The 57,671-nt window shown below is 74.0% G+C and carries 40 protein-coding genes and 3 tRNA genes; 39 read left to right on the top strand and 4 right to left on the bottom strand.

The features are described from left to right. Nucleotides 1-82 precede the first annotated feature (82 nt). From ABD254_RS05165 to ABD254_RS05070, 20 genes are all read left to right on the top strand, one after another. Nucleotides 83-1,159, top strand: a complete 1,077-nt coding sequence (locus ABD254_RS05165) for a type III polyketide synthase (RefSeq protein ID WP_344246295.1) — start codon at nucleotides 83-85, stop codon at nucleotides 1,157-1,159. A gap of 2 nt (nucleotides 1,160-1,161) precedes the next feature. Beyond that, a complete protein-coding gene (locus tag ABD254_RS05160) occupies nucleotides 1,162-1,719 on the top strand; it encodes an isoprenylcysteine carboxyl methyltransferase family protein (RefSeq protein ID WP_425553648.1) in 558 nt (185 codons plus the stop codon). Then, on the top strand, nucleotides 1,716-2,759 hold the full coding sequence (locus ABD254_RS05155) for an NAD(P)/FAD-dependent oxidoreductase (RefSeq protein WP_344246293.1): 1,044 nt from the start codon (nucleotides 1,716-1,718) through the stop codon (nucleotides 2,757-2,759). The genes ABD254_RS05160 and ABD254_RS05155 overlap by 4 nt, the downstream gene beginning before the upstream one ends. A 157-nt stretch (nucleotides 2,760-2,916) precedes the next feature. Next, nucleotides 2,917-8,973, top strand: coding sequence for an Ig-like domain-containing protein (locus ABD254_RS05150; protein WP_344246292.1), 6,057 nt, complete (start codon nucleotides 2,917-2,919; stop codon nucleotides 8,971-8,973). Between the two features lie 203 nt (nucleotides 8,974-9,176). Continuing rightward, nucleotides 9,177-15,221 (top strand): Ig-like domain-containing protein, encoded by a 6,045-nt coding sequence (locus ABD254_RS05145; RefSeq protein WP_344246290.1) that lies wholly within the window; start codon nucleotides 9,177-9,179, stop codon nucleotides 15,219-15,221. Nucleotides 15,222-15,429: 208 nt separating this feature from the next. Beyond that, nucleotides 15,430-21,471 (top strand): Ig-like domain-containing protein, encoded by a 6,042-nt coding sequence (locus ABD254_RS05140; protein ID WP_344246288.1) that lies wholly within the window; start codon nucleotides 15,430-15,432, stop codon nucleotides 21,469-21,471. A gap of 56 nt (nucleotides 21,472-21,527) precedes the next feature. After that, nucleotides 21,528-22,502, top strand: coding sequence for an AAA family ATPase (locus tag ABD254_RS05135; protein ID WP_344246286.1), 975 nt, complete (start codon nucleotides 21,528-21,530; stop codon nucleotides 22,500-22,502). A 41-nt stretch (nucleotides 22,503-22,543) separates the two neighbouring features. Further along, a complete protein-coding gene (locus tag ABD254_RS05130) occupies nucleotides 22,544-23,881 on the top strand; it encodes a DUF58 domain-containing protein (protein WP_344246284.1) in 1,338 nt (445 codons plus the stop codon). Next, nucleotides 23,874-26,441 carry a transglutaminase-like domain-containing protein gene (locus ABD254_RS05125; RefSeq protein WP_344246282.1) on the top strand — a complete coding sequence of 856 codons (2,568 nt, stop codon included), beginning with the start codon at nucleotides 23,874-23,876 and terminating at the stop codon, nucleotides 26,439-26,441. Before ABD254_RS05130 ends, ABD254_RS05125 begins: the two co-directional genes overlap by 8 nt. Further along, on the top strand, nucleotides 26,438-28,054 hold the full coding sequence (locus ABD254_RS05120) for an RDD family protein (RefSeq protein WP_344246280.1): 1,617 nt from the start codon (nucleotides 26,438-26,440) through the stop codon (nucleotides 28,052-28,054). Before ABD254_RS05125 ends, ABD254_RS05120 begins: the two co-directional genes overlap by 4 nt. An 85-nt stretch (nucleotides 28,055-28,139) precedes the next feature. Then, a complete protein-coding gene (locus ABD254_RS05115; protein ID WP_344246278.1) occupies nucleotides 28,140-28,976 on the top strand; it encodes a PP2C family protein-serine/threonine phosphatase in 837 nt (278 codons plus the stop codon). Further along, on the top strand, nucleotides 28,973-30,685 hold the full coding sequence (locus tag ABD254_RS05110) for an FHA domain-containing protein (RefSeq protein ID WP_344246277.1): 1,713 nt from the start codon (nucleotides 28,973-28,975) through the stop codon (nucleotides 30,683-30,685). The genes ABD254_RS05115 and ABD254_RS05110 overlap by 4 nt, the downstream gene beginning before the upstream one ends. A gap of 5 nt (nucleotides 30,686-30,690) precedes the next feature. Further along, nucleotides 30,691-32,304 carry a serine/threonine-protein kinase gene (locus ABD254_RS05105; protein ID WP_344246276.1) on the top strand — a complete coding sequence of 538 codons (1,614 nt, stop codon included), beginning with the start codon at nucleotides 30,691-30,693 and terminating at the stop codon, nucleotides 32,302-32,304. Between the two features lie 10 nt (nucleotides 32,305-32,314). After that, a complete protein-coding gene (locus ABD254_RS05100; protein ID WP_344246275.1) occupies nucleotides 32,315-33,022 on the top strand; it encodes a hypothetical protein in 708 nt (235 codons plus the stop codon). Next, a complete protein-coding gene (locus ABD254_RS05095; protein WP_344246273.1) occupies nucleotides 33,019-33,282 on the top strand; it encodes a hypothetical protein in 264 nt (87 codons plus the stop codon). The genes ABD254_RS05100 and ABD254_RS05095 overlap by 4 nt, the downstream gene beginning before the upstream one ends. Before the next feature lie 61 nt (nucleotides 33,283-33,343). Beyond that, the gene (locus tag ABD254_RS05090; RefSeq protein ID WP_344246271.1) at nucleotides 33,344-37,825 is read left to right on the top strand and encodes a type VII secretion EssC family protein; all 4,482 of its coding nucleotides are present in this window, start codon (nucleotides 33,344-33,346) and stop codon (nucleotides 37,823-37,825) included. A gap of 192 nt (nucleotides 37,826-38,017) precedes the next feature. Then, a complete protein-coding gene (locus tag ABD254_RS05085; protein ID WP_344246269.1) occupies nucleotides 38,018-38,323 on the top strand; it encodes a hypothetical protein in 306 nt (101 codons plus the stop codon). A 13-nt stretch (nucleotides 38,324-38,336) separates the two neighbouring features. Continuing rightward, nucleotides 38,337-39,749 carry a hypothetical protein gene (locus ABD254_RS05080; protein ID WP_344246267.1) on the top strand — a complete coding sequence of 471 codons (1,413 nt, stop codon included), beginning with the start codon at nucleotides 38,337-38,339 and terminating at the stop codon, nucleotides 39,747-39,749. 39 nt (nucleotides 39,750-39,788) lie between these two features. After that, the gene (locus ABD254_RS05075; RefSeq protein ID WP_344246265.1) at nucleotides 39,789-40,439 is read left to right on the top strand and encodes a hypothetical protein; all 651 of its coding nucleotides are present in this window, start codon (nucleotides 39,789-39,791) and stop codon (nucleotides 40,437-40,439) included. Continuing rightward, complete coding sequence (locus ABD254_RS05070) at nucleotides 40,436-41,101, top strand: hypothetical protein (protein WP_344246263.1); 666 nt, start codon at nucleotides 40,436-40,438, stop codon at nucleotides 41,099-41,101. Before ABD254_RS05075 ends, ABD254_RS05070 begins: the two co-directional genes overlap by 4 nt. A 63-nt stretch (nucleotides 41,102-41,164) precedes the next feature. Here the strand turns inward: ABD254_RS05070 and ABD254_RS05065 are convergent, their stop codons facing one another. Then, nucleotides 41,165-41,431 (bottom strand): hypothetical protein, encoded by a 267-nt coding sequence (locus ABD254_RS05065; RefSeq protein WP_344246261.1) that lies wholly within the window; start codon nucleotides 41,429-41,431, stop codon nucleotides 41,165-41,167. A 123-nt stretch (nucleotides 41,432-41,554) separates the two neighbouring features. Between ABD254_RS05065 and ABD254_RS05060 the strand changes: the two genes are divergently transcribed. The 12 genes from ABD254_RS05060 to ABD254_RS05005 all read left to right on the top strand — a co-directional run bounded on the left by ABD254_RS05060 (nucleotide 41,555) and on the right by ABD254_RS05005 (nucleotide 51,102). Next, nucleotides 41,555-42,367, top strand: a complete 813-nt coding sequence (locus tag ABD254_RS05060; RefSeq protein ID WP_344246259.1) for a hypothetical protein — start codon at nucleotides 41,555-41,557, stop codon at nucleotides 42,365-42,367. A gap of 152 nt (nucleotides 42,368-42,519) precedes the next feature. Further along, the gene (locus ABD254_RS05055; RefSeq protein WP_344246257.1) at nucleotides 42,520-42,816 is read left to right on the top strand and encodes a WXG100 family type VII secretion target; all 297 of its coding nucleotides are present in this window, start codon (nucleotides 42,520-42,522) and stop codon (nucleotides 42,814-42,816) included. Nucleotides 42,817-43,051: 235 nt separating this feature from the next. Continuing rightward, nucleotides 43,052-43,348 (top strand): WXG100 family type VII secretion target, encoded by a 297-nt coding sequence (locus ABD254_RS05050; RefSeq protein WP_344246257.1) that lies wholly within the window; start codon nucleotides 43,052-43,054, stop codon nucleotides 43,346-43,348. A 138-nt stretch (nucleotides 43,349-43,486) separates the two neighbouring features. Continuing rightward, the gene (locus ABD254_RS05045; RefSeq protein WP_344246255.1) at nucleotides 43,487-43,774 is read left to right on the top strand and encodes a hypothetical protein; all 288 of its coding nucleotides are present in this window, start codon (nucleotides 43,487-43,489) and stop codon (nucleotides 43,772-43,774) included. Beyond that, nucleotides 43,771-45,084, top strand: a complete 1,314-nt coding sequence (locus ABD254_RS05040; RefSeq protein WP_344246253.1) for a hypothetical protein — start codon at nucleotides 43,771-43,773, stop codon at nucleotides 45,082-45,084. Before ABD254_RS05045 ends, ABD254_RS05040 begins: the two co-directional genes overlap by 4 nt. A gap of 2 nt (nucleotides 45,085-45,086) precedes the next feature. After that, a complete protein-coding gene (locus ABD254_RS05035) occupies nucleotides 45,087-45,698 on the top strand; it encodes a hypothetical protein (protein ID WP_344246251.1) in 612 nt (203 codons plus the stop codon). After that, nucleotides 45,695-46,267 carry a hypothetical protein gene (locus ABD254_RS05030; protein WP_344246249.1) on the top strand — a complete coding sequence of 191 codons (573 nt, stop codon included), beginning with the start codon at nucleotides 45,695-45,697 and terminating at the stop codon, nucleotides 46,265-46,267. The genes ABD254_RS05035 and ABD254_RS05030 overlap by 4 nt, the downstream gene beginning before the upstream one ends. Next, complete coding sequence (locus ABD254_RS05025) at nucleotides 46,264-46,917, top strand: hypothetical protein (RefSeq protein WP_344246247.1); 654 nt, start codon at nucleotides 46,264-46,266, stop codon at nucleotides 46,915-46,917. Before ABD254_RS05030 ends, ABD254_RS05025 begins: the two co-directional genes overlap by 4 nt. Further along, nucleotides 46,917-47,495, top strand: a complete 579-nt coding sequence (locus ABD254_RS05020; RefSeq protein WP_344246245.1) for a hypothetical protein — start codon at nucleotides 46,917-46,919, stop codon at nucleotides 47,493-47,495. Before ABD254_RS05025 ends, ABD254_RS05020 begins: the two co-directional genes overlap by 1 nt. A 155-nt stretch (nucleotides 47,496-47,650) precedes the next feature. After that, nucleotides 47,651-49,063, top strand: coding sequence for an FAD-dependent oxidoreductase (locus tag ABD254_RS05015; protein WP_344246243.1), 1,413 nt, complete (start codon nucleotides 47,651-47,653; stop codon nucleotides 49,061-49,063). A 171-nt stretch (nucleotides 49,064-49,234) separates the two neighbouring features. Next, nucleotides 49,235-50,128, top strand: a complete 894-nt coding sequence (gene htpX, locus ABD254_RS05010; RefSeq protein WP_344246242.1) for a zinc metalloprotease HtpX — start codon at nucleotides 49,235-49,237, stop codon at nucleotides 50,126-50,128. A 74-nt stretch (nucleotides 50,129-50,202) separates the two neighbouring features. After that, entirely contained in the window at nucleotides 50,203-51,102 is a 900-nt protein-coding gene (locus ABD254_RS05005; RefSeq protein ID WP_344246240.1) for a potassium channel family protein, read from the top strand. Nucleotides 51,103-51,134: 32 nt separating this feature from the next. Here ABD254_RS05005 and ABD254_RS05000 read toward each other — a convergent pair whose 3' ends face one another. From ABD254_RS05000 to rarD, 3 genes are all read right to left on the bottom strand, one after another. Continuing rightward, entirely contained in the window at nucleotides 51,135-52,037 is a 903-nt protein-coding gene (locus ABD254_RS05000) for an HAD family hydrolase (RefSeq protein ID WP_344246238.1), read from the bottom strand. Beyond that, nucleotides 52,034-52,528 (bottom strand): YajQ family cyclic di-GMP-binding protein, encoded by a 495-nt coding sequence (locus tag ABD254_RS04995; RefSeq protein WP_344246236.1) that lies wholly within the window; start codon nucleotides 52,526-52,528, stop codon nucleotides 52,034-52,036. The genes ABD254_RS05000 and ABD254_RS04995 overlap by 4 nt, the downstream gene beginning before the upstream one ends. Before the next feature lie 105 nt (nucleotides 52,529-52,633). Beyond that, nucleotides 52,634-53,572 carry an EamA family transporter RarD gene (gene rarD, locus ABD254_RS04990; protein WP_344246234.1) on the bottom strand — a complete coding sequence of 313 codons (939 nt, stop codon included), beginning with the start codon at nucleotides 53,570-53,572 and terminating at the stop codon, nucleotides 52,634-52,636. Nucleotides 53,573-53,698: 126 nt separating this feature from the next. Between rarD and ABD254_RS04985 the strand changes: the two genes are divergently transcribed. The 7 genes from ABD254_RS04985 to ABD254_RS04955 all read left to right on the top strand — a co-directional run bounded on the left by ABD254_RS04985 (nucleotide 53,699) and on the right by ABD254_RS04955 (nucleotide 57,625). Further along, nucleotides 53,699-53,780, top strand: a tRNA-Tyr gene (locus ABD254_RS04985). Between the two features lie 131 nt (nucleotides 53,781-53,911). Next, nucleotides 53,912-53,984, top strand: a tRNA-Thr gene (locus tag ABD254_RS04980). Nucleotides 53,985-54,049: 65 nt separating this feature from the next. Beyond that, nucleotides 54,050-54,126: transfer RNA gene (locus tag ABD254_RS04975), tRNA-Met, on the top strand. Between the two features lie 85 nt (nucleotides 54,127-54,211). Next, complete coding sequence (gene rpmG, locus ABD254_RS04970; protein WP_079572326.1) at nucleotides 54,212-54,382, top strand: 50S ribosomal protein L33; 171 nt, start codon at nucleotides 54,212-54,214, stop codon at nucleotides 54,380-54,382. Between the two features lie 35 nt (nucleotides 54,383-54,417). Beyond that, nucleotides 54,418-54,876, top strand: coding sequence for an FAS1-like dehydratase domain-containing protein (locus ABD254_RS04965; protein ID WP_344246231.1), 459 nt, complete (start codon nucleotides 54,418-54,420; stop codon nucleotides 54,874-54,876). After that, nucleotides 54,873-55,298 carry a MaoC family dehydratase gene (locus ABD254_RS04960; protein WP_344246229.1) on the top strand — a complete coding sequence of 142 codons (426 nt, stop codon included), beginning with the start codon at nucleotides 54,873-54,875 and terminating at the stop codon, nucleotides 55,296-55,298. The genes ABD254_RS04965 and ABD254_RS04960 overlap by 4 nt, the downstream gene beginning before the upstream one ends. 104 nt (nucleotides 55,299-55,402) lie before the next feature. Further along, a complete protein-coding gene (locus ABD254_RS04955; RefSeq protein WP_344246227.1) occupies nucleotides 55,403-57,625 on the top strand; it encodes an N-acetylmuramoyl-L-alanine amidase in 2,223 nt (740 codons plus the stop codon). Nucleotides 57,626-57,671 lie beyond the last annotated feature (46 nt).

Here is a 57,671-nt window from a genome sequence, read left to right as displayed (position 1 = left end):
CCCCATAACGATCCCAAGCCCGTGGTCGGCGGACGGTGGGTCCCACGCGCGGGGAGCGGGGGCCGGTGCCACCATGCAAGGCATGTCGCGCGTGCTGGCCGTCGCCCCCGTCCTGCCGGAGCACGCCTACCCGCAGGAGGAGATCGCCGAGGTCATCGCGCCGCTCCTGGCGCCCGCGGGCCCGCGCCGCGCGCTGACCCGCCGGCTGCACCTCGCGTCGGGGGTGCGGACGCGGCACCTGGCGCTCCCGATCGACCGGTACGAGGGCCTGTCGGGGTTCGCCGACGCGAACGCGCACTTCGCAGCGCAGGGCGCCGACCTCGCTGAGCGCGCGTGCCGGGAGGCGCTCGCGGCGGCGGGCGTCGAACCGCAGGACGTCGACCTCCTCTTCTTCACCTCGGTGACCGGCATCGGCGCGCCGTCGCTCGACGCGACGCTCGTCGCGCGCCTCGGTCTGCGCCCCGACGTGCGGCGGGTCCCGTCGTTCGGGCTCGGCTGCGCGGGCGGCGCGGCCGGGCTCGCGCACCTGCACGAGCACCTCGTCGGGCACCCGGGCCGGGTGGCGCTGCTGGTCTCGGTCGAGCTGTGCTCGCTGACGTTCCAGCGCGACGACGGCCGGGTGGCGAACCTCGTGTCGTCGGGCCTGTTCGGCGACGGCGCCAGCGCCGTCGTGGTGGCAGGGGACGACGTCGCGCCGCCGCCCGGCCGCCCCGCGCCCCAGGTGGTGGGCTCCCGCAGCCGGCTGTACCCGGGCACGGCGGACCATCTCGGGTGGGAGGTGCGGGACACGGGGTTCGGCATCGTGCTGTCGCCCGAGCTGCCGGGGCTGCTGCGCGCGCACCTCGCCGGCGACGTCAAGGACCTGCTCGCGGGCCACGGGCTGGAGCCGGACGACGTCGGCACGTGGGTCGTGCACGCCGGCGGCCCGAAGATCGTCGACGCCGTGCGCGACGCCCTCGACCTGCCCGAGAGCGCGCTCGCGGTCACCCGCGCGACGCTCGCCGCGCAGGGTAACCTCTCGTCGTCGTCCGTGCTGCACGTGCTCGCCGCGACGCTGGCGGGCGGCGACCCGCCGCCCGGTGGCTGGGCCGTGCTCATGGCGTTCGGGCCCGGCGTCGCGGCCGAGCTGGTGCTGCTGCGCGGGAAGGAGGTGGCCTGAGCGTGGACGGCGGCCTGCCGACGAGCGTGCTGCTGTACGCCGCCCTGGTCCTCGCGACGGGGCTCGAGCGGTTGGCGGAGCTGGTGGTCTCGGCCCGCAACGCGCGCTGGTCGTTCGCGCGCGGGGGCGTCGAGTCGGGGCGGGGGCACTTCCCGGCGATGGTCGCCCTGCACACCGGCCTGCTCGTGGCCTGCGTGGCGGAGGTCGTGGCGGCGGACCGGCCGTTCCTGCCGTGGCTCGGCTGGCCGATGCTCGCGCTCGTGCTCGCGAGCCAGGCCTTGCGCTGGTGGTGCATCGCCACGCTCGGGCGGCGGTGGAACACGCGCGTGATCGTCGTGCCCGGGCTGCCGCTGGTGCGCCGCGGCCCGTACCGGTGGCTCCCGCACCCCAACTACGTGGCGGTGGTGCTCGAGGGCGTCGCGCTGCCGCTGGTGCACACGGCCTGGGTCACGGCGGTCGCGTTCACCGTGCTCAACGCGTGGCTGCTGCTGGGCTTCCGCATCCCGGCCGAGGAGCGCGCGCTGCGGCTCGCGGACATCGGCCGCCGCGGGACGCCGTGACGCCCGACGCCGACGTGCTCGTCGTCGGCGGCGGCCCGGTGGGCCTCGCGGCGGCGATCGAGGCGCGCCGCGCCGGACTCGACGTCGTCGTCCTCGAGCCGCGGGACGCGCCCGTCGACAAGGCGTGCGGCGAGGGCCTCATGCCGGGCGCGCTCGCCGCGGTGCGCCGCCTCGGCGTCGACGCGCCGGGGTGGCCGCTGCGCGGGATCTCCTACCGGCAGGACGGCCGGGTCGCCGACCACCGCTTCGCCGGCGACCCGGGTCGCGGCGTGCGGCGCACCGTCCTGCACGCGGCGCTGCACGCCGCGGCGAGGGACGCGGGCGCGACGGTGCTCGCCCGCCGGGCCGAGGGCGTGGCGCAGGACGACGACGGCGTCACGGCCGGCGGGGTCCGCGCCCGTTGGCTGCTGGCCTGCGACGGGCTGCACTCGCGCGTGCGGAGGGAGGTGGGCCTGGAGACCGCGCCCCGGAGGTCGGGCCGCGGGCTGGACCGGCGCAGGCGGCGGTTCGGGCTCCGGCGCCACTACCGCGTGGAGCCCTGGTCCGACCTCGTCGAGGTGCACTGGGGCCCCCGCGTCGAGGCCTACGTGACCCCCGTGTCGGACGGCCTCGTGGGCGTCGCGCTGCTCGGCCCGTCCGGCGCGGACGTCGACGACGAGCTCGCGACCCTGCCGGAGCTGGCGGCGCGCCTGGCGGGGGCCCGGCCCGACGGCCCCGTCCGGGGCGCCGGCCCGCTGCGCGTGCGGACGCGGGCGCGCACGGCAGGGCGGGTGCGGCTCGTCGGCGACGCCTCCGGCTACGTCGACGCGCTGACCGGCGAGGGCCTGCGGGTCGGGCTCGCGCAGGCCCGCGCGGCCGTCGCGCACCTCGACGACCCGGCGGCGTACGAGCGGGCCTGGGCGAGCGTCACCCGCGACGTCCGGCTGCTGACGGGGGGCCTGGTGGCGGCGGCGACGTCGCCGCTGCGTCGCGGGGTCGTGCCCGCGGCGGCGCGCCTCCCCCGCGCGTACGGGGCGGTCGTGGAGCGGCTCGCGCGCTGACGTGCCTGGATACGTCCCCCGTCCGTGCCGGCGGGGGCACCTCGTCGGGGCGGGTGAATTCTGGCTATCCTGGGCCGGTTCGTGACCGGACCGTGCCGGCCCAGATGCCGGCCCCCGCCGCCGCGACGCCGCGACGCCACACCACCACGGGGGACCCTTGGGCCTGTTCACGCGCCTGCGTGCCGACCGCCGCACGACCGTCTCGACGACGGTCGTGCTCGCGCTGTCCGCGGGTGTCGTCGCGGCCGCGGTGCTGTACGACGGCGAGGCGACGGCCGACGTCGACGTGAACGACTCGGGGGTCTGGGTCACCAAGCAGTCCGCGGGCCTCGTCGGGCGGTTCAACACCGAGGCGAAGGCGCTGGACGGCACGCTGCTGGCCGGCACCTCCGCGTTCGACGTGGACCAGCAGGCGAGCCAGGTGCTCGTCGGGGACCAGGGCAACAGCGCCGCGAGCCTCGTCGACGTCGCCCGCCTGAAGTTCTCCTCGACGACCCGCCTCCCCGCGGGCGCCGAGGCCGCGATCGGCGGGGGTCGCGCGGCGGTCCTCGACGCCGAGTCGGGGGAGCTGTGGGAGACGGCGGTCGAGGACCTGCCCGCCCTCGACACCGAGGAGGCTGACCCCTCCGCGGAGCTGGACGGGGTGGCGCGGGTGGTGGTGTCGCAGGGAGGCACCACCTACGCCGTCGTCCCGGCCCGGGACACGCTGTGGACCCTCGAGCCCGGCGCGGAGCCGGTCACGACCGAGCTGGGCCTGCTCGACGAGGGCGACGACGTCGTGCTCACGACGGTCGGCGACGACCTGGTGGTCCTCGACCGCACGGACGGCCTGCTGCGCCTGCCGGACGGCGAGACGGTCGAGGTCGCCGACGGCCAGGAAGCGCGGCTCCAGCAGCCGGGGGAGCCGTCGGGGGCGGTGGCCTACGCGACGTCCTCGGCGCTGGTGCTGCAGCCGCTCGGCGGCGGCGCGGCGACCTCGCGGCAGGCCTCCGGCTCGCCGGGGGCGCCGGTGCAGCTCGGCGGCTGCCTGTACGGGGCGTGGTCCACCACGGGCCAGATCGTGCGCGACTGCGCGGGCACCGACCGGGACGTGGACAAGGTCCTCGAGGGCATCGACCAGACGACGCGGCTCGAGTACCGGGTCAACCGGGAGAACGTCGTGCTCAACGACCTCACCTCCGGCATCCTCTGGATGGCGCTGGACGAGTTCGAGAAGGTCGACGACTGGGACGTCAAGCTGCCCGAGCAGGTCGAGGGGCAGGACGAGGACGCGGAGGACGCCGAGCCGGAGCTGGTCGACAACACGGTGGTCGACCGCGAGAAGCAGGACCCGCCGGAGGCGAAGGACGACGCGTTCGGCGTCCGGCCGGGCCGCTCCACGGTGCTCGACGTGCTATCCAACGACCTGGACCCCGACGGCGACGTCGTCACCGCCGCGGTGGCCGGCGACCAGCCCGAGCCGTTCGCGGTGCAGCGAGTCCTGGGCGGCAAGGCGCTGCAGGCGGTCGTGCCCGAGGACGCGAGCGGCTCCGCGTCCTTCGCCTACGACGTGAGCGACGGGCGCGGCGGCACCGACCAGGGACAGGTCGACGTCCGGGTGGTCCCGTGGGACGAGAACGCCGCCCCGGAGCAGACCGGCAAGCCGGTGCTGCGTGTCGAGCAGGGCAAGAGCGCCCAGGCGAAGGTCCTGTCCTACTTCCGCGACCCGGACGGCGACGACGTCTACCTCGCGACGGCCTCGCCGACCGTGCAGGGCGACGAGGTGCGCGCGTACCCGGACGGCACGGTCGAGTTCCGCGACAACGGCACCGGCACGGGCCGCAAGAAGGTCACGCTCACGGTCGGCGACGGCCGGGGCGAGGTCGTCGAGGGCACGCTGTGGGTGGACGTCGGCGCCAGCCCCGAGCCCCCGGTCGCGGTCGGCGACCACGTCGTGGCGACGGCCGGCCAGCCGGTCACCGTCGAGCCGCTGGCCAACGACACCGACCCCAACGGCGACGACCTGCGGCTGACGAACGTCGCCGACGCCGCCCCCGCGGAGCTCACGCGCAACCTCGACTCCGGCACGTTCTCCTTCATGTCCCACGAGGCGGGCTCGTACGACGTGCTCTACCAGGTGACCGACGGCACGGCGTCCACCACCGGCGTGGTGCGGGTGGACGTGCAGGACGCCGAGAGCGCGCAGGGGGCGCCCGTCGTCGTCTCGGACACGGCACTCCTGCCGGCCGGCGGGTCGACGCTCGTGGACGTGCTCGCCAACGACACCGACCCGGCCGGCGGCGTGCTCGTCGTGCAGTCGGTCCAGGTGCCCGACGACGCGGGGCTCAGCGTCGCCGTCCTCGGCCACCAGATGCTGCGGGTGAGCGAGACCCGGCGCCTGTCGGAGCCGGTGGTGCTGAGGTACACGGTCTCGGGCGGGGACGAGACGGCGACCGGCGAGGTCCGGGTCCTCCCGGTGCCGGCGCCGGAGCGGCTGCAGCCGCCGAACGCCGCGGCCGACGAGGTCACCGTCCGCGTCGGCGACTACGTGAACATCCCGGTGCTGTCGAACGACACCCATCCGGACGGCCTGGAGCTGACCCTTGACGGCGACCTGGAGCAGTCCGTCGACCCGGCCCAGGGGGACCTGTTCGTCTCCGAGGACCGGCTGCGCTTCCGCGCCGGCTCCGAGCCCGGCACCGCGTACGCCATCTACAAGGTGCGCGACCCGAACGGGCAGGAGGACTCCGCCCAGGTCACGATCCACATCCGCGGCGGCGAGGAGAACGCCGCGCCGGTGCCCCGCGACGTCGAGGCCCGCGTGCTCGCGGGCGGCACCACGCGGGTCCTCGTCCCGCTGGACGGCGTCGACCCGGACGGGGACTCCGTGCAGCTCACCGGGCTCGCGACCGGCCCCGGGCAGGGCCGGGCGGAGGTGGTCGACGGGTACGTCGACTACGCCGCCGCGAAGGACGCCCGCGGGGTCGACTCGTTCCGCTACACCGTGCAGGACGCGCGCGGCGAGGTCGCCACCGGCGTCGTCCGGGTGGGCATCGCGCAGCCGCCCGCGACCAACCAGCCGCCCGTCGCCGCCGACGACGAGGTCACCGTCCGTCCGGACCGGCGCGTCGCCGTCCCGGCGCTGGAGAACGACTCCGACCCCGACGGCGACCGGGTGGGCCTCGTGGCCGGGTCGCTGGACGGCGGCGAGGACCTGGACGCCGAGGTGGCCGAGGACCGCATCGTCGTGAACGCGCCCGGGGACGAGGGCACGTACACGTTCTTCTACGCGGTCGAGGACACCTACGCGGCGCGCGGCTCGGCGTCGGTGAGCGTCACCGTCGCCCGTGACGCCCCGCTGCTGCCCCCGGTCGCGCGCGACGACTCCGTGCCTGTGGCCGACCTGCTCGGCGCGACCACCGTCACCGTCCCGGTGCTGGAGAACGACGAGGACCCGGACGGCGCCGCCGACGACCTGACCGTCGAGACCTCGGCCACGACCGCGACCGTCACCGACGACGGCACGCTCGCCGTGACGCTCACGCCGGAGCGCCAGGTCATCACCTACACCGTGACCGACGTGGACGGCCAGAGCGCGAAGGCGTTCGTCGTCGTGCCCGGCATGACCGCGATCGAGCCGATCCTCAAACCCGGGCAGGCGCCGCTCGAGGTGCTGTCGGGGGAGTCCCTGGACATCGACATCGCCGACCGCGTGCTGGTCGTCGACCCCCGCAGCCCGCGGCTCACCACGGCCGACCGGGTGACGGCCGTGGACGGCACGGTGGAGGTGACCGGCACGACCACCATGACGTTCACGCCGAAGGCGGGGCACGTCGGCCCGGCCTCGGTGACGTTCGAGGTGACCGACGGCAAGACCCCCGACGACCCGGAGGGGCACACGGCCGTGCTCACCCTGCCGGTCAGGGTGCTGCCGCCGGAGAACCTGCCGCCGGAGCCCGGCACGCCGACGGGCACGGTCGCCGCGGGCGAGGAGAGCGCGGTCGACCTCGGCCGGTTCGCGAAGGACCCCGACGACGACGACCTGCGCTTCGAGCTGGGCGCGCTCCCCGGCGGGCTGGGCGCGACCCTGTCGGGGGCGACGGTCACGCTGGAGGCAGCGCCCGACGTGGCGAAGGGCACGGTGCTCACCGTGCCGTACACCGTCACCGACGACGAGCACGCGCCGGTCGACGGCGAGCTCGCCGTCGAGGTGGTCGCGTCCACGCGCCCGCTGGCGCGCGCGGTCGACGACACGGTCGACGGCGCCCACCAGGGCGAGGCCGTGTCCGTGCCGGTGCTCGCGAACGACTCCAACCCGTTCGAGGAGCGCGCGCCGCTCGAGCTCGTCGGCGACGCGGTCCTCGAGACCGGCGTCGGCGGGACGACGGTGGACGGCGAAAGCGTCGTCGTCACCCCGGCCGACGACTTCGTCGGCACGATGGTCGTGCGATACACCGTGCAGGACGCCACGCAGGACCCCGACCGGCAGGTCGAGGGGCGGGCCACGGTCAACGTGCTCGGCGTGCCCGAGGCGCCGACGACGCCGGCGGTCGAGGAGGTCCGCTCGGGGACGGTCGTGCTGTCGTGGACCCCGCCGGTCAACAACGGCGCCGAGATCACCGGGTACACCGTGACCTCGAGCCAGGGCGACGAGTTCGACTGCGCCACCACGACGTGCACGCTGGACGGCCTGACCAACAACGTCACGTACACGTTCACCGTGACGGCGGCCAACGAGGTCGGCGACTCGGAGCAGTCCCCGGCGTCGGCCGAGGCCCGCCCGGACGAGAAGCCCGACCCGCCGGCGGCGCCGCGGCTCGAGTTCGGCGACGGCGAGCTGGTCGTCACGTGGGACAACGCGACCTATGCGGACCGCTCGCCGATCGGGTCGGTGAACCTCGAGATCTCGCCGGCGCCCGCGAACGGCGAGGCGCAGAAGGTCGGCGTCACCGACGAGCGCATCGTGTGGGACGGCCTCACCAACGGCACCGCCTACCGGGTGCGCGTCCAGGCGATCAACCGGGCTCCCGACCCGTCCGACTGGGGCGCGTGGTCCACGTCGATGATCCCGGCCGGGCCGCCGGCCGCCCCGGGCGCCCCCACCGCGACCCGCGTCGAGACGCCGCTGGGCGGCCAGGTGCACGTCGCCTGGCCCGTGCCCGCCGACAACGGCGACGCCGTGCGGGCCTACCACGTCGACGTCCTGCGCGACGGGACGAAGGAGGGTGCGACCCGCACCACGACGGCGCCCGCGCTCGACCTGGAGGGCCTGGCCACGAGGTCGACCTACACGTTCGTGGTCACGGCCGAGAACAAGGCCGGCAAGGGGTCCGCGAGCGCGGCGTCCAACGCCGTCACGCCGTACGGCACGCCGGGGGCGCCGGGCGCACCGACGGCGGCGCTGGGCGCGGACACGAACGGCAGGGCGGACGTGTCCTGGGGCGCGGCCGACGCCAACGGCAACCCCGTGACCTACACGGTCGCGACGGACCAGGGCGGCAGCACGACCACCACGGCCACGTCCCTGACCTACCCGGGGCTGGCGAACGGGACGGCGTACCGGTTCCGGGTCCAGGCGTGCAACGCCGCGGGCTGCTCCGCGTGGACCGCCTGGTCGGGCGCCGTCACGCCCTTCACCGTGCCCGGCACGCCCGGGGCCTCCTGGAGCAAGGCGAGCGCGACCGACGGCGAGTTCCGCACGTCGGCGCCGTCGTCGGACGGCGGGCGGCCGGTCGCCCGCTACGAGTGGCAGCTGTCCGGGTCGCAGAACGACAGCGGGTCACCGGCGTCGCCGCCCACGGTCGGCGTGAGCGGCGGCCACGACAAGACGTACTCGTTCCAGATCCGGGCGTGCAACGCCGCCGGGTGCGGCGCGTGGGCTACGGCCTCCGGGAGCACGGACCCGGCGCCGAACCCGCGGGCGTGGGTGACGCGCGGCGGGTCCACCGGCGTCGTCCCCGGGCAGTGCAGCTCCGGGAACTGCAACTACTTCGTCGTCAACACCTCGGACTTCGAGCCGGGCAACCACCAGGTGCAGTGCTGGTCCGACACCACCGCCGACGTCTCGGGGTGGCACGACATCATCACGCACGGGAAGAGCTGGAGCGCCGGCTCGTCGAAGACGTACGACCTGCCCGCGAACGGCACCAAGGCGCTCACCTGCTTCTACGGGATCCCCGGCACGCCCGTCGCCGTGATGATCGACGGCGTGAGGTACGAGGCCCGCGCCTGGTAGTGGCGAACCCGTCCCGAACGCCGGATTCGCCGCGTCTCCGTGGGCGTCATGGGTACCTCTCCCCATGACCGACACACGTCCTTCGTTGCCCCGGGCGGGTGAAGTCTGGCACCCTGTCGGAGCGATCCGATCTCCCCTGCCGCCGTCGGCCGGGGCGCGAAAGTCCGCCCGGGAGGTCGCCATCATCACGGCACGGGGGAATCTTGAGTCTGTTCACGCGCCTGCGTAGCGACCGTCGCGCGTCCGTCTCGACGACGGTCGTGCTCGCGCTGTCCGCGGGTGTCGTCGCGGCCGCGGTGCTGTACGACGGCGAGGCGACGGCCGACGTCGACGTGAACGACTCCGGGGTGTGGGTCACCAAGGAGCGCGGCGGTCTGGTGGGCCGCTTCAACACCGAGGCCAAGGCGCTGGACGGCACGATGCTGGCCGGCAGCGCGGCGTTCGACGTGGACCAGCAGGCGAGCCAGGTGCTCGTCGCCGACGACGGCAACAGCTCGGCCAGCGTCGTCGACGTCGCGCGGCTCAAGTTCTCCTCCACCACGCCGCTGCCGGCCGGGGCCGAGACCGCCACGGGCGGCGGCCGGGTCGCGGTGGTGGACGACGAGACGGGCTCGCTCTGGGTCAGCGAGCTGGACGTGCTCCCCGGCCTCGACACCGAGGAGACGGACCCGACCGCGGAGCTGGCCGGCGCGGCGCAGGTCGTGGTGTCGCAGGCGGGCACCACGTTCGCGGTGGTCCCGAGCCGGGACACGCTGTGGACCCTCGAGCCCGGCGAGGAGCCGGTCACGACCGAGCTGGGCCTGCTCGACGAGGGCGACGACGTCGTGCTCACGACGGTCGGCGACGACGTCGTGATCCTCGACCGGACGGACGGCGAGCTGCGGCTGCCCGGCGGGGACGTCGTGGACGTGGCCGACGCGCAGGGCGCGCGGCTCCAGCAGCCGGGGGAGCCCTCCGAGGCCGTGGCCTACGCGACGTCGTCGGCGCTGGTGCTGCAGCCGCTCGGTGGCGGCGCGGCGACCTCCCGGCAGGCCTCGGGCTCGCCGGGGGCACCGGTGCAGGTCGGCGGCTGCCTCTACGGCGCCTGGTCGACCACGGGCCAGATCGTCCGGGACTGCACGGGCACCGACCGCGACGTGGACCGGGTCCTCGAGGGCATCGACCAGACGACGAAGCTCGAGTACCGCGTGAACCGCAACAACGTGGTCCTCAACGACCTGACCTCCGGCATCCTGTGGATGGCGCTGGACGAGTTCGAGAAGGTCGACGACTGGGACGTCAAGCTGCCCGAGCAGGTCGAGGGCCAGGACGAGGACGCGGAGGACGCGAAGCCGGAGCTCGTCGACAACACGATCGTCGACCGCGAGAAGCAGGACCCACCGGAGGCGAAGGACGACGGCTACGGCGTCCGGCCGGGCCGCTCCACCGTCCTGGACGTGCTGGCCAACGACCTGGACCCGGACGGCGACGTCATCACGGCGAGCCTCGAGGGCGACGCCCCGGACGCGTTCTCCGTGCAGCGGGTGCTGGGCGGGAAGGCGCTGCAGGCCGTCACTGCCGAGGACGCGAGCGGCTCGGGCACGTTCACCTATGACGTGAGCGACGGGCGCGGCGGGCACGACCAGGCCTCGGTGGACGTCCGGGTGGTCCCGTGGGGCGAGAACCACAAGCCCGAGCAGACCGGCGACCCGGTGCTGCGGGTGGAGCAGGGCAAGAGCGCGCAGATCAAGGTCCTCCCGTACTTCAAGGACCCCGACGGCGACGACGTCTACCTCGCGACCGCGGCGCCGACCGTCCAGGGCGACGAGGTGCGCGCCTACCCGGACGGCACGGTCGAGTTCCGCGACAACGGCACCGGCACGGGCCGCAAGAAGGTCACGCTCACGGTCGGCGACGGCCAGGGCGAGGTCGTCGAGGGCACGCTGTGGGTGGACGTGCTCGGCGACAGCCCGCAGCCGCCCGTCGCGGTCGGCGACCACGTGGTCGTCACCGCGGGCCAGCCCGTGACGGTCGAGCCGCTGAAGAACGACGCCGACCCCAACGGCGACGAGCTGCGCCTCGCGAACGTCTCCGACGCCAAGCCTGCCGAGATCACCCCGAACTACGACGCGGGCACCTTCACGTTCCTCGCGCAGGAACCGAAGTCCTACGACGTGCTCTACCAGGTGACCGACGGGCCGGACTCGACGACCGGAGTGGTCCGCGTCGACGTGCAGGACCCGGACACCGCCCAGGGGGCGCCTGTCGTCGTCTCCGACACGGCCTTGCTGCCCGCGGGCGGGTCCGCCCTCGTGGACGTGCTGGCCAACGACACCGACCCGGCCGGCGGCGTGCTCGTGGTGCAGTCCGTCGAGGTGCCGGACGACGCCGGCGTGAGCGTGGCCGTGCTGAGCCACCAGATGCTGCGCATCACCGAGACCCGGCGCATCTCCGAGGCCGTGACGCTGACCTACACCGTCTCGAACGGCACCGAGACGTCCACGGGAGAGGTGCGCGTGCTGCCCGTGCCCGCGCCCGACCGGCTGCAGCCGCCCAACGCCGCACCGGACGAGGTGACCGTCCGCGCCGGCGACTTCGTGAACATCCCGGTGCTGTCGAACGACACCCACCCGGACGGCCTGGAGCTCACCCTCGACGGGGACCTCGAGCAGACGGTCGACGCGGCCCAGGGCGACCTCTTCGTCTCCGAGGACCGGCTGCGCTTCCGCGCGGGCTCCGAGCCCGGCACGGCCTACGCGATCTACCAGGTCCGCGACCCGAACGGGCAGGAGGACTCCGCGCAGGTCACCATCCACATCCGGGGCGGCGACGACAACGCGGCACCGGTGCCGCACGACGTCGACGCCCGGGTGCTGTCCGGCGGTACCGTGCGCATCCCGGTGCCGCTGGACGGCATCGACCCGGACGGCGACTCCGTGCAGCTCACCGGGCTCGCGACAGGCCCGACGCAGGGTCGGGCCGAGGTCGTCGACGGGTACGTCGACTACGAGGCGGGCAAGAACGCCCGGGGCGCCGACAGCTTCCGCTACACCGTGCAGGACGCGCGCGGCGAGGTCGCGACCGGGCTGATCCGCGTGGGCATCGCGCAGCCGCCGGCCACCAACCAGTCGCCCGTCGCCGCCGACGACGAGATCACGGTTCGTCCGGACCGGCGCGTGGCGGTGCCGGCGCTCGAGAACGACTCCGACCCCGACGGCGACCAGGTCGGCCTGGTCTCGGGGGCCCTCGAGGGCGACGACGACCTCGACGCCGAGGTCGCGGACGACCGGATCGTCGTGCGGACGCCCGCGGACGAGGGCACGTACACGTTCTTCTACGCGATCGAGGACACCTACGCGGCCCGTGCCTCCGCCGCCGTGACCGTCACGGTCGCCGACGACGCACCGCTGCTGAAGCCGACCGCCCGCGACGACTCCGTGCCCGTCGCGGACCTCATGGGCAAGACGGCCGTCACCGTCCCGGTGCTGGAGAACGACGAGGACCCCGACGGCGCGGCCGACGACCTGACGGTCGAGACCGCGGCCACGACCGCGGCAGTCACCGAGGACGGCGACCTGGAGGTCACCCTCACGGAGCAGCGACAGGTCATCACCTACACGGTCACCGACATCGACGGGCAGACGGCCAAGGCGTTCGTCGTCGTGCCGGGGATGGCGGCCACCGAGCCGATCCTCAAGCCCGGGCAGGCGCCGCTCGAGGTGCTCTCGGGCGAAACGCTCGACATCGACATCACCGACCATGTGCTGGTCGTCGAGGGTCGCTCTCCGCGCCTGACCACCGCCGACCAGGTCACCGCCCTCGAGGGCGCTGTCGAGGTGACCAGCGCGACCACCATGACCTACACCCCGCGCGCCGACTACCAGGGGCCCGCGGGCGTCACGTTCGAGGTGACGGACGGCGACGGCCCGGACGACCCGGAGGGACACACGGCCGTGCTGACCCTGCCCGTCAGGGTGCTGCCGCCGGAGAACCTGCCGCCGGAGCCCGGCTCGCCGTCGGGCACCGTCGCCGCGGGCGAGGAGAGCGCGGTCGACCTCGGGCGGTTCGCGAAGGACCCCGACGAGGACGCGCTGCGCTTCGAGCTGGGCGGCCTGCCCGAGGGCCTGAGCGCCACGATGCAGGGATCGCGGGTCACGCTCGAGGCCGCCCCGGAGGTGCCCAAGGGCACGACCATGACGGTGCCGTACACCGTCACGGACGACGAGCATCCGCCGGTCGACGGTGAGCTCCGGGTCGAGGTGGTGGCCTCGACCCGGCCGCTGGCCCGCGCCGTGGACGACACGGTCGACGACGCCCACCAGGGCGAACCGGTATCCGTGCCGGTGCTCGCCAACGACTCCAACCCGTTCGAGGACCGCGGCCCGCTCGAACTCGTCGGCCAGCCCGTCGTCGAGACGGGACAGGGCGACGCGACCGCGGACGGCGACCAGGTCGTCGTCACGCCGAAGGACGACTTCGTCGGCACGATGGTGGTCCGCTACCTCGTCCAGGACGCGACGCAGGACCCGGACCGACAGGTCGAGGGCCGCGTGACGATCAACGTGCTGGGCGTCCCCGAGGCGCCCGTGAAGCCGGTGGTCGAGGAGGTGCGTTCCGGGACGGTCGTGCTGTCGTGGACGCCGCCGGTCAACAACGGCGCCGAGATCTCCGGGTACACGGTGACGTCGAACCAGGGAGACACCTTCGACTGCGCGACGACCACGTGCACCCTGGACGGGCTCACGAACAACGTCACGTACACGTTCACGGTGACGGCGACCAACGAGGTGGGCGACTCCGAGAAGTCGCCCGCGTCTGCCGAGGCCCGTCCGGACGAGAAGCCCGACCCGCCGGCCGCGCCGCAGCTCGTCTTCGGCGACGAGTCCCTCGTCGTCACGTGGGACAACGCCGCCTACACGGACCGCTCGCCGATCCAGTCGGTGAACCTCGAGATCTCGCCTGCGCCCGCCGACGGCGAGGCGCAGAAGGTGGGCGTCACCGGCGAGCGGATCGTGTGGGAGGGCCTGACCAACGGCGTCGCCTACAAGGTGCGCGTCCAGGCCGTGAACCTCGCACCCGACCCGTCCGAGTGGGGCGCGTGGTCGACCACCGAGGTCCCGGCCCGCCCCCCGGAGGCTCCGGGGGCGCCGACGGCCACCCGCGTCAGCTCGGAGATCGCCCCCGACGGCGGCGAGATCGACGTGTCGTGGACGGCGCCGATCGACAACGGCGACGCGGTGAGCACGTACTACGTGGACGTCTTCGAGGATGGGTCGAACATCGAGACCCGTCCGGTGACGGCGACATCGACGAAGTTCCAGGGCCTGAACAACAAGGCGAGCTACACGTTCGCCGTGACAGCGGAGAACAAGGCGGGCAAGGGCGCCACGAGCGCGCAGTCTGCGCCCGTCACACCGTTCGGCAAGCCCGGCACGACGGGCACGCCGAAGGCCGCCCTGATCAGCGGAGACACGAGCGGCAAGGCGCGCGTGGAATGGGCCGCGGCCGACGACAACGGCAGCCCCGTGACGTACACCGTGGACGTGGAGCCCGGCGGCTCGATCACCACGACCAGCACGGCGGTCACCTACACCGGCCTGAGCAACGGGACCAACTACAAGTTCCGGGTCCAGGCGTCCAACGCGGCGGGCTACTCCGCGTGGACGGCATACTCCGGCTCCGTGAACCCGTACGGGGCCGTGCCGACGCCCACGGTGCGCGCGAGCGGCGGCAACCAGAAGGTCTACTTCTCCTGGTCGACGGCCACCAACGGCCGGAACATCTCGGTCAACGTGTCCGGAGCGCTGTCGAGCACCGCCAAGAGCGGCAGCGGCGTGGAGGTGGCCGCCGGATACTCCCAGACCAAGGAGATCTGCGTCACCGCGACCGACACCGAGGGTCAGTCGGAGCAGAACTGCGCGTCCGCGACGTCCGACCCGAGGCCGCAACCCACGATGACGCTCCGGCGCGGCTCGAGCGCCGTCGGCGAGTCCGAGTACGGGGACTGCTTCAGCTCGGGCTGCGCCTACCTGGAGGTGACGATCCGCAACGCCCCGCCCAACGCCACCTTCAACTACAGCTGCATCTCGAACGGGCGGAAGTTCAACAAGGCCGGGACCAACTGGAAGCGGGCGGAGCGGACGAGCACCGACGCCAACGGCAACGCCGGCCCGCGCGACCTGTGGTGCTACACGGGCGCCGTGGGCGAGAGCGTGTGGGTCGAGACGACCGGCCTCGGCGGCCTCAGTAGCAACAAGGTCACGTGGTGACGCGGGACGCTCGAGCGAAGCCCGCGGCACGGGGACCTCTCCCCATGCCCGCGGGCCGTTCCCGGGTACCCACGCCGGGTACACCTGGGTACTCTTGCCCCGAGACCGCACCGCCGATGTCGGCCGGGGCGCAGCCCAGCTGCCGGTCGACATCGTCCCGGGGGTTCCTTTGCGCCTGATCACGCGCTCGCGCGATCGTCGTACCGTCGTGTCCACCGCGCTCGTCGTCGTGCTCTCCGCGGGGGTGGCGACGGCGGCCGTGCTCTACGACGGCGTGGCCACGGCGGACGTCGACGTGAACGACTCCGGGGTCTGGGTCACCAAGCAGTCCGCGGGCCTCGTCGGGCGCTTCAACACCGAGGCGAAGTCGCTCGACGGCACCCTCCTGGCGGGCAGCTCCGCGTTCGACGTCGACCAGCAGGCCGGCGAGGTCCTCGTCGCGGACGACGGCACGAGCACCGCGAACCTCGTCGACGTGGCCCGGCTCAAGTTCGGCTCCACCACGGCCGTGCCCGCCGGGGCGACGCTCGCGATGGGCGGCGGCAGGGTCGCCGTCGTCGACGACGAGCAGGGCGGCCTGTGGCTCACGAGCGTCGACCGGCTGCCCACGCTCGACACCGAGGAGGACCCGGACCTCGACCTCGGCGGCGCCGGGGAGGCCGTGGTCTCCGCCACCGGCACCGTCTTCGTCGCCGTCCCGGCCAAGGACGCCCTGTTCACGATCCGCCCGGGCAGCGAGCCCGAGCGCGCCGAGCTGGGCCTGCTCGACGAGGCCGACGACGTCGTGCTCACGACCGTGGGCGACGACGTGGTGGTCCTCGACCGCACCGACGCGCGGCTCCGGCTGCCGGGCGGGGAGACGGTCGAGGTCGCCGACGCGCAGGGCGCGCGCCTGCAGCAGCCCGGCGCGGCGTACTCCGACGTCCTGTACGCGACGTCGAGCGCGCTGGTGCGCCAGCCGCTCGACGGCGGCACGGCGACGGTCCGCAAGGTCTCGGGCACCCCGGCCGCCCCCGTGGCGCTCGGCGGCTGCGTGTACGGCGCCTGGTCGGCCACCGGTCAGATCGTCCGGGACTGCGAGGGCACCGACCGCGACGTCGAGCGGGTCCTCGACGGCCTCGAGCCGAGCACCGTCCTCGAGTACCGCACCAACCGCGACAACGTCGTCCTCAACGACCTCAGCGCGGGGACCGTCTGGCTGGCCCAGGACGAGTACGAGAAGGTCGACGACTGGGACGTCCAGCTGCCCGGCGAGGGCGACGGCGAGGACGAGAACGCCGACGACGAGACGCCGGAGCTCGTGGACCAGACGATCGTCGACCGCGAGAAGCAGGACCCGCCGGAGGCGAAGGACGACAAGTTCGGCGTCCGGCCGGGCCGCTCGACCGTGCTCGACGTGCTGTCCAACGACCTCGACCCCGACGGGGACGTCATCACCGCCGAGCTCCTCGACGACGAGACCGACCCGATCGACGTGCAGGGCGTGCTCGGGGGGCGGGCGCTGCAGGCCGTCGTGCCCGACGACGCCGAGGGCACGGTCTCGTTCACGTACGCCGCCACCGACGGCCGGGGCGGGCACGACGAGGCCGACGTGGACGTGCGGGTGGTGCCGTGGAGCGAGAACACCGCCCCCGAGGCCTCCGGCGAGCCGGTGCTCGAGGTGGGCCTGGGCCGCACGGCCGAGATCCGCGTGCTGCCGTTCTTCCGCGACCCGGACGGCGACGACCTCTACCTGGCCACGGCGTCGTCGGCGATCAAGGGCGACGAGGTGCGGGCCACGCCCGACGGGCGCATCGAGTTCCGCGACGAGGGCACCAGCACCGGCCGCAAGAAGGTCACGCTGACGGTGAGCGACGGCCGGGCGACGACCGAGGGCACCCTCTGGGTCGACGTCGTCGGCGACACCGAGCGGCCGCCGGTCGCGGTGGGCGACCACGTCGTCGTCACCGCCGGCGAGCCGGTGACGGTCGAGCCGCTGAAGAACGACACCGACCCCAACGGTGACGAGCTGCGCCTGTCCGACGTCGGCGACGCGCCGCCTGCGGACATCGTCGTGAACGACGAGGCGGGGACGTTCACCTTCGTGGCGCAGGAGCCGAAGTCCTACGACGTGCTCTACCAGGTCACCGACGGCCCGAGCGCCACCACGGGCGTCGTGCGGGTGGACGTCGTCGACCCGGACGACGCGGCGGGCGACCCGGTCGCCGTCTCCGACACGGCGCTGCTGCCCGCGGGCGGGTCGGTCCTCGTGGACGTGCTCGCGAACGACTCCGACCCGGCAGGCGGGGTGCTCGTCGTGCAGTCGGTCGACGTGCCCGACGACGCGGGGGTCACCGTCGCCACGCTCGGGCACCAGATGCTGCGCGTCACGGAGACACGCCGCCTCGCCGAGCCGGTCACGCTGCGCTACACGGTCTCCAACGGGGACGGCACGGCGACGGGCGAGGTCCGCATCCTGCCCGTCCCCGCGCCGGAGAAGCTCCGCCCGCCGAGCGCCGTCGCGGACGAGGTGGTCGTGCACGTCGGCGACTACGTGAACATCCCGGTGCTCGCGAACGACACCCACCCCGACGGGCTGGAGCTCACGCTCGACGACGAGCTGGAGCAGACGGTCGAGCCGGACCAGGGCGAGCTGTTCGTCTCCGAGGGCCGGCTGCGCTTCCGCGCGGGCACCGAGGCCACGACGGCCTACGCGATCTACAAGGTCACCGATCCGAACGGGCAGGAGGACTCCGCCCAGGTCACCATCAAGGTGCGTGACGGCGAGGAGAACCGCCCGCCGACGCCGCGCGACGCGTCGGCCCGGGTCCTGTCCGGGGGCAAGGTGCGCGTCCAGGTGCCGCTCGACGGCATCGACCCGGACGGCGACTCGGTGCAGCTCGTGAACATCGTCCAGCCGCCGCTCAAGGGCATCGCCGAGATCGCCGAGGGCCAGTACCTCGACTTCCGCGCGACCGCCGGCGCGACGGGCCAGGACACCCTGACGTACGCCGTCGTCGACGCGCGCGGCGAGACCGCTGTCGGCACGGTCCGCATCGGCATCGCCCCGCCGGGCACGTCGAACCACCCGCCGGTCGCCCAGGACGACGTCGTCACCGTGCGCCCGGACCGCGCGGTCGCGGTCCCGGCCCTGCGCAACGACACCGACCCCGACGGGGACCAGGTCGGCCTGGTGCCCGGTGCGATCGAGGCGAAGGCGCCGCTGGACCCGGAGGTGACCGAGGACCGGATCGTGCTGCAGACGCCGGCCGACGAGGGCACGTACAGCTTCTACTACGGCATCGAGGACGTCTGGGCGGCGCGCGCCACGGGCGCCGTGACCGTCGAGGTCGCCCGCGACGCGCCGCTGCTCCCGCCGGTCGCGCGCGACGACATCGTGGTGCCGGGGGCGATCACGGCCGACATGACGAGCGTCTCCGTGCCGGTGCTGCGCAACGACGAGGACCCGGACGGCGCCGCCACGGAGCTCACGGTCACGGTGGACGGCGAGACGGCGACCGTCGACGACGACGGCGTGGTCGAGGTGACGCTCACCGACGCCCGCCAGCTGCTCACCTACACCGTCGCCGACGTGGACGGCCTGGAGGGCAAGGCGTTCATCCAGATCCCGGCCCTGCAGAACGCGGCCGCCGCGCCACAGCAGCCGGAGGAGGAGACCGACCTCCTCGGGCCGCCGCCGCTGCTCAAGCCAGGCTTCGTGCCGCTCGAGGTGAAGTCGGGCGAGCCGCTCACCGTCGACCTGCGGGACGCGGTCGTCGTCGCCGAGGGCGGCGAGGTCGCCATCGCGGACGCGGGCAGCGCCCGCGCCGTCGCGGGCAGCGTCGTCGTGCAGGACGCCCAGCACCTCGTGTACACCTCCGAGCCCGACTACGTCGGGCCGGCGGCCGTGAGCGTCCAGGTGACCGACGGCCTCGGCGAGGCGAAGGACGCGGCGAAGCGGGTCGTCACCGTGCAGGTGCCGATCACCGTGCTGCCGCCCGAGAACCTGCCGCCCGAGCCCGGGTCGCCCACCGTGCAGGTCGCCGCTGGTGAGGAGACCGCCGTCGACCTGGCGCGCTTCGCGACCGACGCCGACGGCGACGAGCTGACGTTCGCCCTGGGGGCGGCGCCCGAGGGCCTCACGGCCACGGCCACCGGCGGCACGGTGACCCTGCAGGCGTCTCCGGACGTCGTGAAGGGCACCGACCTCGAGATCCCGTACACCGTGTCCGACGGCGAGAACCCGGCCGTCGACGGCGCGCTCCGCGCCACCGTCGTCGCGTCCACGCGGCCGCTGGCGAAGGCGAACCCGGACACCGTCGAGGACGCGCACCAGGGCGAGCCGGTCTCGGTCCCGGTGCTCGCCAACGACGTCGACCCGTTCGACCCGCAGGGGCTCGAGGTCATCGGCGCCGTCGTGGAGACGGGGGCGGGCGAGGCCGTGGTCGACGGCGACGAGGTCGTCGTCACGCCGGAGGCGCACTTCGTCGGCACGTTCGTCGCGGTGTACCGCGTGCAGGACGCGACCGGGGACGCCGACCGCCTCGTCGAGGGCCGGGTCACGGTGAACGTGCTGGGCGTGCCCGAGGCGCCCGCGAAGCCCGTGGTCGAGGAGGTCCGCTCGGAGACGGTCGTGCTCTCGTGGACCCCGCCGGTCAACAACGGCGCCGAGATCACCGGGTACACGGTGACGTCCAGCCAGGGCGACACCTTCGAGTGCGCCACGACCACCTGCACCCTCGAGCCCCTGACCAACAACGTCACGTACACGTTCACCGCGACGGCGACCAACGTGGTCGGGGAGTCGCCCGCGTCACCCGCGTCGGCCGAGGCGCGCCCGGACCAGAAGCCGGACCCGCCGGCTGCGCCCACCCTGGACTTCGGCGACCGGTCCCTCAAGGTCACCTGGGTCAACGCGACGTACACCGACCGCTCGCCGATCGAGTGCGTGAACCTCATGATCTCGCCCGCGCCCGCGAGCGGCATCAGCCAGATCGCCTGCGTCACCGGGCAGAGCTACGAGTGGGCGGGCCTGACCAACGGCACCTCTTACACCGTGGCGCTGCAGGCCGAGAACGACGCGCCCGACCCGTCCGACTGGGGCGTGATGTCGGCGCCGATGACGCCGGCCGCACCGCCGGACGCCCCCGGCGCGCCGTCGGCGACGCGCGTCTCCGACCCGCTGGGCGGCAAGATCACGGTGACGTGGAGCCCGCCGAACGCCAACGGCGACCCGGTGTCGACCTACCACGTGACCACGCTCAAGAACGGCTCGCCGGCCGGTTCGGCTGTCCCGGTCTCGGGCACGACGTACTCCGCCACGGGCCTCGACAACGAGGCGACCTACACGTTCACCGTCGTCGCCGAGAACAAGGCCGGCAAGGGCGGCGCGAGTGCGGCGTCCAACGCGATCGTCCCGTTCGGCAAGCCGTCGGCGCCCACCGGCGTCAGGGTCGCGGACAACCAGGGCGTGCCCACCGTGAGCTGGAACGCCGCCGATGCCAACGGCTCCCCGGTGACGAGCTACACCGTGGTCGCGTCCGACGGCGCGTCGAAGACGGTGTCGGGCACGAGCACCTCGTTCACGGGCCTGGCCGAAGGCCAGACCTACACGTTCCAGGTGCAGGCCACGAACGCCGGCGGCACCTCGGACCTGAGCGCGCGGAGCGGCAGCGTCAAGGTGTACAACAAGCCGGCGGCGCCGGGCGTGAGCTGGACCCAGTCGTCGTCGACCTCCGGGTACTTCACCGTCAGCGCCCCGAGCTCCTGGCACGGCGACACCGGGTCGTGGTCGTGGACGCTCACCGGCTCCGACGGCACGAAGTCGGGCTCCTCGGCCGGTCGGATCGACGTGAGCGGGTCTCCGAGCTGGAACTCGGGGAACAAGTCGTACTCCGTCTCGGTGTCCGCGACCAACAAGGCGGGGACGTCGTCGGCCTCCGCCAGCGGCAGCACCACCGCGCCGCCGCCACCCGACCCGAAGATCTCCGTCTCGGCGGGCCCGGCGTACAGCACCCCGGGCTGCACGAACACCGCCGTGTGCCACCGGTTCCGGATCAACACCAACGCCGACTTCCCGGCCGACACCTACAACATCCAGTGCTGGTCGACCTACGACGGACTGGTGTCCGACCGGACCTACTCGGTCACCATCGGCCCCAACAGCTCTCAGGACCTGTGGTGCACGCTCGGCCGCTCGTTCAACGCCGAGGTGTGGGTGACTGTCAACGGAAGCACCCAGTGGGCCCAGCGCAGCGTCTGGCCCTGGTGACCTCGCCCCTCTCGAACCGACCTCTTGCGAATAAACCCACCCTGGAGAAGCCCGACATGAGCACCATGACCCCCGAGCAGGCGAGCTGGTTCGCCCAGACGTTCGACCGCATCGTCGGCAACGTCGCCCAGGCCGTGCTCGGCAAGGACGACCAGATCCGCCTGGCCCTCACGTGCATGCTGGCCGAGGGCCACCTGCTGCTGGAGGATGCGCCCGGCACCGGCAAGACCATGCTCGCCCGCGCGATGGCGGCGAGTGTGCAGGGCACGAACCACCGCATCCAGTTCACGCCGGACCTGCTGCCGTCCGACGTCACCGGCGTGACGATCTACGACCAGAAGTCGGGCACGTTCGACTTCCACCAGGGCCCGATCTTCGCGAACATCGTGCTCGCGGACGAGATCAACCGCGCCTCGCCGAAGACGCAGTCCGCGCTCCTCGAGGTCATGGAGGAGGGCCAGGTCACCGTGGACGGCGTGACGCACAAGACCGGCACCCCGTTCATGGTCGTCGCCACGCAGAACCCGATCGAGCAGGCCGGCACGTACAAGCTGCCGGAGGCGCAGCTGGACCGCTTCCTCATGAAGACGTCGATCGGCTACCCCGACCTCGCCTCGACGGTCGAGATCCTCGCCGGCTCCGCCGTCCGCGACCGCAGCGCCGCGCTGCAGCCCGTCATCACGGGCCAGGCCGTCGTCGACATGGCCGCCCTCGCCGCCTCCACGCACGTCGACCCGGCGGTGCTGGAGTACATCTCGCGCCTCGCCGAGGAGTCGCGGGCCACCGCCGACGTGCACGTCGGCGTCTCCGTGCGCGGCGCCCTCGCGCTGGTGCGCTGCATGAAGGTCTGGGCCGCCGCCCACGGGCGCAACTACGTGCTGCCCGACGACGTCAAGGACCTCGTGCAGCCCGTGTGGGCGCACCGGCTCGTGCTCGACGCCGAGGCCGAGTTCGCGGGGGCCACCGCGGAGACGACGATCTCCCGGCTGCTCGCCGACGTCCCGGCGCCGCAGGAACGCCGGAGCGCCTGACCCACCGACCGTCCGACCCACCGTCCGACCGGAGCATCGCCATGACCACGACCACCGAGCGGGAGCAGGCCCCCGACGTCGCCCGCGACCCCGCGGCCGACGCCGAGCCCGAGGCGCAGGCCCCCCAGGCCGCGCCCGACGCGCCGCGCCGGCCGCTGCGCCGGCTGCTCGCCGACGCGGGAACCGCCGTCACGTCGGGACTCGTGCGCGCCTGGGCGCGCGTCGCGCCCGTCGTCGGGGTCGTGTCGCCGTTCGGCTGGGCGGTCCTCGCCCTCGTCGCCGGGGCGTGGTGGGCCGGCGTCGTGCTGCGCTGGCAGGAGGCGACGGTCGTCGCGGTCACGGCGACGGTCACGCTGGTCGGCGCGATCGTCTTCGTGCTGGGCCGGCTGCGGTACACGGTGACGCTCGACGTCGCGTCCCGGCGCGTCGTCGTGGGCGACCGCGCCGTCGGCCGGCTCCTGGTGCGCAACGACTCGGCCCGCGCGATGCTGCCCGCCGTCATGGAGCTCCAGGTGGGGCAGGGCATCGCGACCTTCCCGCTGCCGCGGATGCGTCCGGCCGCCGAGCACGAGGAGCTCTTCGCCGTCCCGACCCACCGCCGCGCGGTGATCCCCATCGGGCCGGTGCGCTCGGTGCGCGCCGACCCGCTGGGCATGCTGCGCCGGGAGCTGACGTGGACGGAGCCGGAGGAGCTCTACGTGCACCCGCGCACGCTGCCGCTGTCCGGGTCGTCCACCGGCCTGCTGCACGACCTCGAGGGCCGCGTCACCCCCGACATCTCCGACTCGGACGTGTCGTTCCACGCGCTGCGCGACTACGTGCCGGGCGACGACCGGCGGCACATCCACTGGAAGTCGACCGCCCGCACGGGCCAGCTGATGGTGCGGCAGTTCGAGGAGACGCGCCGCTCGCGCCTCGCCGTCATCCTGTCGACGCGCGAGGAGGACTACGCCGACCCCGAGGAGTTCGAGCTCGCCGTGTCCGCGTGCGGGTCGCTCGGCCTGCAGGCCATCCGCGAGGACGGCGGCCTGGCCGTGCTCGTGCCGCAGGGCCGCGTGCGCGGCGACCACCGCACCCGCCTGCTCGACGACCTCACCCGCCTCGAGCTCGCGCCCGCGCGCACGAGCCTGGCGGAGATCGCCCGCGTCGCCTCGGCGACCGTCACCGACGCGTCGGTGGTGGTGCTCGCCGTCGGCAGCAGGGTGACCCCCACCGACCTGCGCGCCGCCGCGGTGCGGCTGCCCGTCGACGCGCGCCTCGTCGCGATGCGCTGCGTCCCGGGCAGCTCCGTGAGCCGCGGCCGCGTCGCCGACATGCAGGTGCTCACGCTCGGCGAGCTCGCGGACCTGCCGAACGCCCTGCGGAGGATGCATGACTGAGGGCCACGCGCCGGCGCCCGGACCGGCCGACGAGACGCACGCGGGACGGCCCGCGAGCACGACGACGGGGAGCACCGGGACGACCGGCGGCACCGGCGGCACCTCGCGCACGTCCCTGCGCGCGGGCACGACGCGCGCCCAGGGCGGGCGGCCCACGGACCGTCCGCGCGCGCTGACCGCCGCCGGGCTGGTGGACGGGCTCGTGCTCGTCGCGCTGCTCGGGGTCGTCGCGGTCGGCTTCGGCCCCGCCTGGGGCACGACCGGCTACCTGCTGCCCGCGCTGGGCGGGGCGGCCGCCGGCCTCCTCGTCGCCTGGCTGGGCGCATGGCTGCGCTGGTCGGTGCTACTGACCGCAGCGGCGACGGTGCTGGCCTACTTCCTGCTCGGCGGCGCGCTCGCGCTGCCGGGCACCGCGATCGCGGGCGTCGTGCCCACGGGTGCCACACTGTCCGAGCTGGCCGTCGGCGCCGTGCACGGGTGGAAGTCGTTCGTCACGACGGTGCCGCCGCTGTCCTCCTTCGAGGAGCTCGCGGTCGTCCCGTACCTGCTGATGCTGCTCACCGGCGTGCTCGCCGGGACGATCGCGTGGCGGTCGCGGGTCGCGGCCTGGGCGCTGCTGCCCGTGGTCGTGGCCCTCACGGCGGTCGCGCTGCTCGGCACGATCCTGCCCGCGTACCCGCTGGTGCAGGGCCTCGTCGTCGCGGTCGTCGGGCTGCTGTGGGCGTCGTGGCGCGCGGCGGAGACGCGGATGGGCGCCAACCGGCTGCTGTCGGAGGCGAGCCGGTCGGCGACCCGGCGCCTGCGGGCGCAGCGGGTGCGCGGCGGCGCCGTGCTGCTCGGCCTCGGCGGCATCGCCGCCGTCCTCGTGTCCCCGCTGCTGGGGCAGGGGGAGCGGGTGGTGCTGCGCGAGCTGATCACCCCGCCGCTCGACCTGCACCAGTACACGAGCCCGCTCGTCGGCTTCCGCACGTACACCAAGGACCTCGACGAGACCGAGCTGTTCACCGTCACCGGGATGCCCGCCGACGGCCGGGTCCGCCTGGCCACCCTGGACTCGTACGCGGGCACCGTCTACGACGCGGGCTCCGGCGGCGGGTCGGGCGTCTTCAACCGCGCCGGCGACGTCATCGACACGGTCGCCGCGGGCACGCCCACCCCCGTCCAGGTCACCGTCACGGGATACTCCGGCGTGTGGCTGCCCGACGTCGGCCAGCTCGGTGGCATCCGGTTCACGGGGGAGCGCGCGGACGAGCTCGCGGCGTCGACCTACTACAACGCGACGTCCGGCACGGGGGTCGTCACCGCGGGCCTGCGCCCCGGCGACGCGTACGAGCTGGACGCGATCGTGTCCCCGCCGCCGAGCGAGGAGGACCTGGCGGAGGTGCCGATCCTCGAGACCGACCTCCCGAAGCCGCAGGACGTCGCGGACGCCGTGCCGGGCAAGGCTCAGCAGTTCGCGGCCGACGCCACCGACCCGTTCGAGCGGCTCCTCAACATCCGCGACACCCTGGTGGCCACAGGTGTGTATTCCAGCGGCCTGGAGAACCAGCCGGCGTCGCGCCCGGGGCACTCCGCGGCCCGGATCGACACGCTGCTCGCGCAGGACGAGATGGTCGGCGACGACGAGCAGTTCGCCGTGGCGCTGGCGCTCATGGCGCGGCAGGCCGGCATCCCGGCGCGCGTCGTCATGGGCTTCTACCCCGAGAAGGACGCCCTGAAGCCGGGCGCGCCGTACGTCGTCACCGGCGCGGACGTGCACGCGTGGGTCGAGGTGCCGTTCGAGGGGTACGGCTGGGTGCCGTTCGACGTCGTCCCGGACGAGGACAACAAGGTGGAGCCGCTCCCGCGCTCCAAGCAGGTGCCGAAGCCGCCGGTCCTGGAGTCCCCGGAGACGCCCGAGGAGCCGCCGCAGGCGGAGGCGGGCGACGTCGAGGACGAGAAGGACGACGAGGAGGCCGAGGGCATCGACTGGCGGCAGGTCGCGATCATCGCGGTCGCGGTCGCCGTGCCCCTCGCGATCGTCGCGCTCCCGGTGCTGCTGCTCCTCGCGTACAAGGCGCGCCGTCGGGGCCGCCGCCGCTCCGCCCCCGTCCCCGTGGACCGGGTCAGCGGCGGGTGGCGCGAGGTGGTCGACGTGGCGACCGACCTCGGCGCGGGCGTGCCGCGCGCCGCGACGCGCCGGGAGGGCGCGCGCCTGCTCGTGACGCAGCTCCCGTCGGCGGCGCCCGACGCCACCACCGGCCTCGCGCACCGGGCCGACCGGACCGTCTTCGGCGGCGGAGAGCCGACGCAGGCCGAGATCGACGAGTACTGGGCCGAGGTCGACGCCCTCGTCGGCACGCTGCACGCGGGGCTGCCGTGGCGCAAGCGGGTCGCGGCGCGGCTGTCGCTGCGCTCGGTGCGCGGTGCCGACGCCCCGCCGGCGCGGGCCGTGGTCCGCGGCTGGGTGCGGGCCGTCCCGGCGGCGTTCGGCAGGGCGGGCCGCGCGATGGCGCGCCCGCTGCATGACAGGATGGCCCGCGCGCGGCGGCGCCGCGCCCGGCGGCAGGAGGACCGATGACGACGACGTGCGGCGCGTGCGGCGCCGGCGAGCAGTCCGGGGCGTTCTGCTCCGTGTGCGGCACGCCCACCGTGGCGACCCCCCACCGCGGGGCCGGGGCCATGAGCTCCCGCCTCGAGGTGACCACCGAGCCGGAGATGCGTGAGCGCACCCGCCAGGCCTCGGGCGGGGTGCTCCGGGGGGCCGGCCCGGCGGCCGCGCCCGCGCCCGACGGTCCGCCCCTGGCGGGGGTCGGGCGCCGGGCCGGCGCCTACGTCCTCGATCTGCTCGCGGTCTCGCTGCTGGCGGGGATCGTCGGGACCGTCGTGGCGCTGGCCACCGGCGCGCCCGACGCGCTCGCCGGGCTCGGCGAGGCGACCACGTCGATGGGCGCCGAGGCCGCCGCGGGCGAGTTCGTCCGCGCGATGCTCCTGGTCTATGGGGTGATGGGCCTGGTCAGCCTGCTCGGCTGGGTGACCCTCGCCCTCCTGGACGGCCTCACCGGCGCGACGATCGGCAACCGGATGCTCGGCATCCGCACGGTGGCCGCCGACGGCAGCGGGCCGGTCGGGGCCGGCCGCGGCCTGCTGCGCTGGCTCGTCCTCGCGCTGTGCGGCGTGCTGCCGCTGGTCGGCACGGTGCTGGTGCTCGTGTCGCCGACCTTCGACTCGTCGGGCCGCCGCCAGGGCTGGCACGACAAGGCCGCCCGCGCCGTGGTGCGCGACGTGCGCGGCGCCGCGCCGCGCAGCTTCGCGCCGGCCTCGGCGGCCGCCCCCGCGGGAACGCCCGCCGGAGCGGCCGCCCAGGCGGGGGGCCCGGCCGGCACCCCCGCCGGGGCACCCGTCGCTGCGGCGCCCGACCCGTGGTCGTTCCCCACGGGGGACCGCCGCGGCGGGGGAGTCATCACGGGCGTGCCCGGCTCGCCGGGCGGGCAGGAACCGGCCGACGCCGCGGGGCCCGAGGCGGAGCCGCACACCCTGCACCGCGCACCGTCGGCGTCGTCGGCCGCGGCCACAGAGGCGACGCCGGAGCCCACGCCCACCACCCCGGCCGACGCTCAGCCCACGGGGCCGACGCCGGTCGCCCCGCAGCCGGCCGCCGCTCCGCACGCTTCGGTCGGCCCGCAGGCTCCGGTCGCCCCGCAGGCTCCGGTCGCCCCGCAGGCGGCCGTCGCGCCGCCGGTCGTGCCGGCCGCCGCTCCCGCCGTCGCGGCCCTCGGGGACGAGGACCTCGAGGACCTCGAGGCCACGCGGTTCAGCGTGTCCTCGCGCCGCGCCCCGGGCGACGGGACGGCGCCGCCGCGGATCGTCGTCGAGATCGACCCGGGCCGCCGCGTGACCGTCGCGTCCCGCACGCTCGTGGGCCGCAACCCGCAGCCGGACGGCGGGGCTCCGGCCACGCCGCTGCGCGTCGAGGACACGACGCGCTCGGTCTCCAAGACGCACCTCGAGCTCGTCCCCACCGCCGACGGCCTGCGCGTCACGGACCTCGGCAGCACCAACGGCAGCGCGGTCATCGCCCCGGACGGTGCGGTGCACGAGCTCGCGGCCGGCACCCCGGTGACCGTCACGGCGGGTTGGACCGTGCAGGCCGGGGCCCGCCGGCTGACGGTCGTCGGGCCGGACAGCGCATGAGCGCGAGGAGCCCCCGCGGAGGTACGCCGAGGGACGAGGTGTGCCGCAGCGAGGCACCGCAGCGTTCGTGCAGAGGGGAAGCGGCATGAGCACGGACGTCAGCCTCGGGCTGCTGTGGGGCGCCGCGACGCACCAGGGCGCGCGGCGCACGCTCAACGAGGACGCGTACCTCGCGAGCGGCTCCGTCTTCTTCGTCGCGGACGGGATGGGCGGCCACGACGCCGGGGAGGTCGCCAGCGCGGCCGCCGTCGAGGCGCTGCGCCCCCTCCTGGACTCCGACGTCGTCGGCGCGGACGCGGTGCGGTGCCGCCTGCGGACCGCGCACGACGCCGTCCGCGCGATCGAGACGACGCCCGGGCGAGGCGCCGGGACCACGCTCACCGGCGTCGTCCTCACCGGCCAGAGCGGCGAGCCGTACTGGCTGGTGGTGAACCTCGGCGACTCGCGGACCTACCGGCTCGCGGACGGAGAGCTCGAGCAGGTGAGCGTCGACCACTCCGAGGTGCAGGAGCTCGTCGACGCCGGCCGGATCACCCGGGCCCAGGCGGCGACGCACCCGCGGCGGCACGTCGTGACGCGGGCGCTCGGCGCGCCCGAGGACCCGGACGCCGACTTCTGGTTCCTGCCGGTGCACGCGGGCGACCGGCTGCTGGTGTGCTCCGACGGCCTGACCGGAGAGCTCACCGACGAACGGATCGAGCAGGTCCTGCTCGCCGAGGCCGACCCGCAGGTCGCGGCCGACCGGCTGACCCACGAGGCACTCACCGCGGGCGGCAGGGATAACATCACCGTCATCGTGGTGGACGCCACAGGGCTGACGGGCGCCCTGGAGAGCACGGCCCCCCGGGACGGGCGGGGCCGCCACGAGGACGACGAAGACACGGTGCCCCGGCGGTCGCCGTGGAAGGGGGCGCTGTCGTGACGTCGCGTTACGTGATCGGGCCGGCGTACGCCGTGGTGCGGCCGGGCGCCGTGGTCGTGCTGCCGGAGAAGGTGACACCGGAGCTGGTCGAGGAGCTGTGGACCGCCCTCGGCGAGGGCGCCGGCGTGGTGCCGGTGCTGGAGGTGCTGACGGGGTCCTTCGGCGCGAGCCTCGCGTCCCTGCCGCCGTTCGCGATCGCGGTGGCCGACGGCCGGCGCGTGCACGTGGCGGTCCGCGGCGCGACGTCGGTCACGGTCGCCCGCACCGACGGCCGCGACCACGTGTCCGGCGACGGGGTCACCACGTGGGCGGAGCGCACGTTCGCAGGCGTCGTGGACCTCGCGGTGCAGGTCGGCGTCACCGAGCCGGCGGCCGACCTGGTCGACGCGCGGGCCCTCCCGCTGGACGCCGGCGTCGTGCAGGTGGCGTCCGTGGGCGTGCGGCTCACGCAGGACGCGGCGCCTGCCGCCCCCGCCCCGCGCGCCGAGCCCGCCCCCGAGCCGTGGGAGCCCGAGCCCGAGCGCCGGCCCGCCCCCGAGCCCTGGGAGCCCGAGCCCGAGCGCCGGCCCGCCGCGGTGCCGGCGCCCGTGTCGGACGTGCCGGTGGCGGACGCGCCCGTGTCGGACGTACCCGGGGCAGGCGCGCCCGAGACCGCGCTCGCGCCGGAGGCCACGATCGCCCCCGAGGCCACGATCGCCCCTGAGGCCACGATGATCCCGGGCCCGGCCGTCACGGACGAGGCCGACCGCACGGACGACGCGGACGGGGTCGACGACGCGGCCGACGCACCGGCCGACCCGCTGCTGGAGGAGACCACCGGCTACGACCACCTGTGGGGATCCACCGTGCACCGGGCCGTCGAGGCGGCGGCCGTGCGGCCGGAGTCCGAGGACGAGGCCGGCGAGGACTCTGCGGAGTCCGCCGACGGCCCCGCGGCCCCCGCCGCCGACCAGGGCGCCGAGGGCGAGGCCGGCGGTGGGCAGGAGCCTGCCAGGGCGCCGGCGCCGGCGCCCGCTCCCGCCGACCCCGGCGTCGACGACGAGATCGACGGCAGCACGGTGCTCTCCTCGGCGATCGCCGACCTCCGGGCCGTCACGCCGGACCCGGCGCCCGCCGCGGTCCCCGAGACCGGCCCCGCCCCGGTGGGCGGGGTCCCGGTCGGCGGAGTCCCGGTGGGCACCGTACCCGTCTCGGCCGCCGGCGTCGGGGCGCCGACCGGTCCGGCGTTCGCCGCGGCCCCGATGCCGGGCCGGCCGATGATCCTCGCGCGCTCGTGCACGGCCGGGCACCCGAACCCGCCGCAGCGCGACGACTGCGCCGCGTGCGGCCAGTCCCTTGTCGGCGAGGCCCGGCAGGTGCCGCGCCCGGCGCTGGGGACCATGGCGGTCTCCGGCGGCCCGCGGGTGACGCTCGACCGGCCCGTCGTCGTCGGGCGCAAGCCGCGCTCGCCCCGCTCCGCCGGCGCCGATCTGCCACGCCTCGTCACGGTGCCCAGCCCCGAGCAGGACATCTCCCGCTCCCACGTCGAGGTGCGCCTCGAGGGCTGGCACGTGCTGGTGGGCGACATGAGCACGACGAACGGCACCACGCTCCTGCGCGCCGGGCAGGCGCCGCTGCGCCTGCACCCGGGCGAGCCGGTGCTGGTCGTCTCCCGCGACGTGGTCGACCTGGGAGACGGCGTGACGCTGACGTTCGAAGGGATCCTCTGAGCACGATGAGCCGCAAGCGCCCGCCGTCCCCACCGCCGCAGATCGACGGCTTCGAGTACGTCTCGCTCATCGGGTCGGGAGGCTTCTCGGACGTCTTCCTGTACCAGCAGCGCCGGCCGCGCCGCCGGGTGGCCGTCAAGGTCCTCCTGCACGAGTGGACCGGCGAGGGGCAGCGCGAGGCGTTCGACGCCGAGGCCGACCTCATGGCGACCCTCTCGACGCACCCGTCGATCGTCACCATGTATGAGGCGGACGTCGCCGCCGACGGGCGCCCGTACCTCGCGATGGAGTTCTGCTCCCGTCTCAACATGGGCGCGCGCTACCGCAGCGAGCGGATGAGCGTCCCCGACGTCCTGCGCGTGGCCGTGCAGGTCGCGGGCGCTGTCGAGACGTCGCACCGGGCCGGCATCCTGCACCGCGACGTCAAGCCGGCGAATATCCTCGTCACGGAGTACGGGCACCCGGCGCTGACGGACTTCGGCATCTCGTCCACGCTCGACGACGCCGGCCGCGCGGAGGGCATGTCGATCCCGTGGTCCCCGCCCGAGTCGTTCGCGGAGCCGCCGGCCACCGGCGTCGCCACGGACGTGTGGGGCCTGGCGGCCACCACGTACTCGCTGCTCGCCTCCCGCACCCCGTTCGAGGTGCCGGGCGGGTCGAACTCCAGCGCCGACCTGGTGGCGCGCATCGAGTCCGCCCCCCTGCAGCCCACGGGGCGCCAGGACGTCCCGGCGTCGCTTGAGCGGGTGCTCAGCACCGCGATGGCGAAGAACCCGGCGTCGCGGTACCCGACGGCGCTGGCGTTCGCGCGCGCCCTGCAGGCCGTGCAGACGGAGCTGTCCTTCGCCGTCACCCCGATCGACCTGCTCGACGACCACGGCCACGTGCGCGACGAGGGCCCCGAGGAGGGCGCGGACGACGACGAGGTCGGCACCCGGCTGCGTGAGGTCGTCTCCGTCGACCCGCGGGGCGCGGCCGCCGTCGGCGCGGGCCTCGTCGGCCGCCCGGCCGGCGGCGCGGCCGGGCGTGCCGTCCCCTCGGCCCCGGTGGCGTCGCCCGCCTCGCCGTCCGGCGCCGTCGCGGTCGACGACGACCTGGGCGACACCGTGCACCGGTCGATGGCCCCGGCCCATGTCGGGGCGCCGCCCGAGACCCCGCCGCAGCCCGCCCCGGCCCCGGCCGGGCCGCGGCGCGGGCTCGTCGTGGGCCTCGTCGCGGGGATCGCCGCCCTGGTGGCGCTCGCCGTCGTGCTGGCGGTCGCGCTCGGCCGCGACGCGGCCGAGGAACCGACCGGGGCGTCCACGCAGGCCGTGACCGACGCCGGCGACGACCCGGAGCCGCCGAGCGACAACCTCGGCGGCCTGGTGCCGGCGGTGACGGACCTCAAGGGCAAGGCCAAGGGCGACGACGTCGTCTTCACCTGGACCAACCCCGAGCCGCAGGACGGCGACACGTACGGCTGGCGGGAGCCGCAGGCGCTCGAGGAGGGGCACTACCAGCAGGTCTCGAAGCCGACCGTCACCGTGCCCAGGGTCTCCGGCGACGACACCTGCGTCGAGGTCGTCATCGTGCGCTCGGGCGCGTTCTCCATCGAGCCGAAGGGCATGTGCGTCGAATGAGCGACGACCGATGACGACGAGCGACCTGGCGGTGGAGTTCGCGGGGGAGTGGTTCCGACCCGACCCGGACGGCGTCTTCGAGATCGGGCGCGAGGGGGACCTCGCCCTCGACGACAACCCGTACCTGCACCGGCGCTTCCTGCAGGTCACCTCCAGCGCCGGGCTGTGGTGGCTCGGCAACGTCGGCAACCGGCTGTCCGCGACGGTGTGCGACGCCGCCGGCGGGGTCCAGTCGTGGCTGTCGCCCGGCAACTCGCTGCCGATCGTCTTCCCGTCGACGTCGATCGTCTTCACCGCCGGGCCCACGACGTACGAGCTGTTGGCCCGCCTCGCCCCCGCACCGTACGCGGAGATCCACACCGAGGAGCCGGACGGCGGTGCGACGACGATCGGCATGATCCCGTTCACGGTGAGCCAGCGGCAGCTCGTCGTCTCGCTGTGCGAGCCGATGCTGCGTCGCGACGGCACCGGCCTGTCCGAGATCCCGTCGTCGGCCGAGGCCGCGGCCCGGCTCGGCTGGACGACGACGCGGTTCAACCGCAAGCTCGACAACGTGTGCGAGAAGCTCGACCGGGTGGGCGTCAAGGGGCTGCGCGGCTCCGGCGGCGGCCTGGCGACGAACCGGCGCGCGCGGCTCGTCGAGTACGCCGTGGCGTCGCGCCTCGTCACGGCCGAGGACCTGCCACTGCTCGACGTCGACGCCGAGGCGGAAGAGTGAGCGGCCGCCGGCAGCGCCCGACGCCCGGGCAGATGGTCCTGGTCGTGGCGGTGGGCGCGGCGGCGATCGCGTTCGTGATCGTCATGACGGTGGGCCTGCTGCGCGACGGCGTGGGCACCGGGAACCCGCTCGACTACTGGCGGGCCGTGGGCCGCGAGCTGACGGAACCGACGAACTGGCGCATCGTCGGCCTGAGCGCCGCGCTGGGCGCGGGCGTCACGGCCCTCGTCGGGGCGTTCACCCGCCGCCGCCCGAAGTGACCTGCGCGACCCGACGACCTGACCTGATGACCGGCACTGACGGAACGACCCGAGGAGAGCGATGCGCGTCAAGGTGACGCTCCGGCGCCCCGACACCACGCACGACGACGTCGTCGTCACCGCCGACGCCGGCGCGACGATCGGCGAGGTGGCCTCCACCATCGCCCGCGTGGACCCGGGCGGCGGGCTGGGCGGCGCCGGTGCGGCGGCCGACGTCCCGCGCACCCTCGAGGCCCGCCTGCCCGGCCAGGACCGGCCGGTGCGGCTGCCGGCCGACGCCGCGCTCGGCGAGGCGTGGATCGGCTCCGGCGCGGAGGTCGCGGTCGTCGACCTCGACCGGCCGGGCTTCGACTACCCCGGGTCGCACGACGTGCGGGCCACGCTCAGCTTCGCGGACGGCAGCAGCGTCGACCTGCCGGAGGGCAGCTGGACACTGGGCCGGGCCGCCGGCTGCGACGTCGTCCTGAGCGACCCGCTGGTCTCGAAGCAGCACCTGCGCCTGGACGTCTCGGACGTCGTCGACGTCGTCGACCTCGGCTCGGCCAACGGCCTGCTGGTCGACGGCGACCACGTGCAGCGCCTGCGCGTCGAGGGCAGCCAGCGCGTCGTCGTGGGCGACACGACCATGACGATCGAGCGCCGCAAGCCGCAGACGCTCACCGGCGTCGCGCCCAAGGCCGGTCCGGTGGCGTTCACCCGGTCGCCGCGCGTCGAGGCGCGGTACAAGGGGCAGGAGTTCGACTCTCCCGACGTTCCCGCCGAGACCGAGCCGCAGCCCTTCCCGCTGCTGGCCCTGATGGCCCCCGTGCTCATGGGCGGGTTCATGATCGCGATGGGCCGCGGGCCGATGGCGTTCATGTTCATCGCGCTGTCGCCGATCATGCTGATCGGCAACTACCTCACCCGCGGCCGTCAGACCAAGAAGCGCAAGGAGCGCGACATCGCGCGGTTCGAGGAGCGGCTCGACGCGCTGCGCGACGCCCTCGGCGGCGAGGAGGAGACGGAGCGGTCCGTGCGCCTGCGCGAGGCGCCGGCGACCCAGCACGTCTTCGCCGAGGCGATGCGCCACGGGCCGATGCTGTGGACGCGCCGTCCGGAGCACTGGAGCTTCCTCAACGTGCGGTTCGGCATCGGCACGATGCCGTCCCGGAACTCCGTGAAGGACACGGCCAAGGGCGCGCTCATCAAGGAGTACCAGGAGCGCCTGGACGCCGTGGTCGACCGGCACGAGAACGTGTCGGGCGTGCCGGTGGTCGAGAACCTGTACGACGCCGGTGCGCTCGGGTTCGCCGGCCCGCCCGGGAAGGTGGCGGGCAGCCTCAACGCCGTGCTGCTGCAGCTCACGGGCCTGCACTCGCCGTCGGAGCTGGTGGTCACGGGCATGGTCAGCCCGGTGTGGACCAAGCACCTGCAGTGGCTCACCTGGATCCCGCACACCTCGTCGCCGCAGAGCCCGGTCGAGGGCCACCACCTCGCCGACTCCGCGACCGGCGCCGCGCGGCTGATCGCCGAGCTCGAGGAGCTCGTCACGACGCGACTGCGCGCGGCGCGCGGCGGCGCACAGCGGCGCGGGGCGATCGACGAGGACGACGCGGCGCTCGAGCGCGGCGCGGAGGTCGGCGGCAAGAAGGCGGAGGCGGGCACGAGGTCGCCGGTCCCGGCCGTCGTCGTGATCATCTCGGACGACATCGACGTCGAGCGGGCCCGCCTGGTGCAGCTCGCCGAGCAGGGCCCGGACGCGGGCGTGTACCCGCTGTGGATCTCCGCCGACACGGCGTACCTGCCGGCCGCCTGCCGCACCTTCGTCGACCTGGGCGAGCACGGCCCGCGCGTCGGCATGGTGCGGCTCGGCCGCTGGGTGGACGACGTCGAGCTGGAGGAGATCGACGCCACGACGGCGCTCGACTACGGCCGCCGGCTCGCCCCGGTCTTCGACGCGGGAGCGATCGTCGCGGACTCCTCCGACCTGCCGCGCTCCGTGACGATGCCCGCGCTGCTGGGCCACGACCTGTTCGAGGACCCGGCGGCCGTGCTGGAGCGCTGGCGCCAGAACCTCTCGGTCTACGACCGCACGACCCCCGTGCCCCGCAAGCGGGCGGGCTCGCTGCGCGCGATCGTCGGGTCGGCCGGCCTGGACGCCCAGCACCTCGACCTGCGCAGCCAGGGCCCGCACGCCCTCGTGGGCGGCACCACCGGCGCCGGCAAGTCGGAGTTCCTGCAGGCGTGGGTGCTCGCGATGGCGGCCGAGTACAGCCCCGACCGCGTGACGTTCCTGTTCGTGGACTACAAGGGCGGGTCGGCGTTCGCGGACTGCGTGCAGCTGCCGCACTGCGTCGGCCTCGTCACCGACCTCTCCCAGCACCTGGTGCTGCGCGCGCTGACCTCGCTGCGCGCCGAGCTGCACCACCGCGAGCACCTGTTCAACCGCAAGAAGGTCAAGGACCTGCTCGAGCTGGAGAAGCGCGGCGACCCGGAGACGCCGCCGGCGCTCGTGATCGTCATCGACGAGTTCGCGGCCCTCGTGGGCGACGTGCCGGAGTTCGTCGACGGCGTCGTCGACGTCGCGCAGCGCGGCCGGTCGCTCGGCATCCACCTCATCATGGCCACCCAGCGCCCGGCCGGCGTCATCAAGGACAACCTGCGGGCCAACACCAACCTGCGGGTCGCGCTGCGGATGGCGGACGAGTCCGACTCGAGCGACGTCGTGGACATCAAGGACGCGGCGCACATCGACCCGGCCATCCCCGGCCGCGGCGTCGTGAAGACGGGCCCGGGCCGCCTGCAGGCCTTCCAGTCCGGGTACGCGGGCGCGTGGAGCACCCGCGCCCCGGAGAACACCGCGATCGAGGTCGCCGGGCTGCACTTCGGCCGCGAGGAGAAGTGGGAGGAGCCGGTCGTCGAGGCGGCGGTGGACGACGACGTGGACCTCGGCCCCAACGACCAGCAGCGCCTCGTGGCGCGGGTCAACGAGGCGTTCCAGGCGGGCCGCCTGCCCCTGCCGCGCCGGCCGTGGTTGGACTCCATGGCCGACGCCTACGACCTGACGCGCCTGCACCAGCGCACCGACACCGAGCTGCTCATCGGCGTCGCCGACATCCCGGAGCAGCAGGCGCAGCGGCCGCTGTACTTCAACCCCGACACCGACGGCCACCTGGGCGTGTACGGCACGGGCGGCGCGGGCAAGAGCACGGCGCTGCGCACGCTCGCCGCGGCGGCGGGCATCACGCCGCGCGGCGGCCCCGTGCACGTGTACGGCCTGGACTTCGCCGCGGGCGCGCTGCGGATGCTGTCGGCGCTGCCGCACGTGGGCACCGTCGCGCGCGGGGACGACGTGGAGCGCGTCGTCGGGCTGATGCGGATGCTGCGCGACGAGCTGCAGCGCCGGGGCGAGGCCTTCGCCGCGGTCTCGGCGTCGAGCGTCACCGAGTACCGCCAGATCACGGGCCGCACGGACGTGCCGCGCATCCTCCTGCTGGTGGACGGGTTCCCCGGTTTCCGCGACGACTTCGAGGTGGGAGCGGGCCGCGCCGAGTGGTTCGACGTCTTCCGCGACATCCTGGGCGACGGGCGCGCGCTCGGCATGCACGCCGTCTTCACGGCGGACCGCTCGGGCGCGGTGCCCACCTACGTGCGGTCGATGGTGCAGCGCAACCTGCTGCTGCGGATGACCGACGACGGGTACCTGGCGTTCAACGCGCCGCGCGACATCATCACGGCGGACTCGCCGAACGGGCGCGCGATCCTCGACGGCCTGGAGGTCCAGGTCGCCGTCATCGGCGGCACGACGTCGGTGTCCGCGCAGGCGGCGGCGACCCAGAAGCTGGGCCAGTCGATGCTGCAGGCCGGCGTGCGGCCCGCGCCGGAGGTCCGGGTGCTGCCCACCGAGTACGGCGCCGGCGAGCTGCCGGACCAGGTGGACGGGCAGCCGGTGCTGGGCCTGGACGGGATCACGCTGGGCGCCGTGCCCTTCGACCCGACCGGGACGATGGTCGTCGCCGGCCCGCCCGGGTCGGGGCGCAGCAACGCGCTCGTCGCGATCTCCCGTGCGGTGCTGCGGGCCAAGCCGGACGCGCGGCTCTACCTCTTCGCGCAGGGGCGGTCCGCCATCGCGGACAAGCTGCCCTGGGCCGACGTCGCGACCGGGATCGAGAAGGTCAAGGCGCTCGCCACGGACCTGCTCGCGGCGGTGCAGGACGAGGACGTCGCCCCGGGGGTCGTCGTCGTGATCGAGGGCCTCAACGAGTACCTGCAGTCGCCCGCGGACAAGCCGATCCAGGACCTCACCAAGGCGATCCGCGGCAGCGACCACCTGCTCGTCGCCGAGGCCGAGACGGCGGGCTGGTCCGCGACCTGGCCGCTGCTCGGCGAGGTGAAGAACGGCCGTCGCGGCCTGATCCTGCAGCCCGAGAACCTCGACGGCGACACGATCCTCAAGACCTCGTTGCCGCGCAGCGGCAAGGGGGAGTTCCCCGTCGGGCGGGGGGCGTGGATCGCGCGGGGCAAGCAGACGCGGGTGCAGCTGCCCCTGGTGCTGGAGGACTGAGCCGGAGCGCAGCGGAGGGTGAGGGCCGAGGAACGAGGCACTCGCCCGTAGCGGAGTGCAGGCTCAGTTCGACCAGTGGACTGGAGGACTGAGCTCGATGGGGAGTCCTCCCCATCGACCAGCGCCGTCGCCCTCGGCTACGGTGCTGACCGGCGGCCGGGACGACGAGCTGCGGACGAACGAGGGGGAGCTGTGGCCGGGTACGACCTGTCGATAGACATGGACGAGTTGCGCACTCTTGCCGAGGACCTGAAGACGATCAAAGAGGAGTTCGAGGGCGCGGACGACCACGCCGAGGACGCCGCGAACGCGACCGGGCACGACGGCCTGCGCGACAAGGTCAACGACTTCGCGGACAAGTGGCGTATCAAGCGCGAGGAGATGACCGAGAACGTGGTCAAGCTCCAGGGCATCGTCCAGCAGATCTCCGACACGTTCACCCAGGTCGACACCGAGCTGGCAAAGGCGCTCGAAGACGCCGCCGAGAAGTCGAAGTAGGGGACTCACCGACATGGCCGACACGCAGTGGCAGACGCTCGACGGGGACGCGGACCTCGTGCGCAGCAAGGGAAAGAAGTACCAGGACATCGCCGACGCCATCGGGCGTGCCACGGCGACCCTCGACGCCATCGTCGACGACGCGAGCACCACGGCGAAGTCCATGGACGCGACGAAGTCGCTGGCCTCCGACGTCCGGGAGGACATCGCCAAGGCGACGGACCGGTACCGGTTCACCGGTGACGCCCTCGTCGCGTACGCCTCGTCGCTCGACACCGCGATCTCGGAGTCGGCGACGGCGGCCGCCCAGATCGCCTCGATCGAGGAGGACCTCGCCTCGGCCCGGACGACGGCGAGCAACGCGCAGTCCGAGGTCGACGACCTGCCGAACGACGCGCCCGAGGCCGACGCCGACGCCGCCAGCTCGACGCTGTCGACGGCCAACTCCCGGGTTTCGAACCTGGAGGGCAGCCTCGGCTACTGGCAGGGCCGCTGGAACGACGCGAAGGGCGACAAGGACAGCGCCGCCAACACGGCGAAGAACGAGATCGACGAGGTCGTCACCGGCGACAAGGTGCACGGCCTCGAGGACGGTTTCTGGGACAAGGTCGGCGAGGTCGCGTCGTTCCTCTACAAGGCGCTCAAGATCATCTGCGACATCGCGGGGATCCTGGCGATCTTCCTGTCCTGGGTGCCGGTCCTCGGCCAGGTGCTCCTGGTGCTGGCCGCCATCGGTTCGATCATCGCGATCGTCGAGGGCATCGTGAAGATGGCCAAGGAAGGGTTCAGCTGGGGCGCGCTCGTCGGCGTCGGCCTCGGCGTCATGGGTCTCTTCGGGGGCAAGGCGATCGGCACCCTCGCCAAGTACGCCAAGGCCCGCTCGGTCGTCCAGACCGCGGGCCGGATGTCGAACACCGCCGCCCGGGCGAAGTTCGGCACGGCGCTGCTGAAGAGCTCGCGCAAGACGTTCGCCCAGACGAACGGCCAGCGGGCCTGGGAGGTCCTCAAGTCCCCGTTCCTGCGGTCCTCCACGGACAAGGCGGTGGCGGGGCTGCTCAAGAGCGGCGAGCGTGCCAAGGCCTTCACCACCTGGCGCGGCTCGCAGTTCCCGCTGCCGTACAAGGACGGCGGCGCGCGGTTCGCCCTGGGGAACGACGACGTGGCGGACATGGTCGCGCACTTCGGCCAGACCGGTCTGCGCCTCGACAACGTCACCGTGAACGCCTCCGCCATCGCGACGGTCGGCGCGGTCTTCCACCAGACGGCCAACCTCACGAACAACATGGTCAAGCTCGGCACGGACATCAACGGCGGGAACGGCTGGGGGATCGCCGACACGGGCAACTCCGTCGTCACGCAGCCGGCCGGCGGCGCGTGGGGCAACATCACGGGCATCCCGATGAAGGTCAACTCGTGGTTCGGCTGACCTACGGCATGATCGGGTCCATGGTTCGAGGTGCGCACAGTGAATGACGTGGTGACCCGGGGGATCGTCGAGTTCGAGCTCAGCCTCCCGGACGAGTGGCTCGTGGTGCCGAGCGGGCTCCCCGACGTCGGGGAGTGGTCGCGCGCGGCCGCGAGCGACCTCGTCCGGGGTGCGACGGCGGCGGGCCTGGCGGACGCCCAGGTCGCCGACGCGGCGGACGTGCTGGCGGAGCAGCTCTCCGACGTCGCGGCGGTCGTCCGAGAGGCCGGCATCGTCTCCCTGCAGACGGCCGTGCTGGTGCGCCGGCCGGAGACCGGGGTGGTCGACGCGATGATCACCCTGGTGGCGCAGCAGGGCCTCGCGCTGGAGCAGTTCACTGCGAGCCTGGCGCACGGAGTCGAGACGACCGACCAGTTCGGGGTCGTGCACGCAGGGGAGATCACGGGGTCGGCCGAGGCCGGCGAGCTTGCCGGGGTGCACCTGCTGCTGGGCAGCGAGGCGGACCCGGGGCTCGGTTCCGGCGTGGAGATGCTCGAGGAGCGGGTCGTCCTCGGTGTGTTCCCCCCGGGGTCGCGCGACATGGTGGAGGTCACGGCGATCGCCCGGAGCGTGGGCACGTTCGACGACATGCCGCAGGCGATGGTGGACCTCCTCGGGGGCCTCGTGATCGAGACGGAGGTGCTGTCGTGACGCGCCGGATGACGTCGTGGAACGGGGGGCTCCGGGTCGTGGTGCCGGGCACCTGGGCGAACGTCCCGGTCGACGACCCGGCCAGGACGACCGCGTTCGTCAAGCGCCTCGTCAAGGACCAGGTGGGCACGGCGGACAGGCTGGCCCGCGTGCGCCGCGAGGCGGCCCAGGAGCTTCTCGTCACTGCCCGCGAGGCGGCCGCGATCGGGGTGCACACGTTCCTGATCTCGCTGGAGATGGTCCCGGGGGTGCCGTTCCCGGCCGCCGTCATGATGGTCGACGAGGAGTGGCCGGCGGCGGGTGCCGCGGGCGCGCGTGCGACCACCGAGGACGAGGTCCGTGCCGCGCTGACGGCGGCCTATCCGTCCGGCGAGGTCGCCGTCCAGCGGAACGGTCCGGTGGCGCGGGTCGTGGAGATGGCCGAGGGCCGCACCAGCGAGGGCGAGGACGCGCTGCCCGTGCGGACCATGCGGCTCGAGTACCACATGCCGTACCCGGACCGGTCCAAGCTGCTCCTCGTCCGCGTCAACGTGCCCAACATCCCCTCGGCGGAGCCGTTCGCGACGCTCTTCGACGAGATCGTGGACTCGGTGACCTTCGTGGTGGACCCGGCCGGGGACGGCGAGGTCGCCGTGACCGAGGAGCAGCCCGTCGCGGGCTGACGCCGTGCCCGCACGTGACGGGACGACGTGCCCGGCTCCCGACGGGGCGGGGGAACGGCTCCGTCAGCGGGAGCCGTCCTCGGAGCTGTCGGCGTTGCGCCGCATGCCCCGGATGAGCGTCCAGCTCCCGAGGACGACCACGAGCACGGCGACGACGCCGATCGTGACCCACCCGCCGAGGGAGGCGAAGAGTTCGGGTGCGAACCTGGCGGTGAGGCCGCTGGCGACGATGAGCACGAACCCGACGAGCAGGATGGTGGTCGGCGTCCGTGAGGGCGTGGCGCGGTGCGCGTCGCGAGCGCGGTCGTCGCTCGTGCCGTTGCTGCTCATGGGTCGGCTCTCTCCAAGGTCGACAGGCATGGTCTAGGGTGCCGACCCTAGACCGATTCGGACGGGCATGGCCGCACGCCATGGCGGTCCCGCGCGAGACGAGGGCGGTATGGGGGCAACGAGGTGACGGGTCGCCCGGCGGACCAGGACGACCGGCCGGGACGGGTCGCGCTCACGCTGCGGCCCGTCGGCTACCTGCTGATCGGCGTGGTCTGGTCCGCGATCTGGCTGGTCGGGCTGCTGCTCCTGGTGGGGTCGGTGCCGTTTCTCGCCTACGTCGACCCCGAGCCGCTGGTGCGCGGCGTCGGGGAGAGGTTGGCCAACCCGGTCGAGGCGATCGCGCTCGTGGTGATCGCCTGGCCGATCCTGGCGCTGGCGATCGGTCCCGGCGGCTGGTTCGTGCTGACTGCCTCATGGCCGCTCGCCGTGCTGTCGTTCGTCTACCTCGCGCGCGCCCTGAACCCCGCGTACGCCGGCGAGAAGCTCTCGTTCACGACGCGCGCCCCCCGGGGGAGCACCTTCGGCCCGCCCACGCTGAGCGGCGTCGCGCTGTCGCTCCAGCCGGTGCGGACGACGTCCTTCACGGACGCGGTCATGCGGTTCTACGTCGCGGGGTGGACGCTGGACGGGCGCACGGTCCTCGCGATGATCCCGGCCGGCCTGGCCTGGCCGCTCGCGGTCCTGGCACTGATCCCCGGCGTGTCCGGCACGGTGCACGTGGTGGCGGGGACGCTGGCCGTCGCCCTCGTCGCCTCCTCGGTCGTCCTGGGGACGCGGGCCTTCCGCCGCCGGTTCGGGCCGGACGGCGACGTGGTGGCCTCGACCGAGGCGAGGCCGCTCACGGAGCTCACCGCCGACGAGCGTCGGGCGCGCCGTGCCCGGCTCGAGAAGCAGCGCCGCGCGCGCCTGCGCCGCGGGGGGATCACCCGTCCCTAGGCACGAACCAGGGGGCCCGTGCAGCACGCACCTGTCGGCGCATGGGGAGGAGTCCCCATCGACGGGCGTTCGGGGCGCCCGCTAGGGTCGTGGACGACGGATCGGCTGCCGTAGGGGGCCGGCCGAACCACCGATGAGCTGAGGAGCTTCTCATGGCGAACATGAACGTCACGTACGACGAGCTGCGGTCGCAGGCGGGTCAGCTGCGCAACGGTCAGCAGCAGATGACCGACATCCTGCACAACCTGCAGACGCAGGTGAACAACCTGGTGTCGTCGGGCTTCGTGACGGACCAGGCGTCGGGTGCGTTCCAGACCTCGTACGAGGAGTTCACGACGGGTACCACGCAGGCCATCGAGGGCCTCGAGGGTATGGCGTCGTTCCTGGAGCAGGCGGCGCAGACGCTGTCCGACGCGGACTCGCAGCTGGCGCAGGGCATCCGCGGCTGACGTCAGTCACCGTCGCCGGCCTCGTGCCGGTGAGCCTGGGGGGGCGGTCCGGTTTCCGGGCCGCCCCTCGGCATGTCCGGGGCGCGACCGCCCGCCGAGCAGACGCGGCCGGCCGCGGCGCCGAATGGGGAGCTCTCCCCATCGACCGGTGCCCGGGGCGCCCGCTAGGGTCGTGGACGACGGATCGGCTGCCGTAGGGGGCCGGCCGAACCACCGATGAGCTGAGGAGCTTCTCATGGCGAACATGAACGTCACGTACGACGAGCTGCGGTCGCAGGCGGGTCAGCTGCGCAACGGTCAGCAGCAGATGACCGACATCCTGCACAACCTGCAGACGCAGGTGAACAACCTGGTGTCGTCGGGCTTCGTGACGGACCAGGCGTCGGGTGCGTTCCAGACCTCGTACGAGGAGTTCACGACGGGTACCACGCAGGCCATCGAGGGCCTCGAGGGTATGGCGTCGTTCCTGGAGCAGGCGGCGCAGACGCTGTCCGACGCGGACTCGCAGCTGGCGCAGGGCATCCGCGGCTGACGTCAGTCACCGTCGCCGGCCTCGTGCCGGTGAGTCTGGGGGGCGGTCCGGTTTCCGGGCCGCCCCTCGTCGCCTGCGGTGCCGAGCCGCAGGCCAGTACGCTGCACGCCGCCATGCCGGAGGCACGGAGGGGGAGTCTTGGCAGACCTCGTGGTGGACACCGACCTCATCGAGGAGACGGCGTCGAACCTGGACGTCGTCGCGCGGGAGTTCGACGACGCGGACCGGTACGCGCAGACGGTGGCGAACGCCGTCGGCGACGAGACGCTGGCCGACGCGATCAACGCGTTCGCCGACGACTGGAAGGAGCGGCGGAGCACGATGCAGGAGAGCATCGCCAACCTCGCCGAGCTCACCGGCGCGGTCGCGTCGGAGTTCCGGGGGCTCGACCGTGACCTCGCCGCGAGCCTGGAGGGCGAGTCGTGAGCTGGGAGCCGCTGGCCCACGCCGACCCGATCCCCGGCGACCCGGACGTCTCCCGCGAGGCGGCGGTGCACTACGGCGACGTCGCGTCCGCCATGGGCGACGCGTACCGGGCGCTGGGCGTCATCGAGGACATGGAGGGCTTCACGTCCGAGGCCGTCGAGGCCCTGCGGTCCAAGGCCGAGGACGTGCGCGGCGAGGTCGTCAAGGCCCGGTCGAGGTACGAGGCCGTCGCCGGTGCGCTCAAGGTCTACGCGACGAAGCACCAGGAGGCCAAGGACGCGGCCCTGGAGCTGCTGGGCCGTGCGCGCGACGCCCAGGACCGGCTGGACTCCGCCGAGCGGACGGCGTCGACCGCGGAGTCGAGCTACGAGGACGCCGTCCAGCAGTCCCAGGGATCGGCCGACGGGCCCGACCCGGACGCGTGGCGCGCGAAGGCGGCCGCCGACGGCGAGGTGAGCGACGCCCGCGCCGCGCTGAACGGCATCCTTGGCGAGCTGCCGGGCATCGTCTCGCAGTGGCGCGGCGACGCAGGGACGGCGGCGGGCACGATCTCCGAGTCGGTCGAGGCGGACGACCTCAACGACGGCTGGTGGGAGAAGTGGGGCTCCGCCGTCGCGAACTTCGTCTCCAAATGGGTCGGGAAGATCGCGATGTGGGCCGGTATCGCCGCGCTCCTGCTGGGCTGGGTGCCCGTCCTGGGACAGGTCCTGGCGGTCGTCGCGCTCGTCGCGACGGTGGTCGCCCTGGTCGCGGACATCGCCCTGGTCGCGCACGGCGAGGGGGACTGGGTCAACGTCCTCCTCGGGGTGGTCGCCGTCGCCACGTTCGGCGTGGGGCGGGTCGCAGGCTCGCTGGCGAAGGCACGGGGTGTGCGCGGGCTCGCGCAGGGTGTGTCCCGGCAGAGCCGGCTCACGCAGAACATCAGCCGGTTCGGCAGCCCGCAGACGAGGTCGGTCGTGCGGAACGCGTGGAGCCGCGCGACGGCAGGCTTCCGCAGCGCCCCGGTGTCCTGGTACAAGCCGACGAGCTGGGTCCGCGCGGGTGCCCGGTCCTTCTCCGGGCTCCGCGGCCGGGCCTGGATCATGAACTTCATGGGGCACGGCGAGGCGGCTCGCGGTCTGCAGGCTCTGCGGAACGTGAACGTCGTGCCGCAGTTCGCGGGCCGGGCCACGGGTGTCACGGAGTCGCTCGCGCGCCTGAGCTCGTGGAACCCGGGGCGTGCCGGCTCGTTCGGGTCGGTCGTCGCACCGTTCACCAGCGACGTGGTCGGCAACGGCACCCTGCTCTACCGCGACTCCAGGACCTGGTGACCATGCCGGACGACGCGACACGGATGCCGTGGCAGGAGGCGGAGGTCTTCGCCTTCCCGGAGCGTGCCGGGTGGGTCTTCTGGGCGGCCGGGCTCAACCCTGCGGGGTGGGGAGACGTCGCCGCCGAGGTGCCCGGCGGGGAGAACGACGACGCCGTCATCGCGGCGGTGCGCGCGGTGGACGAGCGGGCGACGGCGGACGGCCGGGCCTGGGGCGCCGGCATCTGGTGCCCCGAGAAGAACGACCACCGCCCCACAGCGAGCCTGCTGCTGCGCACGTTCGGCGACCGGGGGGACCCGCACAAGGCTTTCAAGAAGGCCGTCAAGCAGGGCCGGAAGGTGCCCCGGCTCGGCGGCGTGACGATCAGCGGGTACTCCTGCGAGGGCGTCGAGACCGAGAGCGGTCCGATGCTCGTGCAGCTCCTCGACTCCACGGACGCCGAGACCGGGGTCCTGCTGCACACCTGGCGGATCACCCTCTTCCCCGTGGTCAAGGACGAGGTGGTCGAGATCGAGTGCGACACCCCGTTCCCGCACCTCATGGACGACGTGGACGAGGAGCTGACGGCCCTCGTCCAGGGCTCGGTCTACTCGATCGCCGAGGACGGGGAGTGACGCCGCCGACCGACGGCACGGGGCCCCTGGGCACGGTGACCGTGACGGTGCTGGTGATCGCCGTCCTCTTCTTCGCCTATTTCGTCCTCGACGGCGTCCGCCGGCTCCCCCGGGTCCGGGAGACCTTCGCGGACGCGCGCTCGCTGACCCCGGCCTACCTGCTCGGCGGCGGCGCCGCGGCGGTGATGGCGCTGGCGCTGGCGCTCGCCTACGCCTCGTCCCGCTACGAGAACGCCCTGGACGAGCTGGCGCTGGACGCGTACGACGTGTGGCTCGGGCTCGAGCACGCCGGCCAGCCCCTGCCCTCCGGCCCGCCGCCGGGAGGGCAGGTGCCGGGGGGCCTGGTGGTGGCCGCCGTGGTGGCGGTCGTCGTCGCCCTGGTGCTCCTGGCGCTCTACCTGGCACACGGCTTCGGACGAGCCGCCACCTTGCGACGCGCCTTCTGGTGGGGGGCCGCGCTGGTCGTCGGGGTCGCGCTGCTCATCGGTCTCGCCGCGCTCGCGATGTGGCACGACGTCGGCGTGCACGAGCAGGCCTGGGAGAGCTGGCTCGGGGAGGAGGTCCGATGACGGTCGGTGCTGCCGCCGGCGCAGGGGTGCCCGAGGGGCGGGACCCGGAGCTGCTCGCCGCTGCGGCGACGCACTGGGCCTTCGTCTACCCGAACGGATGGTGGGCGGTCCCGCTCGACGACCCGGAGCGCATCGACGACCGCGCCCGCGCCGTGGTCCTGCGCCGGCTGGGGCGCCGGGACGACCGCGCGCGCGTGCGGCGCGAGGCGCGCGAGCACCTGTCGCGTGCCGCGCACGGGGCGGCCGAGCAGGGGGCCATCGGCCTCACCGTGTTCAGCATGGACGTCGGCGACGTGGCGATCACGGGCACGATGGCCGTGTTCCCCGTCGAGGTGGGGGAGGGCACCGAGGTCGACGAGCTGCTCGCCCGGATCTCGGGGTCGCTCTCCGGCGCGGACGTCGACCGCCGCACGCTCGACGACGGCTGGGTGCTGCGCGGAGTGCGGCAGAGCGAGATCGAACGGACGGACGCGGACGGCAACCCGGTGCTGCCCGAGCTGCGCGCCGACTACTGGACGGGACGCCGGGGGCTCGAACCGGTGCTCCACGTGTCGTTCTCCACGCCGTTCGTGCCGCTCCGCTCGGCCATGCTCGAGCTGTTCGACGCGATCGTGCTGTCGTTGCACCCCGTCGTCCGCGGGGAGGAGTGATGGACGCCCGGTCGCGCCGCAGGACCTATCTCGGCGCCCTCGTCGCCTTCTTCGTCGTCGCGGTGGCGCGCCTGGTGGTCACGGTCCGGCGGGACGGCGTCGAGGACGCCGCGCTGTGGATCGCGCTGCTGGTCGTCGCGCTGGTCGTCGTGGTGACGCTCGCGGTCGTCGTGCGTCGTGCGGGCGCGGTGGCGGCGCACGTCGCGCGCCTGCGGCCGGGCGCTCTCGTCGTCCCGGTGTTCACGACTGCCGAGACGCTCGACCAGGCGGCGGCCGCCGGTGCGGCCACGACCGGCATCGCGGCGCTGGGCGGCAGCCCGGCGGCCCTCGCCGTCGCGGACGGCCGGGTCGAGGTCTGGGTGCGGCGCGAGGAGGCGCCGCGCTGGGTGGTCCGCCGGGTGCCCGGTGGCGTGGACGAGACGCGCGCCGTGTACGGCTCCCGCGAGACGCCCGCGCTGCGGGTGTCCGACGGCGTCGCGGCGGTGACGGTGGTGCCGGCGTACCGGCCGCTGCGCGCGACCGGCGGCATGGTGGCCGACGACGTGCCCCGGGCGGTCCGGCAGATCGGCCTCGAATGACCGATGGGCGAGACGGCCTGTTCAGTTGACGAGACGGTTGTGGCACCCTGGGTAAGGCTGGACCCTGGACGGTGAGGTAACCCTCACCTCGAAACCGGGAGAGTCCTCCTAGAATCGAACGTCACGAAGCCCCGATCCGGAAGGCGTATCTCGTCGTGAGCAGCACCCGACCTCTGCGCGTCGCCATCGTCGGCGCAGGTCCCGCCGGCATCTACGCCGCGGACATCCTGTCGAAGACCGACCTCGACGTGAGCATCGACCTCTTCGAACGCCTGCCCGCGCCGTTCGGCCTCGTCCGCTACGGCGTCGCGCCCGACCACCCGCGGATCAAGCAGATCATCGTCGCGCTGCACAAGGTGCTCAGCCGCGGTGACGTCCGCCTGCTGGGCAACGTGGACTACGGCGTCGACCTCAAGCTGGACGACCTGCGCCAGTTCTACGACGCGGTGATCTTCTCCACCGGCGCGATCCGCGACGCGGCGCTGCCCGTCCAGGGCATCGATCTCGACGGCTCGTACGGCGCCGCCGACTTCGTCTCCTGGTACGACGGGCACCCGGACGTGCCGCGCACCTGGCCCCTGGAGGCCAAGGAGGTCGCGGTGCTCGGTGCCGGGAACGTCGCGCTCGACGTCGCGCGCATCCTGGCCAAGCACACCAAGGACCTGATGCCGACGGAGATCCCGGCCAACGTCCAGGAGGGCCTTGAGGCGTCGCCGGTCACCGACGTGCACGTCTTCGCGCGCCGCGGCCCGGCCCAGGTGAAGTTCTCGCCGCTGGAGCTGCGCGAGCTGGGCCACGTCCCCGACGTGGACATCGTCGTGTACCCGGAGGACTACGACTTCGACGAGGGCTCGATGGCCGCCGTCGAGTCGTCCAACCAGACCAAGCAGGTCGTCAAGACGCTCACGGACTGGACCCTGGTCGACCCGGCGACCCAGTCCGCGTCGCGCCGCATCCACCTGCACTTCCTGCACGCGCCGACCGAGATCACCGGCGACGACGGCAAGGTGACCGGGCTGCGGACCGAGCGCACCGCCCTGCAGGGCGACGGCACGGTCCGCGGCACGGGCGAGTTCCACGACTGGCCCGTGCAGGCGGTCTACCGGGCCGTCGGCTACTTCGGCTCGCCGCTGCCGGAGATCCCGTTCGACGAGCTCAAGGGCGTCATCTCCAACCGCGAGGGCCGCGTCGTCGACATGGACGGCGACCACCTGCCCGGCGTGTACGCCACGGGGTGGATCAAGCGCGGACCGGTCGGCCTCATCGGGCACACCAAGTCCGACGCGTCCGAGACGATCCGCCACCTCGTCGAGGACGTCACCGGCGTCGGGGACGGCGGCGACGTCGCCACGGGCGACCTGACCGGCGGTCGCACGGCCACGCAGGCCGACCCGCAGGCGGTGCTCGACTTCCTCGCCGACCGCGGCGTGGACGTCGTCGAGTGGTCCGACTTCGAGGTGCTGGACGCGCACGAGCGCGCCCTCGGTGAGCCGCACGGCCGCGAGCGCATCAAGGTCGTGCCGCGCGAGGAGATGCTCGACGTCGCCAAGCGCCGCGCGTCCTCCTGACACGGACCGGGTTCCCGGCCCGCCGGTCGAGCCTGTCGAGACCCAGGACCCGGTCTCGACAGGCTCGACCCACGGGGGCGGGAACCCGGCGGGCCGCCGGAGCGTTCCACCCGTGGGATCCTGCCGGGCGCGCCCGCGCCGGCGGGAGCACGGAAGGAGACGGCAGAGCACATGGGCCACCAGCACTTCAACGGTCTCAAGACGGCGGCGCTCTTCGGCGTCATGTGGGCCGTGGTCCTCGGCCTGTGGGCGCTGTTCTTCCGCAGCAGCGCGGGCATGCTGGTCCTGTTCGTCGCGATCGGGCTGATCACCACGTTCGTCGGCTACTGGAACTCCGACAAGATCGCCATCCGCGCGATGCACGCGTACCCCGTCACGGAGCTCGAGGCCCCGGAGATGTACCGCATCGTGCGCGAGCTCTCCACGGAGGCGCGCCAGCCCATGCCGCGCCTCTTCATCTCGCCCACGCAGGCACCCAACGCCTTCGCGACCGGGCGCAACCCCAAGAACGCCGCCGTCTGCTGCACGGAGGGCATCCTGCGGCTGCTCGACGAGCGGGAGCTGCGCGGCGTGCTCGGGCACGAGCTCATGCACGTGTACAACCGCGACATCCTCACGTCGTCGGTCGCGTCGGCGATGGCGGGCGTCATCACGTCGCTGGCGCAGTTCCTGCTGATCTTCGGCGGCGGCGACCGGCGCGAGGGCGGCAACCCGCTCGCCGCCCTCGCGATGGCGATCCTGGCGCCGTTCGCCGCGATGATGATCCAGATGGCGATCTCCCGCACCCGGGAGTACGACGCGGACGAGGACGGCGCCAAGCTCACCGGCGACCCGATGGCGCTCGCCTCCGCCCTGCGCAAGCTCGAGTCCGGCACCGCGAAGGCGCCGCTGCCGCAGACGCGCGAGCTCCAGAACGTCTCTCACCTCATGCTGGCCAACCCGTTCCGCGGCGCCGGCATGGCCAAGATGTTCTCCACCCACCCCCCGATGGCCGACCGCATCGCCCGGCTCGAGAAGATGGCGGGCGGCACCGACTTCGGCCCGGGCGGCATCACGCGCTACTGAGCCCGCGAGGAACGCCGCCGAGGCGTCGCGCGCCCGCGGGCGACTCGCGGGCCCTTCTGGCAGGCTGACCTGCGATGTCCCGCGACCTGCCCACTCCGCCCGCCCCGGCCGGGCGTCCGTCGTCCGCACGCCCGGACCCGGACGTCGGCAAGGAGCGCCTGCGCCGCTGGCAGTCGCGCACCGAGCGGCCGCTGACCGCGCTGGCGCTGCTGTTCCTCGTCGCGTACGGAGTGCCCATCGCCTGGCCCGCCGCGCCGTCGGACGTCCGCACGGCGTGCACCGCCGTCCTGGCGCTGACGTGGCTCTTGTTCGTCGTCGACTACGTGGTCCGCACGCGGCTGGCGCCCCGTACCTGGGTGTACGTGCGCAGCCACCCGCTGGAGCTGGCGGTCGTCGTGCTCCCGGTGCTGCGACCGCTGCTGCTGATCTCGGTGGTGATGCGACTCAACCGGGCGAACATCGTGCGCCTGCGCGGCCGGGTGGTGCGGTTCGCGGTCGCGGGGACTGCGCTCCTGGTCCTCGTCGGGGCACTGACCGTGACGCAGGCGGAGCGCGGGGCCCCGGGGGCGAGCATCGTCAACCTCGGCGACGGCTTCTGGTGGGCGATGGTGACGATCACCACCGTCGGGTACGGCGACTACGCCCCCGTGAGCGCGCTGGGCCGGGTCATCGCGGTCTGCCTCATGCTCGGCGGCATCGCCTTGCTCGGCGTCGTCACGGCGACGCTGTCGTCCTGGCTCGTCGAGCGGGTCGCCGCGGGCCCGCGCGGCGGCCCGGCGGCTCCGGCCTCCCCGGAGCGTCCCGACGCCCAGGGCCGCGCCGACCTCGGCATGGTCTCCCAGGCGCAGGTCGCGCTGCTCGTGGCCGAGGTCCAGGAGCTCCGGGCGGAGATCGTCTCCTCCCGGAGTGAGGCCGACCCCCCGCGCGAGGAGGCCGGCGAGGCGGACGAGCGGCGAGGGGATCGACCGGACTGATCGCGCGGAGCGTGCCGGCCGTTCCCGACGACCTACGCCCGTCCGGCGTCCCGCCCGTCCGAGGTCACGCCCGTCCGGGCGCTGGCGGCGAGCGCCTCCTCGAGGGCGGTCGCGACGCCGTCGTCGTCGTTCGACGCGACGACGGCGTCGGCGCAGGCGAGCACCTCCGGGTGGGCGTTGGCGACGGCGTGACCGCGGCCGGCCCAGCGCAGCATGGGCAGGTCGTTCGGCATGTCGCCGAAGGACCACACGTCGCGGGCGTCGATCCCGAGCCGGTCGCACCACCGGGCGAGCGCGACGTCCTTCGTCACGCCGGGCGCGAGCAGCTCGGCCAGCCCCGCGGCGCCGGAGAAGTGCAGCTCCGCCCGGCCGGGCACCACCGAGCGGACCTGCTCGAAGAAGGCGTCCTGGGCGGCGTCGTCGACGTGCCCGCGCTGCACGACGCCGAAGCCCTGGGTCGGCGTGCCCGGACGGACCGCCAGCAGCTTGGTGACGGGCCCGCCCCCGTCGGCGAGCGCCTCCTCGAGCGGGACGGCCCGCAGCCGGGCGGGCAGGTCGGGCTCGCCGACGGGGAACCAGGGGTCGAACGCCGGCCCGTCGACGCGCTCGGCCGCCAGCGCGACGCCGGGGACCGCGGCCCGCAGGTCGGCGACCAGGGGGCCCACCACGTCGTCGTCGATCCCGTGCACCTCCAGGGCGCGGCCGTCGGCGAGGTCCCACACGGCCGCCCCGCCGAGGCAGATCACGCGCCCGTGCCCGCCGACGCAGTGCGCGAGGGCGTCGAGCCAGCGCGGCGGCCGGGCGGTGACGAACACGACCTCGACGCCGGCGGCCTCGGCGGCCCCGAGCGCTCGCCGGGTGCGCTCCGAGACGGTCCCGTCGGAGCGCAGGAGCGTGCCGTCGAGGTCGGTCGCGACCAGCCGGGGAAGGGTCACCGGTAGTTGATGAACTGCAGCGCGACGTCGAGGTCGGCGGCCTTGAGCAGCGCGATGACCGACTGCAGGTCGTCGCGCGACTTGCTGGACACGCGCACCTCGTCGCCCGTGATCTGCGTCTTGGCGCCCTTGGGACCCTCGTCGCGGATGAGCTTGGTGATCTTCTTCGCGTTCTCGCCGGACAGGCCCTCCTTGAGGGTGGCGCCGAGGCGGTACTCCTTGCCGGAGGGCTGGGGCTCGCCCTCGCCGGTGTCGATCGCCTTGAGCGAGACGCCGCGCTTGATGAGCTTGGTCTGGAAGACGTCGAGGATCGCGTTCACGCGCTCGGCGGAGTTGGCGACCATGACGATGCTCTCGCCGCTCCAGGTGATGGACGCGCCGACGTTCTTGAAGTCGTAGCGCTGGGAGATCTCCTTGGCCGCCTGGTTGAGGGCGTTGTCGACCTCCTGGCGGTCGACCTTGCTCACGATGTCGAACGACGAGTCGGCCACGTGGGGCTCCTTCGGCTCGGGACGGACTGGGTCACGACCTACCGTAGTGCGACCGGCAGCCGGGATCCGCGCGGCGGTGCAGCTGCGGTCCGAGACGGAGGCCGGTCAGGCGGCGTCGCCGACGGCGCTCCGGGCGCGCGCGGCGAGGCGCGCGGCGCGCGCATGGTGCGTGCCGTCGACGGTGAGGACGACGAGCGCCACCCACACGAGGGCGAAGCCCGCCCAGCGGGTCGGGGGCATGTGCTCGCCGAAGACGAGGAGGCCCAGCAGGAACTGCAGCACCGGCGTGAGGTACTGCAGCATCCCGACGACGGACAGCGGGAGCCGCCGCGCGGCCGCGGAGAACAGCAGGAGCGGCAGCCCGGTGATGACGCCGCAGGCGGCGAGCAGCAGCGCGTGGCCGGCGCCCTCGGTCGTGAAGGTGCCGACGCCGGTCGCGCCGAGCCAGGCCAGGTAGCCCAGCGCGAACGGGGTCGCGACCGCGGTCTCGACCGCGAGGCCGGGCAGGGCTCCGACGTCCCGCCCGACGCGGTTCTTCACGAGCGAGTAGAGGCCGAAGGCGCCGGCGAGGGTCAGCGCGATCCACGGCAGCCCCCCGACGCCCGCGGAGATCACGACGACGGCGGCGGCGCCGAACCCGAGCGCGACCCACTGGGCCACGCGAAGGCGCTCCCGCAGCACGACGACGCCGAGCAGCACCGTGAGCAGGGGGTTGATGAAGTACCCGAGGGCGGCGTCGAGCACGTGCCCCGACAGCACCGCGTACACGTAGGTCGTCCAGTTCACGAGGATCAGCACCGACGCGACGGCCAGCGCGCCGAGCGTGCGGGGGGCTCGCAGCGCGGCGACGAACGACCGGAACGTGCGGGTGGCGGCCAGCAGCACCAGGCAGAAGACCAGGCTCCACACGACCCGGTGCGCGATGATCTCGACCGCGCCGGCCGGCTCGAGGAGCGGGAAGAACAGCGGCATCGCGCCCCAGAGGAGGAACGCCGACAGGCCGAGGGGCAACCCCCAGCGGTCGGGGGAGGAGGGGGGCGTCACGGCCTCACTGTAGGCCGCGAGGCGGCGCCGACGGCGGGGCGTGACCGGGGCCACGCCGTGCTGATTTCACGACCGGGCTGCGGGGGCGCTATGGTTCTACCCGCGAGATCGTGCGCGGTCTTGCACGGCAGGTTGCCCGAGCGGCCAAAGGGATCTGACTGTAAATCAGACGGCTCAGCCTTCGGGGGTTCGAATCCCTCACCTGCCACCGCGACGGACGGGGTGTCACCCACCGGTGACGCCCCGTCCGACGTCCGGAGAAGGCCTTGACGGTCCGGCGGACGGCGTGATCCGACGGATTTCGCCAGGTGCCGGAAGCCGTGTAAAGTCTTCTCCGCTGCCCCGATAGCTCAGTCGGCAGAGCGTCTCCATGGTAAGGAGAAGGTCAAGGGTTCGATTCCCTTTCGGGGCTCTGTGACATGATGCGGGGCCGTCCACCGGTACACCGGGCGGGCGGTTCCGCGTTCAGTCACGCGCGGCGGGGTAGCTCAGCTGGTCAGAGCGCACGACTCATAATCGTGAGGTCGCGGGTTCGAGCCCCGCCCTCGCTACCAAACCACCACGGTTCGACGGCCGGCGCCGGACCGCATGTTCCTTGACGCACGTGGCGCCTTCCGGGGGCGCGAGAGGTGACACACCATGGCTGCCAAGAGCGCGGACGTCCGCCCGAAGATCACGCTCGCCTGCGTGGACTGCAAGGAGCGGAACTACATCACGAAGAAGAACCGCCGGAACGACCCGGACCGTCTCGAGCTGGCGAAGTTCTGCCCGCGCTGCGGCAAGCACACGTCGCACCGCGAGACTCGCTGACGCTGCCTCCGGGCAACGCACGCCTGCACGCCGACGTGGCGAACGCATCCTTCGCGGGCCGGGAGTACCCGGTCACGGCCCCCTACAGCGTGGGTCGCGAGGCGATCCGTGCGTTCGCGACCGCCGTCGGCGCCACCCACCCCGCGCACCACGACCTCGTGGCGGCGCGGGTTTCGGGCTATCCGGACCTGGTAGCGCCCCCGACGTTCGCCGTCGTGGTCGCGCAGCGCGCCGAGGCGCAGTACGTCCAGGACCCGGAGGCCGGAGTCGACTTCTCGCGCGTCGTGCACGCCGACGAGAGGTTCACGCACCACCGTCCGATCGTCGCCGGCGACGAGCTGGTCACGGTGCTGCACGTGGACTCCGTCACCGAGCGCGCCGGCATCGCGATGGTCACCACCCGCTGCGAGATCGCGGCGGTCGGCGACGAGGGGAGCGAGCCGGTGACGACCGTCCTCTCCAGCCTCGTCATCCGCGGGGAGGAGGCCCGATGAGCGAGCGCCCCGTGCTGACCGAGCTGACCGTCGGCGACGTCGTCGGCACCCGCACGATCGAGCTCACCCGCGCCGACCTGGTCCGGTACGCCGGCGCCTCCGGCGACCTCAACCCCATCCACTGGGACGAGTCGTTCGCCACCGAGGTCGGCCTCCCGGGCGTGATCGCGCACGGGATGCTCACCATGGGCTCCGTCGTCGGCGTGGTCGCCGACTGGGCCGGCGACCCGGGCGCCGTGATCTCCTACCAGACCCGTTTCACGAAGCCGGTCCCCGTCCCCGCGCGCGGCACCGCCGCGGTCGAGGTGACCGCGACCGTCGGCGCGACCGACGCCGACGCCGGCACGGCGCGGATCGACCTCACCGTCACCCACGACGGCGTCAAGGTGCTGGGCCGGGCGCAGGCCGTCGTCCGTCTCTGACGGAGATTTTCGCGCGCCCCCTTCCCCTGAAAGCAGATTTCACGGTTCGATGACCGTGTGCGCGCACCCGTGCGCGTGCACCGTCATCGAGAGGAGCGCTCCCCGTGAGATCCGTACGACGACGCACCACCGGCCTGGCCGTGGCCGGGCTCCTGATCCCCCTGGTCGCGGCGCCGGCGTTCACCGCCGGCGCCGGGCCCTCCGCCGCCCCGCCTGCCTCCGTGGACTGCGACGCCGTCGTCGCGGCCCCCGACCGGGAGGGGGCCTTCGCCGCCGCGAGCGACGCGACCGGCGTCCCCGCCGACCTGCTCAAGGCCGTCTCCTGGATGGAGTCCCGCTGGGACCAGCACGCCGGGGTGCCCAGCACCGACGGCGGCTACGGGGTCTTCAACCTGGCCGACCACGTCACCGAGGTGCCCGACGGCGCGGGCAAGGACGCCACCGCCGGCGACGGCGCGGGCGCTCGGGAGGCCGTCAGCGAGCTGAACCGCGCCGCCGCGCTCACCGGCCTCACCGCGGACCGGCTCCGTGCCGACGCCGGCGCGAACGTCTGCGCCGGCGCTGCGCTGCTCGCCTCCTACCAGCGGGACGCGGGGCGTGGCGCCGACGCGCCGCTCGCGGCCTGGGGCACGGCCGTGGCGCGCATCAGCGACGTCCCGACCTTCGCCGACCGCGTCCTGACCACCCTGAACGAGGGGCAGCAGCGCGTCACGGACGACGGCGGCGAGGTCGTCCTGGCCGCACGACCCGACGTCGTCGCGCCCGCGACGTCGGCGCAGCAGGCGGGCGACCCTGCCGCCGACTGCCCGGCGCACCTGGGCTGCGAGTGGCTGCCGGCGCCGTACGCGAAGGCGAGCCCCGACCTGCCGGACGGCACCACGTCCTACGGCAACCACGACCAGGCCGACCGCACCGGCCCCGGCGGGCCGTCGATCGACTACATCGTCATCCACGACACGGAGACGTCGTACGACGGCACGATCCGGCTGGTCACCGACCCGACGTACCTCGCGTGGAACTACACGCTGCGCTCGTCCGACGGGCACGTCGCGAACCACCTCGAGCCGTCGGACGTCGGCTGGCACGCGGGCAACTGGTACATGAACATGCACTCGATCGGCCTGGAGCACGAGGGCTGGGCGGGCACGGCGGGCTGGTTCACCGAGGCGATGTACCAGACCTCGGCCGAGCTGGTCGCGCACCTGGCCGACACGTACGACATCCCGGTCGACCGCGCGCACATCATCGGCCACGACCAGATCCCGGGGATCCTGCCGGGGTACACGAAGAACGTGCACTGGGACCCGGGCCCGTACTGGGACTGGGACCACTACATGGAGCTCGTCGGGGCGCCGGTCGGCGGCGGGCTCGCGCCGACGACGGACGTCGAGGCCGGGGACGTCGTCGAGGTGGTCGCCGGCTACGACGACAACGCGAACCCGGTCACCGGCTGCGCGCAGGCGTCACCCGGGTCGCCGGGCTGCGTCGCGGGGGCCGGGACGAACTTCGTGCTCGCCCGCCAGGCCCCGTCGCCCGGCGCCCCGTACGCCCGCGACCCCGGCTGGAAGCCCGCGGGCGCCGACGGCACGACCTACGCCAGCGACATCAGCGCGCGCATCACCTCGGGGCACAAGCTCGTCGTCGCGCGGGTGCAGGGCGACTGGCTCGGCGTCTGGTGGGCCGGCTCTCTCGCGTGGGTCCACAACCCCGCCGACCGGCCGGTCGTCGTGCCCAGCACAGGGCAGACGGTCACCGTGACCGGGGACGAGGCGGCGTCCGTGTTCGGCCGGGCGTACCCGGAGGAGGCGGCGTACGCCGGGACGGGCGTCCCGGTGCAGGCCGTCGTGCCGATCGAGTACACGATCGGGGCCGACCAGGCGTACGTCGTCGCCGACGACGACGTCACGACGGACTACTACCGGGCGACCACGTTCGACGGGTCGGCCCCGGGCGACCGCACCGACGTGCGCGGCGAGGACGCCTACTACCAGCTCTGGTACGCGCACAAGCAGGTGTTCGCCCGCGCGGCCGAGCTCACGCTGCACGACCCGGTCGTCACCGACGTCGAGCGGCCGTCGGTGGTCGGCGACGCGCGGCCCGGCCGGGTGCTGCGCGCCGAGCCGGGGGAGTACCTGCCCGGCGACGCGCACGTCGGGTATCAGTGGCTGCGCGACGGGGAGCCGGTTGCCGGGGCCACCGGCGAGACGTACCGCGTGACCGGCCGTGACCTGCGGTCGCGGCTGTCCGTGCGGGTCACCGTCTCGGCTCCGGGGTACACCGCGGCGAGGTTCACCTCGGACCCGACCGACGCCGTCTGGCCGCGCTGACGAGTCGGACCCGGGGGGAAGCTCCGGTCGAGCCTGTCGAGACCCG

The organism is Isoptericola hypogeus (genome assembly GCF_039531145.1).
Classification (GTDB): domain Bacteria; phylum Actinomycetota; class Actinomycetes; order Actinomycetales; family Cellulomonadaceae; genus Isoptericola; species Isoptericola hypogeus.
The sequence above is the reverse complement of the archived record's forward strand: the minus strand, read 5'-3'. Positions and strand labels throughout refer to the sequence as shown.

Coding starts and splice junctions, on each gene's coding strand:
- ABD254_RS05090 (WP_344246271.1), top strand. CDS start 33,344: ATGCGCGTCAAGGTGACGCTCCGGCGCCCCGACACCACGCACGACGAC.
- ABD254_RS05125 (WP_344246282.1), top strand. CDS start 23,874: ATGACTGAGGGCCACGCGCCGGCGCCCGGACCGGCCGACGAGACGCAC.
- ABD254_RS05025 (WP_344246247.1), top strand. CDS start 46,264: ATGACGGTCGGTGCTGCCGCCGGCGCAGGGGTGCCCGAGGGGCGGGAC.
- rpmG (WP_079572326.1), top strand. CDS start 54,212: ATGGCTGCCAAGAGCGCGGACGTCCGCCCGAAGATCACGCTCGCCTGC.
- ABD254_RS04960 (WP_344246229.1), top strand. CDS start 54,873: ATGAGCGAGCGCCCCGTGCTGACCGAGCTGACCGTCGGCGACGTCGTC.
- ABD254_RS05055 (WP_344246257.1), top strand. CDS start 42,520: ATGGCGAACATGAACGTCACGTACGACGAGCTGCGGTCGCAGGCGGGT.
- ABD254_RS05105 (WP_344246276.1), top strand. CDS start 30,691: ATGAGCCGCAAGCGCCCGCCGTCCCCACCGCCGCAGATCGACGGCTTC.
- ABD254_RS05135 (WP_344246286.1), top strand. CDS start 21,528: ATGAGCACCATGACCCCCGAGCAGGCGAGCTGGTTCGCCCAGACGTTC.
- ABD254_RS05130 (WP_344246284.1), top strand. CDS start 22,544: ATGACCACGACCACCGAGCGGGAGCAGGCCCCCGACGTCGCCCGCGAC.
- ABD254_RS05080 (WP_344246267.1), top strand. CDS start 38,337: ATGGCCGACACGCAGTGGCAGACGCTCGACGGGGACGCGGACCTCGTG.
- ABD254_RS05100 (WP_344246275.1), top strand. CDS start 32,315: ATGACGACGAGCGACCTGGCGGTGGAGTTCGCGGGGGAGTGGTTCCGA.
- ABD254_RS05005 (WP_344246240.1), top strand. CDS start 50,203: ATGTCCCGCGACCTGCCCACTCCGCCCGCCCCGGCCGGGCGTCCGTCG.
- ABD254_RS05065 (WP_344246261.1), bottom strand. CDS start 41,431: ATGAGCAGCAACGGCACGAGCGACGACCGCGCTCGCGACGCGCACCGC.
- ABD254_RS05115 (WP_344246278.1), top strand. CDS start 28,140: ATGAGCACGGACGTCAGCCTCGGGCTGCTGTGGGGCGCCGCGACGCAC.
- ABD254_RS05165 (WP_344246295.1), top strand. CDS start 83: ATGTCGCGCGTGCTGGCCGTCGCCCCCGTCCTGCCGGAGCACGCCTAC.
- ABD254_RS05035 (WP_344246251.1), top strand. CDS start 45,087: ATGCCGGACGACGCGACACGGATGCCGTGGCAGGAGGCGGAGGTCTTC.
- ABD254_RS05020 (WP_344246245.1), top strand. CDS start 46,917: ATGGACGCCCGGTCGCGCCGCAGGACCTATCTCGGCGCCCTCGTCGCC.
- ABD254_RS05050 (WP_344246257.1), top strand. CDS start 43,052: ATGGCGAACATGAACGTCACGTACGACGAGCTGCGGTCGCAGGCGGGT.
- ABD254_RS05120 (WP_344246280.1), top strand. CDS start 26,438: ATGACGACGACGTGCGGCGCGTGCGGCGCCGGCGAGCAGTCCGGGGCG.
- htpX (WP_344246242.1), top strand. CDS start 49,235: ATGGGCCACCAGCACTTCAACGGTCTCAAGACGGCGGCGCTCTTCGGC.